51 protein-coding genes (2 of these 51 running past the window's edge) are annotated in these 56,341 nt (G+C 72.1%); 25 read left to right on the forward strand and 26 right to left on the reverse strand.

Annotation, left to right across the window (positions count from 1 at the left end):
- The 3 genes in view from J8M51_RS05705 to J8M51_RS05715 are tightly spaced (each overlapping or abutting the next) and all read right to left on the reverse strand, a layout consistent with a single transcriptional unit that may run on beyond the window.
- Nucleotides 1-123: the beginning of an acyl-CoA dehydrogenase gene (locus tag J8M51_RS05705; RefSeq protein WP_086754774.1), read on the reverse strand. 1,590 nt of this gene lie to the left of the window's left edge; 123 of the gene's 1,713 nt are visible here — the first part of the coding sequence; its start codon is at nt 121-123; its stop codon lies beyond the left edge, outside the window.
- Nucleotides 120-1,886 carry an acyl-CoA dehydrogenase family protein gene (locus J8M51_RS05710; protein ID WP_086754773.1) on the reverse strand — a complete coding sequence of 589 codons (1,767 nt, stop codon included), beginning with the start codon at nt 1,884-1,886 and terminating at the stop codon, nt 120-122. Before J8M51_RS05710 ends, J8M51_RS05705 begins: the two co-directional genes overlap by 4 nt.
- The gene (locus tag J8M51_RS05715; RefSeq protein WP_267299016.1) at nt 1,883-3,694 is read right to left on the reverse strand and encodes a fatty acyl-AMP ligase; all 1,812 of its coding nucleotides are present in this window, start codon (nt 3,692-3,694) and stop codon (nt 1,883-1,885) included. Before J8M51_RS05715 ends, J8M51_RS05710 begins: the two co-directional genes overlap by 4 nt.
- A 191-nt stretch (nt 3,695-3,885) precedes the next feature.
- Here J8M51_RS05715 and J8M51_RS05720 point away from each other — a divergent pair, with 191 nt between their 5' ends.
- From J8M51_RS05720 to J8M51_RS05755, 8 genes are all read left to right on the forward strand, one after another.
- The gene (locus J8M51_RS05720; protein WP_236067229.1) at nt 3,886-4,749 is read left to right on the forward strand and encodes an ABC transporter ATP-binding protein; all 864 of its coding nucleotides are present in this window, start codon (nt 3,886-3,888) and stop codon (nt 4,747-4,749) included.
- Complete coding sequence (locus J8M51_RS05725) at nt 4,746-5,657, forward strand: ABC transporter permease (protein ID WP_086754770.1); 912 nt, start codon at nt 4,746-4,748, stop codon at nt 5,655-5,657. The genes J8M51_RS05720 and J8M51_RS05725 overlap by 4 nt, the downstream gene beginning before the upstream one ends.
- A gap of 102 nt (nt 5,658-5,759) precedes the next feature.
- Nucleotides 5,760-6,929, forward strand: a complete 1,170-nt coding sequence (locus J8M51_RS05730) for an LLM class F420-dependent oxidoreductase (protein ID WP_086754769.1) — start codon at nt 5,760-5,762, stop codon at nt 6,927-6,929.
- Nucleotides 6,916-7,626 (forward strand): thioesterase II family protein, encoded by a 711-nt coding sequence (locus tag J8M51_RS05735; RefSeq protein WP_086754768.1) that lies wholly within the window; start codon nt 6,916-6,918, stop codon nt 7,624-7,626. Before J8M51_RS05730 ends, J8M51_RS05735 begins: the two co-directional genes overlap by 14 nt.
- Nucleotides 7,627-7,656: 30 nt before the next feature.
- Complete coding sequence (locus J8M51_RS05740) at nt 7,657-8,481, forward strand: SDR family oxidoreductase (RefSeq protein WP_086754767.1); 825 nt, start codon at nt 7,657-7,659, stop codon at nt 8,479-8,481.
- Between the two features lie 47 nt (nt 8,482-8,528).
- Nucleotides 8,529-11,189: a non-ribosomal peptide synthetase gene (locus tag J8M51_RS05745; protein ID WP_267299017.1), complete on the forward strand. Its 2,661-nt coding sequence runs from the start codon at nt 8,529-8,531 to the stop codon at nt 11,187-11,189.
- Between the two features lie 258 nt (nt 11,190-11,447).
- Nucleotides 11,448-12,935: an APC family permease gene (locus tag J8M51_RS05750; RefSeq protein WP_086762267.1), complete on the forward strand. Its 1,488-nt coding sequence runs from the start codon at nt 11,448-11,450 to the stop codon at nt 12,933-12,935.
- An 11-nt stretch (nt 12,936-12,946) separates the two neighbouring features.
- A complete protein-coding gene (locus tag J8M51_RS05755; protein WP_086762269.1) occupies nt 12,947-13,906 on the forward strand; it encodes a hypothetical protein in 960 nt (319 codons plus the stop codon).
- Between the two features lie 83 nt (nt 13,907-13,989).
- On the opposite strand, the gene J8M51_RS05760 is transcribed toward J8M51_RS05755, so the two are convergent.
- The 3 genes from J8M51_RS05760 to J8M51_RS05770 form a co-directional block, all read right to left on the reverse strand.
- Nucleotides 13,990-15,582 (reverse strand): ricin-type beta-trefoil lectin domain protein, encoded by a 1,593-nt coding sequence (locus J8M51_RS05760; protein WP_086762272.1) that lies wholly within the window; start codon nt 15,580-15,582, stop codon nt 13,990-13,992.
- A gap of 223 nt (nt 15,583-15,805) precedes the next feature.
- On the reverse strand, nt 15,806-15,976 hold the full coding sequence (locus J8M51_RS05765) for a hydrophobic protein (protein WP_086762274.1): 171 nt from the start codon (nt 15,974-15,976) through the stop codon (nt 15,806-15,808).
- 131 nt (nt 15,977-16,107) lie between these two features.
- Nucleotides 16,108-16,833, reverse strand: a complete 726-nt coding sequence (locus J8M51_RS05770; RefSeq protein ID WP_086762276.1) for a PaaI family thioesterase — start codon at nt 16,831-16,833, stop codon at nt 16,108-16,110.
- Nucleotides 16,834-17,039: 206 nt separating this feature from the next.
- Here J8M51_RS05770 and J8M51_RS05775 point away from each other — a divergent pair, with 206 nt between their 5' ends.
- Nucleotides 17,040-17,558, forward strand: a complete 519-nt coding sequence (locus J8M51_RS05775) for a hypothetical protein (protein ID WP_086762278.1) — start codon at nt 17,040-17,042, stop codon at nt 17,556-17,558.
- Nucleotides 17,559-17,585: 27 nt separating this feature from the next.
- On the opposite strand, the gene J8M51_RS05780 is transcribed toward J8M51_RS05775, so the two are convergent.
- The 4 genes from J8M51_RS05780 to J8M51_RS05795 form a co-directional block, all read right to left on the reverse strand.
- Nucleotides 17,586-18,149, reverse strand: a complete 564-nt coding sequence (locus J8M51_RS05780) for a hypothetical protein (protein WP_086762280.1) — start codon at nt 18,147-18,149, stop codon at nt 17,586-17,588.
- 34 nt (nt 18,150-18,183) lie between these two features.
- A complete protein-coding gene (locus J8M51_RS05785; protein ID WP_086762282.1) occupies nt 18,184-18,630 on the reverse strand; it encodes a hypothetical protein in 447 nt (148 codons plus the stop codon).
- Between the two features lie 128 nt (nt 18,631-18,758).
- Nucleotides 18,759-20,840, reverse strand: a complete 2,082-nt coding sequence (locus tag J8M51_RS05790) for a SpoIIE family protein phosphatase (RefSeq protein WP_086762284.1) — start codon at nt 20,838-20,840, stop codon at nt 18,759-18,761.
- Nucleotides 20,841-21,005: 165 nt separating this feature from the next.
- Nucleotides 21,006-22,469, reverse strand: coding sequence for an aldehyde dehydrogenase family protein (locus J8M51_RS05795; RefSeq protein ID WP_086762286.1), 1,464 nt, complete (start codon nt 22,467-22,469; stop codon nt 21,006-21,008).
- 136 nt (nt 22,470-22,605) lie between these two features.
- Between J8M51_RS05795 and J8M51_RS05800 the strand changes: the two genes are divergently transcribed.
- The 7 genes from J8M51_RS05800 to ppk2 all read left to right on the forward strand — a co-directional run bounded on the left by J8M51_RS05800 (nt 22,606) and on the right by ppk2 (nt 30,600).
- Nucleotides 22,606-25,062, forward strand: coding sequence for a SpoIIE family protein phosphatase (locus J8M51_RS05800; RefSeq protein WP_398855607.1), 2,457 nt, complete (start codon nt 22,606-22,608; stop codon nt 25,060-25,062).
- Nucleotides 25,063-25,109: 47 nt separating this feature from the next.
- A complete protein-coding gene (locus J8M51_RS05805; protein WP_086759136.1) occupies nt 25,110-26,819 on the forward strand; it encodes a SpoIIE family protein phosphatase in 1,710 nt (569 codons plus the stop codon).
- Between the two features lie 130 nt (nt 26,820-26,949).
- Nucleotides 26,950-27,657, forward strand: a complete 708-nt coding sequence (locus tag J8M51_RS05810) for a class I SAM-dependent methyltransferase (RefSeq protein ID WP_086759134.1) — start codon at nt 26,950-26,952, stop codon at nt 27,655-27,657.
- A gap of 107 nt (nt 27,658-27,764) precedes the next feature.
- Nucleotides 27,765-28,559 (forward strand): MucR family transcriptional regulator, encoded by a 795-nt coding sequence (locus J8M51_RS05815; protein ID WP_086759132.1) that lies wholly within the window; start codon nt 27,765-27,767, stop codon nt 28,557-28,559.
- A 201-nt stretch (nt 28,560-28,760) separates the two neighbouring features.
- A complete protein-coding gene (locus tag J8M51_RS05820) occupies nt 28,761-29,135 on the forward strand; it encodes a hypothetical protein (RefSeq protein ID WP_086759130.1) in 375 nt (124 codons plus the stop codon).
- A 197-nt stretch (nt 29,136-29,332) separates the two neighbouring features.
- Nucleotides 29,333-29,683, forward strand: a complete 351-nt coding sequence (locus J8M51_RS05825; RefSeq protein WP_086759129.1) for an ArsR/SmtB family transcription factor — start codon at nt 29,333-29,335, stop codon at nt 29,681-29,683.
- Between the two features lie 113 nt (nt 29,684-29,796).
- Complete coding sequence (ppk2, locus tag J8M51_RS05830; RefSeq protein ID WP_086759127.1) at nt 29,797-30,600, forward strand: polyphosphate kinase 2; 804 nt, start codon at nt 29,797-29,799, stop codon at nt 30,598-30,600.
- 50 nt (nt 30,601-30,650) lie between these two features.
- Here the strand turns inward: ppk2 and J8M51_RS05835 are convergent, their stop codons facing one another.
- Complete coding sequence (locus J8M51_RS05835; protein ID WP_086759126.1) at nt 30,651-31,559, reverse strand: GlxA family transcriptional regulator; 909 nt, start codon at nt 31,557-31,559, stop codon at nt 30,651-30,653.
- Between the two features lie 10 nt (nt 31,560-31,569).
- The gene (locus J8M51_RS05840; RefSeq protein WP_086759124.1) at nt 31,570-32,172 is read right to left on the reverse strand and encodes a cysteine hydrolase family protein; all 603 of its coding nucleotides are present in this window, start codon (nt 32,170-32,172) and stop codon (nt 31,570-31,572) included.
- Between the two features lie 224 nt (nt 32,173-32,396).
- Here J8M51_RS05840 and J8M51_RS05845 point away from each other — a divergent pair, with 224 nt between their 5' ends.
- Entirely contained in the window at nt 32,397-32,999 is a 603-nt protein-coding gene (locus J8M51_RS05845; protein ID WP_086759122.1) for a nitroreductase family protein, read from the forward strand.
- A 2-nt stretch (nt 33,000-33,001) separates the two neighbouring features.
- Here J8M51_RS05845 and J8M51_RS05850 read toward each other — a convergent pair whose 3' ends face one another.
- Entirely contained in the window at nt 33,002-33,502 is a 501-nt protein-coding gene (locus J8M51_RS05850; protein ID WP_086759121.1) for a PaaI family thioesterase, read from the reverse strand.
- A gap of 96 nt (nt 33,503-33,598) precedes the next feature.
- Here J8M51_RS05850 and J8M51_RS05855 point away from each other — a divergent pair, with 96 nt between their 5' ends.
- Together J8M51_RS05855 and J8M51_RS05860 are read left to right on the forward strand one after the other, a co-directional pair.
- Complete coding sequence (locus J8M51_RS05855) at nt 33,599-34,066, forward strand: winged helix-turn-helix transcriptional regulator (RefSeq protein WP_086759119.1); 468 nt, start codon at nt 33,599-33,601, stop codon at nt 34,064-34,066.
- Between the two features lie 133 nt (nt 34,067-34,199).
- A complete protein-coding gene (locus J8M51_RS05860; protein ID WP_086759117.1) occupies nt 34,200-34,883 on the forward strand; it encodes a DUF4232 domain-containing protein in 684 nt (227 codons plus the stop codon).
- Between the two features lie 24 nt (nt 34,884-34,907).
- On the opposite strand, the gene J8M51_RS05865 is transcribed toward J8M51_RS05860, so the two are convergent.
- The 3 genes from J8M51_RS05865 to J8M51_RS05875 form a co-directional block, all read right to left on the reverse strand.
- Complete coding sequence (locus J8M51_RS05865) at nt 34,908-37,784, reverse strand: esterase-like activity of phytase family protein (protein WP_086759115.1); 2,877 nt, start codon at nt 37,782-37,784, stop codon at nt 34,908-34,910.
- Nucleotides 37,785-37,932: 148 nt separating this feature from the next.
- A complete protein-coding gene (locus J8M51_RS05870; protein WP_086762326.1) occupies nt 37,933-38,868 on the reverse strand; it encodes an ABC transporter permease in 936 nt (311 codons plus the stop codon).
- Nucleotides 38,865-39,824: an ABC transporter permease gene (locus tag J8M51_RS05875; protein WP_086762328.1), complete on the reverse strand. Its 960-nt coding sequence runs from the start codon at nt 39,822-39,824 to the stop codon at nt 38,865-38,867. The genes J8M51_RS05870 and J8M51_RS05875 overlap by 4 nt, the downstream gene beginning before the upstream one ends.
- A gap of 41 nt (nt 39,825-39,865) precedes the next feature.
- Between J8M51_RS05875 and J8M51_RS05880 the strand changes: the two genes are divergently transcribed.
- Genes J8M51_RS05880 through J8M51_RS05895 form a run of 4 tightly spaced genes read left to right on the forward strand, consistent with a single transcriptional unit; the run spans nt 39,866 to nt 45,664 of the window.
- Nucleotides 39,866-41,368 (forward strand): site-specific integrase, encoded by a 1,503-nt coding sequence (locus J8M51_RS05880; RefSeq protein WP_267299018.1) that lies wholly within the window; start codon nt 39,866-39,868, stop codon nt 41,366-41,368.
- Nucleotides 41,365-43,188, forward strand: coding sequence for a hypothetical protein (locus J8M51_RS05885; RefSeq protein ID WP_086757376.1), 1,824 nt, complete (start codon nt 41,365-41,367; stop codon nt 43,186-43,188). The genes J8M51_RS05880 and J8M51_RS05885 overlap by 4 nt, the downstream gene beginning before the upstream one ends.
- Nucleotides 43,185-45,260, forward strand: coding sequence for a site-specific integrase (locus tag J8M51_RS05890; protein WP_086757378.1), 2,076 nt, complete (start codon nt 43,185-43,187; stop codon nt 45,258-45,260). The genes J8M51_RS05885 and J8M51_RS05890 overlap by 4 nt, the downstream gene beginning before the upstream one ends.
- A complete protein-coding gene (locus J8M51_RS05895) occupies nt 45,257-45,664 on the forward strand; it encodes a hypothetical protein (RefSeq protein ID WP_086757382.1) in 408 nt (135 codons plus the stop codon). Before J8M51_RS05890 ends, J8M51_RS05895 begins: the two co-directional genes overlap by 4 nt.
- Before the next feature lie 129 nt (nt 45,665-45,793).
- On the opposite strand, the gene J8M51_RS05900 is transcribed toward J8M51_RS05895, so the two are convergent.
- The 5 genes from J8M51_RS05900 to J8M51_RS05920 all read right to left on the reverse strand — a co-directional run bounded on the left by J8M51_RS05900 (nt 45,794) and on the right by J8M51_RS05920 (nt 49,824).
- On the reverse strand, nt 45,794-46,486 hold the full coding sequence (locus J8M51_RS05900; RefSeq protein WP_086757384.1) for a TetR/AcrR family transcriptional regulator: 693 nt from the start codon (nt 46,484-46,486) through the stop codon (nt 45,794-45,796).
- 40 nt (nt 46,487-46,526) lie between these two features.
- A complete protein-coding gene (locus J8M51_RS05905; RefSeq protein WP_086757386.1) occupies nt 46,527-47,288 on the reverse strand; it encodes an SDR family oxidoreductase in 762 nt (253 codons plus the stop codon).
- Nucleotides 47,289-47,665: 377 nt separating this feature from the next.
- Entirely contained in the window at nt 47,666-48,970 is a 1,305-nt protein-coding gene (locus J8M51_RS05910) for a replication-associated recombination protein A (RefSeq protein WP_086757388.1), read from the reverse strand.
- A 93-nt stretch (nt 48,971-49,063) separates the two neighbouring features.
- Nucleotides 49,064-49,432: an MmcQ/YjbR family DNA-binding protein gene (locus tag J8M51_RS05915; protein ID WP_086757390.1), complete on the reverse strand. Its 369-nt coding sequence runs from the start codon at nt 49,430-49,432 to the stop codon at nt 49,064-49,066.
- Entirely contained in the window at nt 49,429-49,824 is a 396-nt protein-coding gene (locus J8M51_RS05920) for an MmcQ/YjbR family DNA-binding protein (protein ID WP_086757392.1), read from the reverse strand. Before J8M51_RS05920 ends, J8M51_RS05915 begins: the two co-directional genes overlap by 4 nt.
- A gap of 234 nt (nt 49,825-50,058) precedes the next feature.
- On the opposite strand from J8M51_RS05920, the gene J8M51_RS05925 reads away from it, so the two are divergent.
- Nucleotides 50,059-50,883 carry a helix-turn-helix domain-containing protein gene (locus J8M51_RS05925; protein WP_218781457.1) on the forward strand — a complete coding sequence of 275 codons (825 nt, stop codon included), beginning with the start codon at nt 50,059-50,061 and terminating at the stop codon, nt 50,881-50,883.
- A 75-nt stretch (nt 50,884-50,958) separates the two neighbouring features.
- Here J8M51_RS05925 and J8M51_RS05930 read toward each other — a convergent pair whose 3' ends face one another.
- The 3 genes from J8M51_RS05930 to J8M51_RS05940 form a co-directional block, all read right to left on the reverse strand.
- Entirely contained in the window at nt 50,959-51,954 is a 996-nt protein-coding gene (locus J8M51_RS05930) for an alpha/beta hydrolase fold domain-containing protein (RefSeq protein WP_398856283.1), read from the reverse strand.
- A 135-nt stretch (nt 51,955-52,089) separates the two neighbouring features.
- The gene (locus tag J8M51_RS05935) at nt 52,090-53,112 is read right to left on the reverse strand and encodes an alcohol dehydrogenase catalytic domain-containing protein (RefSeq protein ID WP_086757396.1); all 1,023 of its coding nucleotides are present in this window, start codon (nt 53,110-53,112) and stop codon (nt 52,090-52,092) included.
- A gap of 55 nt (nt 53,113-53,167) precedes the next feature.
- Nucleotides 53,168-54,604, reverse strand: a complete 1,437-nt coding sequence (locus J8M51_RS05940; RefSeq protein WP_086757398.1) for a carboxylesterase family protein — start codon at nt 54,602-54,604, stop codon at nt 53,168-53,170.
- Between the two features lie 435 nt (nt 54,605-55,039).
- Between J8M51_RS05940 and J8M51_RS05945 the strand changes: the two genes are divergently transcribed.
- Nucleotides 55,040-55,267 carry a MarR family winged helix-turn-helix transcriptional regulator gene (locus J8M51_RS05945; protein WP_086757400.1) on the forward strand — a complete coding sequence of 76 codons (228 nt, stop codon included), beginning with the start codon at nt 55,040-55,042 and terminating at the stop codon, nt 55,265-55,267.
- On the opposite strand, the gene J8M51_RS05950 is transcribed toward J8M51_RS05945, so the two are convergent.
- Entirely contained in the window at nt 55,227-55,568 is a 342-nt protein-coding gene (locus J8M51_RS05950; RefSeq protein WP_086757402.1) for a hypothetical protein, read from the reverse strand. The genes J8M51_RS05945 and J8M51_RS05950 overlap by 41 nt on opposite strands.
- Nucleotides 55,565-56,341, reverse strand: partial view of an ABC transporter ATP-binding protein gene (locus tag J8M51_RS05955; protein WP_086757404.1) — the 3' portion only. It continues 828 nt past the right edge of the window; the window shows 777 of its 1,605 coding nt (coding positions 829-1,605); its start codon lies off the right edge, out of view — the gene reads right to left on this strand; it ends in the stop codon at nt 55,565-55,567. Before J8M51_RS05955 ends, J8M51_RS05950 begins: the two co-directional genes overlap by 4 nt.

Genomic DNA, 56,341 nt, shown 5'->3' on the forward strand with positions numbered 1-56,341 from the left:
GGCGCGTTCGTCGGCGGCGAGGATCGCCGCCGCGCCGGTGGGGTTGGCGGGATCGGCGAGCCGGCCGAGCAGATGCTCCAGCTCGTCGGCGCGCTTGGGGGCGAGCCCGGTGGCGGTGGTCATGCGGCACCTCCCAGCAGGGTGAACTCCGTTGCGGACGTGCGGAGTACGACCTCGGCGAGGGCGTCGAAGACCTCGCTGCCGTCCGAGCGGTCCCCCGCGTGGTCGCCCTCGCTTCCCACGTCGTCGCCCTCGCTGTCGTCGGCGCCGAGCAGCCCGGTGAGACAGGCGCGCAGCCACAGGCCGTCCCCGCCGAGCCGTCCCGTGCGCAGGGGCGGGTTCTCCAGCCACAGCAGCAGACAGGCGGCTGCGGCGTAGGCGCGTTCGTAGGCCTCGGCGAGGCGGAACGCCGTACTGGGCAGACCGCCCGCCACGGGGACGAACTCCGCCGACTCCGCTTCCAGGCGGGCCAGTTCGGCGAGCAGCCGGTCGAGGAGCGGACCCGTCCCCGGAGGGCCCTGCCGCCGTACCCGCGCCACCAGATCCGGCAGGGCCTGTACGGCGCTGCAGCCCGTCACGGAGAGCAGCGTCAGCCGGTCGGGGGCGAACGGGGGCAGTGGTGCGGTGAGGTCGGCGGCGGCCCGCAGGCCCTCGCCGTCGGTGCGACGGCGGCTCAACTGGCGGGTCAGGCGCGGCAGTTGGTTGAGGAGGGCCGCGCGGTTGACGGCGGTGCTGCCGTCGAAGATCGCGCAGATGCGGTGGTCGCGCTCCAGCTTGGCGAAGCCGCCGCCGGGCGGTGAGGTGAGGAAGCCGCGTACGCCCAGCAGTTCGCCGAGCGCGCCCAGGGTGTCCTGGGTGAGCGTCGGGACATAGGCCTTGGTGATCGCGGAGATCGCGCTCAGTTCCCCGGGCAGGGTGTGCGCCGAGCGGGCGGAGAGCACGCTCACCGCCTCCGCCGTCAGCGCGGCGGCGGCTGCCCGGCCGAGGATGCGGCGTACGTGCGGGACGTCGGCGAGGCGGCGGCCGTACAGTTCGCGTCCGGTCGCGAAGTCCCGGGCCAGGCGCAGGGCGTGGTCGGCGGCGCCGAGGGAGAGCGCGGCGCAGGTGATGCGGGTGAGCTGGAGGGTCTTGAGGACCACGGGGATGCCGTCGCCCTCCTGCCCGACCAGCGCGTCGGCGGGGACGGGTGCGCCCTCCAGGGCGAAGCCGCTGATGTCGGCGCCCCGGATGCCGTGGGTGCGGACCTTCGGCAGGTTCCGCCAGGCTCCTTCGGGCAGCCGGCGCTTGTCGACGAGGAAGAGGCTGAAGCCGCGGGCGCCGCCCGCCGGGTCGGTGCGGGCGAGGACGCAGGCGAGGGTGGAACGGGTGGCGTTGTTGATGAGCCACTTCTCGCCGGTGAGCCGCCAGGCGACGCCGTTGTCAGTGTCACTGCCACCGCTACTGCCACTGCCACTGCCGTCGTCGACGTCCGGGCCGATGCCGCCTTCCGCCTCCGCCGCGAACTCGCCCGCCAGCAGGTCGGCTCCGTGGCCGCGCTCGGTCAGGCCCCAGCAGACCGGTTCGCCGGCGCGTACGCGCGCGGCGAGCCGGGCGGCCTGGTCCGGAGTGCCGGCCACCCAGACCGGCGCCGCCCCGAGGAACGTCTTGCCGTGGGCGATGGCCACGGTCAGATCGCGGCGGGCGACCGCGCGCAGCAGCCGTACCGTCTCGTCCAGGTCGCCGTCCGGGGGCAGCACGTAGTGGGCGGGCAGCCCGGCGTCGTCGAGGACGCGGACGGCGTCGGCGGGGAACTCCTCCCGGTCGTCGAGCCCGGCGAGCGCGTCGGGTGCGAAGAGGTCGTCCTCGTGGGCGGTGAGCAGGGTCTCCAGGTCGGCCGTGGTGGTCATCGCCCGGTCACCCGCCGGCGTTCGGCCAGGGCGGCGGTGAGCAGCGGGTCCTCGCCGAGGTGGAGGGTGTCCAGTTCCCCGGCGAGGTAGAGCGCGCGCATGGCCGCGCGCTGCACCTTGCCGCTCGTGGTGCGCCGGACACCGCCGGGCCTGACCAGGGCGACCGCCGCCACGGGGACGCCGAACTCGCGGGCCACGGTCTGCTTCATGGCGACGGCGATCTGTCCGAGGCGCTCCGCGCCCCAGTGGGCGCGGATCTCGTGGACGGCGACGACCGACGGGGCGATGTCCGTCCGGTCGTCGTCGCCGACCATGAGGACGGCGCCGTGCAGGCCCTCCAACTCCTCGTGCTGGGCGCGGAGTTCGTACTCGATGTCGGAGGGGTGGAGGTTGCGTCCGTGCAGGACCAGGACGTCCTTGCTGCGGCCGGTGATGTAGAGGTCGCCGTCGAGCAGGGCTCCGAGGTCGCCGGTGCGCAGGTACGGTCCGTGCCCGTCGCCGGTGCTGGCCCGGAACGTGGCGTCGGTGACCCGCTCGTTCTCCCAGTAGCCCGCGGCGACACAGGGGCCGTCGAGCCAGATCTCGCCGATGCGGCCCTCGGGCAGGGCCTCGCCGGTGGCCGGGTCGACGATCAGGACGTCGGAACCGGTCGGCGCCCCGCAGCCGACGAGCACCCGGGAGGGTTCCGTGCCGGTGGCCGGCCGGAGGACCCGGTTCTCCAGTGCCGTGGCGTCGACCGTGGTCCTGAGCGGTGGCCGCCCGGTGGTGCCCGACGCCATCAGGGTCGCCTCGGCGAGGCCGTACACCGGGATGAGCGCGTCGGAGCGCAGTCCCACGGCAGCGAACCGTTCCGTGAAGGCGGTGACGACGTCGGCGCGGACCGGTTCGGAGCCGTCGGCGAACTTGACCCGGGACAGGTCGAGTGCGGCGAGCTGCTCGTCGGTGACGCGGCGGACGCACATCTCGTAGCCGAAGTCGGGGGCGGCGGTGAATCCGACACCGTGGGCGTCCAGCATCCACAGCCAGTGGTAGGGGCGGCGCAGGAAGGACATCGGGTCCATCTGCACATAGCCGGCGCCGGAGAGGAGGCCGGGCAGCATCAGACCGATGAGCCCCATGTCGTGGTACAGGGGTATCCAGCCGCCGTACACCGTGTCGCCGTCGTTGCGGAAGGCGTCCACCATGCGCTCGACGTTGGCGACCAGATTGCCGTGGGTGACCATGACGCCCTTGGGGTCGCCGGTCGATCCGGAGGTGTACTGGAGCAGCGCCAGGGTGTCGGGCGACACCTCGGGAGCGGTCCAGGTGTCCGGGTCGCCCTCGCCGGTGTCGGTGGTGTGGCAGACCGCGCCGACGATGCCTTCCTCGGCGATCCACTTCTCGACGTCCGGCAGGTCACCGCTCTGGGTCAGGACGACGCGGACACCGGCGTCCCGGGCGATGGCGGCGAGGCGGCGGCGCTCATGCCGGTAGCGGCCGGGCAGCGGGGCCGGCACCGCGATGACCCCGGCGTACACACAGGCGGAGAAGGCGGTGGTGAATTCGATCCCCGGGGAGTAGAGGAGAAGTGCCCGGTCCCCCGGGGAGAATCTCTTCCGGAGCCAGGACGCGATACGCCGGGAATGCAGATCGAGTTCTGCGCGATCGCGTATCGTTCCGCCGATCTCGCTGAAATCGGAAACGTAGGTCACTGCGGGCTGCCGCGGATTACGCGCTGCCTGTTCCATCAGCTCCGTGAGTAATTCTCGCACGACAGGAACAGTACGTGATCTTGGTTCTCGAACTTGCACTGAAACGTTCAAGCACATCCAAAGCAAGTCCATCGAACGGGCAAGAAAACTTGACACTTCCATGATCGACTTGACTCGTCGTCAGGCGTAGAAACGGTTCCGTGCATGTGTCGAGCGGGTCGGCCGTCGTCATCGACGACCTCCACAAGAAATATCGGGCGAATTTTGCGTTACGCGGAGTCGATCTGGAGGTGAGAACCGGTGAGGTCATGGGCCTCCTGGGGCCGAACGGAGCCGGCAAGACCACTCTGGTGAAGATTCTTACGACCCTTCTCCGACCGGATCACGGACATGTGTTCGTGAATGGCTGGAACGCGTCGAAGGAGCCGGAGAAAGTCCGTTCGACCATCGGAATGGCCGGTCAGTATTCGACCGTCGACGGACTGCTGACCGGATTCGAGAATCTCTGTCTCCTGGCGAGACTGCGTGGTGCGGGCCGCCGTACGGCCCGCGCGGTCGCCGACGATCTGCTGTCCCGGTTCCGGCTCACCGACGTGGCGGGACGCCCGGCCGGCGGCTACTCCGGCGGGATGCGCCGGCGGCTCGATCTGGCCGCCGCCCTGGTCGGTTCCCCGCCCCTGGTCGTCCTGGACGAGCCCACCACCGGACTCGACCCCGAGAGCAGGCTGGACACCTGGGAGGCGGTCACCGAACTCGTCGCCGGCGGCACCACGATCCTGCTGACCACCCAGTACCTGGAGGAGGCGGACCGCCTCGCCGACCGGATCACCGTCATCGACCGGGGCCGGGTGGTGGCCGAGGGCACCAGCGACGAACTCAAGGCCGCCACCGGGAACCGGCTCGTCGTCTGCGTCGCCACGGACGGCCAGCTCGACGCCGCCGCCCGCGCCGCCGCCCGGGCGACCGGCGCGGTCCCCACGGTGGACCGCCGCGCCCGGCGCGTGGAGGCGGTGACGAGCGACGGCCGCACCGCGCTCGCCCGCGCCCTCGCCGCGCTGGAGGGCGAGGACGTCGACGTACTGGAGATCGGCCTCAGCCGCTCCACCCTCGACGACGTCTTCCTCGGCCTGACCGGCCACGCCCGCCACACCGATCGGGAGGTCACCCGATGAGCGCTCCCCCACGCGCCCCGGCCGCCGCCGCACGCCCGTACGACCTGGGCGGCCACGGCCCGCGACCGACCGGCACCGGCCCCGCGCTCCGCCCGACCGCCGCCCGCCGCAACCCGGTGCTCCGGGTGGTCGCGGAGAGCGCGGATCTCGCCCTGCGCAATCTGCTGCATCTGCGGCGCACCCCGGGCCTGCTGATCACCTGCCTCGTCGAGCCGGTCGTGTACGCCCTGCTCATCGGGTACGTGTTCGGCAACAGCCTGGGCGGCCACGCCTACCGGTCCTACATGATGGGCGGGCTGATCGCCCAGACGGTGGCCTTCACCACCACCTTCACCACGGTCGGGCTCTCCAGGGACCTGGAGCAGGGGATGGTCGACCGCTTCCGTACCCTGCCGATCTCCCGGGTGGCCCTGCTGCTGGGCCGCACCACCGCCGATCTCGTCACCTGCCTGGCGAGCGTCGCCGTCACCACCGTCTGCGGTCTGCTGATGGGCTGGCGGGCGCACACCGGGCCCGTCGGGATCGCGGCCGGGGCCCTGCTGGTGCTGCTGTTCTCCTTCGCGATGTCGTGGATCGGCGTGTTCGTCGCCCTCGTCGCGCCGAACGTCCAGGTGGCGGGCAGTCTCGGGCTGATCTGGCTGTTCCCGGCGACGTTCATCTCCTCCGGGTTCGTCTCCGGCTCGACGCTGCCGGGCCCGCTGCCCACGGTGGCCGCCTGGAACCCGATCACCTCGCTCGCCAACGCGCTGCGCCGGCTCTTCGGGAACACTCCCCCGCCGGGCTTCCGCGTCCCGCACGACTGGCCCGCCCAGCACCCGGTGCTCTACACCGCGGGCTGCTCGGTGCTGCTGGTCGCCGTCTTCATCACCCTGTCGACCTGGCGCTACCGCACCCGCACGAGCCGCTGACCGCGCCCGCCACCGTGACCGCCGTCCGCCGTCCGCCGTCGAGGCCGCCGCACCCGCCCACCGCGACCGCGCGGACCGTACGCCCCCACAGGAGCCCCCCCAATGCCCGTGCCCACCCTGCGTCTCGGCCTCAATCTCGGCTACTGGGTCGGCGGCAACGACGCGTCCAACCTCTCGCTCGCCTCCCTCGCCGAGGAGCTCGGCTACTCGGCCGTGTGGGTCTCGGAGGCCTACGGTTCCGACGCCGTCACCGTCCTGTCCTGGATCGCCGCCCGTACCTCCCGGATCGACGTCGGCAGCGCGGTCCTGCAGATCCCCGCCCGCTCGCCCGCGATGACGGCGATGACCGCCGCCACCCTCGACACCCTCTCCGGCGGACGGTTCAGGCTCGGCCTCGGGGTGTCCGGCCCGCAGGTCTCGGAGGGCTGGCACGGCGTCAGGTTCGCCGCACCGCTGGGCCGCACCCGCGAGTACGTCGACCTCGTGCGCCGCGGGCTGCGCCGGGAGCCGCTGGCGTACGAGGGCCGCCACTTCACGCTCCCGCTGCCGGACGGCCCCGGCAAGGCGCTCGCCCTGACCATCCGGCCGCCCCGCGAGCGGATACCGGTCTATCTGGCCGCCCTGGGCCCGAAGAACCTGGAGCTCACCGGGGAGATCGCAGACGGCTGGCTCCCGGTGTTCTTCTCCCCCGACCACGCCGACCGGCAGCTGCGCCCCCTCAGGGCCGGCCTCGCGAAGGCGGGGCGCACCCTCGACGGCTTCGACATCGCCCCCGGGGTGCCGCTGGTCACCGGCCCCGACTGGCGGACCTGTGCCCGCCGGGTGCGCGGGTACGCCGCGCTCTACCTCGGCGGCATGGGCGGCAGGGAGGACAACCACTACACGCTCCTCGCCGAGCGCATGGGCTTCGGTACCGAGGCCCGGGCCGTCCAGGAACGGTTCCTGGCCGGTGACTACCCCGGCGCCATGGCCGCCGTACCGCTCGCGTTCCTCGACGCCACCTCGCTGCTCGGGCCCCGGGAGCGGATCGCCGAACGGATGACGGCGTTCGCCGAGGCCGGCGCCACCACGCTCAACCTGATGCCGGTCGGCCCCGGTCTGCCCGGCCCGGACCGCGCGGCCGACGCGCTGCGCGTCGCCGTCGAGGCGGCGGAACTCGCCGGGCTCCTCGCGTCCGGCCCGCGCCCTGCGATCACCCGCCCACCCCTCCCACCGGGCGCACATGAAGCACCCCACTCACAAGGAGAGCCCCGCACCCATGACCACGCATGACACGACCAAGCTGATCTGCCTGCCGTACGCCGGGGCGGGCGCCTCGTTCTACCGGCCCTGGGCGGCCCTGGCCGGGGACGCGTTGGAGATCGTGCCGCTGCAACTGCCGGGCCGTGAGCGGCTGATCGACGAGGAGCCGTACCGGGAGGCACAGCAGGCCGTCGACGGTCTGCTGACCCAGCTGCGCGAGCGGCTCGGTGAAGAAGGCGGCAGGGTGGCCCTGTTCGGGCACAGCCTCGGCGCGGTGCTCGCCTACGAGCTGGCGCACCGTCTGGTCCCCGAGCCCGGCGTCGAGCTGGCCCATCTGTTCGTCAGCGGGTCGCCGGAACCGGCCCGGGGACGCGAGCGGCGGGCCACCGGTCTGTCCGACGAGGACTTCCTCGCGCGGGTCGGTGAGTTCGCCGGGTACCACCATCCCGCGCTGGACGACCCGGAGATGCGCGAGATGATCCTGCCCGCGCTGCGCGCGGACGTGGAGATGCACGAGCGGTACACGCCCTCCACCGGTCTCCCGCTGGACGCGCCGCTCACGGTCGTCCGGGGCGAGGACGACGACCTCGTCGGCTACGACGACGCCGAGTCCTGGAGCAAGGTCGCCGGCCGCGACTTCGAGTACGTCGAGATCCCCGGCGGCCACATGTATCTCACCGACGCCGCGCCCGCGCTGGTGCGGCTGATCGTCTCGACCGTGCTGTAGATCTCCCACTCGACCACCAAGGAGTTCCCGATGCGTCTGCACGGCAAGTCCGTCCTCGTCACCGGCGCCGCCCGCGGACTGGGCAGGGCCACCGCGCTCGCCTGTGCCGCCGAGGGCGCCGACCTCACTCTGCTGGACCTCTGCGCCGACCTGCCGGGGGTGCCCTATCCGCTGGGCACACCGGGGCAGTTGGAGCACACGGCCGCGCTGTGCCGGGAGGCGGGCGCGGCCGTCCTCACCACAGTGGCCGACATCCGTGACCTGCGGGCCGTACGGGAGGCGGTGAACCGGGCCGAGGACCGGTTCGGCCGGATCGACGTCGCCGTCAACAACGCGGGCATCGCCGCGCCCTCGGGCAAACCGGTGCACGAGATCGGCGAGGAGGAATGGTCGCTGATGATCGACGTGGACCTCTCCGGGGCGTGGCGGGTGATCCGCGAGGTCGGCAAGGCGATGAGCGCCCGGCGGTCCGGCAGCATCGTCAACGTCGCCTCCACCGCCGGGCTCGTCGGCTACCGGCACTTCGCCGGGTACGTGGCCGCCAAGCACGCCGTCGTCGGCCTGACCAAGGCCGCCGCCCTCGACTACGCGCCGACGAAGGTACGGGTGAACGCGGTCTGCCCCGGCTCGGTACGCGACGACGCGCGGGCCGAGGGCCGGATGCTCACCGAGATCGCCCGGGCGCTCGACGTCCCGGTGGACGAGCACGAGAAGACCTTCGTCGAGGCGCAGCCGATGAACGCGCTGATCGAGCCCGAGGACGTCGCGAACGCGGTGGTCTTCCTCGCCTCGGACGAGTCCCGGCAGATCACCGGCTCGGTCCTGACCGTGGACGGCGGGTTCAGCGCCCGCTGAGCCCGAGCACGCCGCCCACCCACCCCGAACGACAAGGAGTACCCCCCGTGTCAGGCTCCCTCCACCCCGCCGCCCGTTGCCACGCGGTGCGCGTCCGCTCGGACCGTGCCCCGGCCGCCGCGGACCTTCCGGGGCTGTGGATCGAGGACGTGCCCGTACCGGCGGCCCACCCGCTCGCCGAGCGCCGCCGCCGCGCCGAACTCGGCCGCCCGGCCGAGACACCGCGCTCGGTCCTGCTGCGCTACGCCGACGGCCCCCACGACCTGATCGTCGTGGCCCCGCGCGACCGGTGGGACCGTACGGCCCTGGGACGGCTGGCGGCCGGCGAACCCGTCGCCCCGGCGACCGCCCCGGCGGGCTCCGGCGCACCCGCGACCGTACCCGTGCCCATGACCATGACCGCGCCAGGGCCCGGGCCGGTGCCGGCATGGGGGCTGGCCGACGACGGCCCCACCGTGCCCCACCTGTTCTCCCTCGCCGAGGGCGGCGACGAGGCGTCCTGGCTCGCCGCCCTCGCCGTCACCCTGCGGCACTACGACCCCGAGAGCGCCCCGGTCATCGGAACGGACCACGGTTTCCTCACCGTCGAGGAGGCGCCGACCCTAGGTGAGCTGAAGCCCTCCCCCACGGACGGCCCCGCGTTCGCCGGTCTGCTCTTCGACGGGACGGAGGTGCCCGGCGCGTATGTGCCCTGTCTGGCGCCGCCGTTCCCGCTCACCCTGTCGGTCTTCAGGGACGCCGACGGCTGGCGGCTGCGCTGCGACCATGCCTCCACGCACGTCTCGTCCGAGATGGCCGTGCAGTTCGCCCGGCATCTCGTACGCGTGCACCAGCTCGTCCTGAGCGGGCCCACGACCCCGGTCGACGACGTCGATCCGCTGGACGACGCCGAACGCGCCCGGGTCGCGGCGCTCGGCCGGCCGCTCCACCCCCTGGTCAGCACCCCGACCGGCGTACCCGAGGCGTTCGCGCGGATCGCGGACGCGACACCGGACCGGGTCGCCGTGACGGACGGCGCCGCCGGTCTGACCTATCGCGAACTGGACGACCGCGCCACCCTCCTGGCCCACGGTCTGCGCGCCCGCGGCGTCGCCGCCGGGGACCGGGTGGGCGTGTGCCTGGAACGCACCGCCGAACTCGTCGTCGCGCTGCTGGCCGTGCTGAAAGCCGGCGCGGCGTATGTACCCGTCGATCCCGCGTACCCGGCGGACCGTATCGCCCACACCGTGCGGGACGCGGGCGCGGGCGCGGTGCTCACCCGGCTGTCGGGGTTCCCGGACGTGCCGGGCTGTGCGCCGGTCACACCGGACGAACTCCTCGACGCGGCGCCGGAGTCGGGGGCCGCGACAGCGCTGCCCCCGGTCGGCCCCGACGCCGCCGCGTACGTCATCTACACCTCCGGCTCCACCGGCCGCCCCAAGGGCGTCGAGGTGCCGCACCGCAATGTCGTCGCCCTGATCGACGCGACCCGCGACGAGTACGGGTTGGGGGCCGAGGACGTGTGGACCTGGTTCCACTCCGGCGCCTTCGACTTCTCCGTGTGGGAGATCTGGGGCTGTCTGCTGACCGGCGGACGGCTGGTCGTCGTCCCGTACTTCGTCTCCCGCGAGCCCGACCGCTTCCGGGACCTGCTGGTGTCCGAGCGGGTCACCGTGCTCAGCCAGACCCCGTCGGCGTTCGCCCAGTTGCTGGACGTGGACCACACCCGGGTCGGGGTCCGGCTGGTCGTGTTCGGCGGTGAACCGCTCGACACGCGCATGCTGCTGCCCTGGTTCGACCGGCACCCCGAGCCCGTCTGCCGGGTGGTGAACATGTTCGGCATCACCGAGACCACGGTCCATGTCACCCACCAGACGCTGACCCGGCACCTGGCGCTCACCGCCAGCCGCTCCGTCGGGCCGGCGCTGCCCGGCTGGCACCTGTACGTGACCGACGAGGCGGGACGGCTGCGGCCGCCGGGCGTGGCCGGGGAGATCTGCGTCGGCGGCGCCGGGGTCGCCCTCGGCTATCTCGGCCAGGAGGAACTGACGGCCCGCCGCTTCGTCCCGGACCCGTTCACCGGCGGCACCATGTACCGCAGCGGTGACCTGGGCCGGCTGCGCCCCGACGGGTGCCTCGAACATCTGGGGCGGATCGACAGCCAGGTCAAGATCCGTGGCTTCCGCATCGAACTGGACGAGATCCGCGCGGTCCTGCTGGAGGACCCCGATGTCCGGTCGGCGGCCGTCGCCGTCCACCACGACGACCCGGCCGACGCCGCAACCGCCCGTATCGACGCGTACGTGGTCCTCACCGGCGGCACCCCGTCCACGGTCCGCACCCGGGCGGCGGGCATCCTGCCCGCGCACATGCTCCCCGCCACGGTGACCCCGCTGGAGTCGCTGCCCCTGACGCACAACGGAAAGCTCGACACGGCACGGCTCCCGGCACCGGTGTCCGTCGGAAGCCGGACGCACACCGGCGAAGCCGCCGCACCCGCCGCGGACGGCGATCTCGCCGAACGCCTCACGGAGATCTGGAGCGAGGTGCTGGGCCTGCCCGTCGGCCCGGACGACGACTTCTTCGAGCTCGGCGGCAACTCCCTCCTCGCCGTCCGTATCGGCGCTGCGCTGCGCGCCCAGGGCCTGCCGACGCTGCGTCTGCGGGAGTTGTACCGCCACCCGACCGTCCGGGAGACCGCCGAGAACCTCGCCGCCTCGAACACCTGAGCACACCCGAGGTTGAAATCTTCGCCAACTCGGCACATTACCCACCAGTCAACCTTGAACCCTCAAACAACGTGGATATCATCACTCGCACACACGGTGTGATCATTCGGTCGCCGATCGCCGGTACCCGACGCACTCCGTGTCCCCCACCCCAGGCCCGCCCTCCCCCCTCCGGGCCCGGAGCGCGTCATCTCCGACCTCTCCACGCCGGCGACCCGTGGCGTCCGTCCGTCGTGCCCTCATGAAGGCAGCGCATCGATGAGCAACAACAGGGGCAGAGGGCTGCAGGCCAATGTCCTCGGCACGTTCGACACGGTGGTCATGGCGGTGGCCGGCAGCGCGCCCGCCTACTCGATCGCGGCGACCACCGCCGTCCTCGTAGGTGCGGTGGGCCTCGCCAGCCCCGCGGCGCTGCTGTACTGCGCGATACCGATGCTGGGCATCGCCCTGGCCTTCAGCTATCTCAGCCGGATCGACGTCAACGCGGGCGCCACCTACTCCTGGGTGGGCCGCACCCTCCACCCCTTCCTAGGCTTCATCAGCGGCTGGGCCCTGGTGATCTCCGCGACCATCTTCATGGTGGCCGGTTCGCTGCCGGCCGGTGCGATGACGCTGTCCCTGTTCGACGCCGACCTCGCCGACAACACCGCGCTGGCGACGGCGGTCGGCGCCTTCTGGTTCGTGGTCATGCTGCTCGTCGTCCTCGGCGGCGCCCGACTCACGGTCCGGGCCCAGCTGATCATGTCGGGCGCGGAACTGCTCATCCTGGGCCTGTTCGCGTTCCTCGCGCTCACGCACAGCGGCAACGCCCGGTCCTTCGAGTGGTCCTGGCTGGGCTTCAGCCACTTCGACGGGATGAGCGGCTTCGCGTCGGGCGCGCTGATCGCCGCGTTCTACTACTGGGGCTGGGACGTCACGAGCAACCTCAGCGAGGAGACCCGTGACAGCCGCCGCACCACCGGCCTGGCCGGTCTGATCGGGGTCGGCATCGTCTTCCTGCTGTTCGAGGTCTTCACCATCGCGGTCAACGTCATCCTGACCGACACCCAGATCGAGCAGAACGACGCGAACGTGCTGGCCGTACTGGGCGAGGTGATCTGGCCCGGCCTGGGCGGCAAGCTGCTGATCGTCGCCGTGATGCTGTCCACCATCGCCACCCTGGAGACCACCCTGATCCAGGTCACCCGCTCGCTGTTCGCGATGGGCCGCGACCGCACGATGCCCGAGGCGCTCGGCCGCGTCCACCGCACCTGGAACACCCCCTACGTCGCCATCGCCGTGGTGGGCGGTGTGGCACTGGTGATGTTCGTGGCCTCCAACGCCCTCGGCTCGGTCGGTGAGATCCTCGCGGACGCCATCTCCGCGATCGGCCTGCAGATCGCCGTCTACTACGGTCTGGCCGGGCTCGCGGTGGTCGTCGCCTACCGCAGGATGCTGCTGAAGTCCGTGTCGAACTTCGTCTTCGGCGGACTGTGGCCGCTGCTGGGCTCGCTGTTCATGTTCTGGGTGCTCGTCGAGTCCCTGGGCGAGCTGAGCAGCGCGTCCGTCGCGATCGGGCTCGGCGGCCTCGGGGTCGGTGTGATCCCGATGCTCTGGTACTGGCGCAAGGGCAGCGAGTACTACCGGCCCGCCCGGCTCGACGCCGCCGAGGCCGTGGAGACGGACGCCGCGGCAGGCGACGCCGCGGCCGCCGCGGCGGCGGCCGAACGGTCCCACGCCCATGAGGGTCTCCCGACCGACTTCTGAGAGGGACCCCGATGGCGCGCGAACGCTTCACACCCGATTTCGACCCCGACTGCGGCGACGGACCCCTGACCTCGGCCCGCCAGGACATCGTGATCGGCCGCTGGCAGGGCCCCCGCGCCCTGCTGCGCGCGACCGGCCCGGAGTGGGTCGCCCGCGGCCACCGGGTGCGGATGCTCGCGCAGGCGTGCGCGGGCGGTTCGACCATGGAGTCCTGGCTCGCCGCCGAGCCCCGCAGCGCCGACGCCCTGCTGCTGCGGGCCGCCACCGAGACCGCGCGGGCCTTCAACCTCGCCATCGCCGCCGGCCGGGGCGTGCCCATCGACCCGCGCCGCGTCGACAGCGCCGCGGTGGCCTGCTTCGAGGCCGCCGAGGCGTACCCCGACGATCCGACGCCCTGGATCTCCCTGATCTCCGTGGCCCGGCTGTACAGCGGCGGCGTGCGCCGCCAGGAACTGGCCCGCTGGTGGGACGAGTTGTACGACCGCGACCCGTTCAGTGTGGAGGGCCACCTACAGGTGCTCCACTACTACTCGTCGCGCTGGCACGGCTCGCACGGCCTCATGTACGACTTCGCCCGGGACGCGGCCGGTGTCGCCCCCGCCGGGTCCCCGCTGCCCGTGCTGGTGCAGTACGCCCGGGTCGAGGAGTACCGCACCCTCCAGGAGGAGGGCGGGTCGCGGCCGGCCGGGGTCGGCGTCGGCCAGCACTGGAGCCACGACGGCGCCGCCAGCGACGTACGGCGCACCTGGCAGCGCTGGATCACCGGACGTCCGGACGGCGCGCCCCCGCCCGGGGAGGTCCGCGACCTCAACTACCTGGCGCACGCGGCCTGTTCGGCAGGTCTCAGGGACATCGCCGGATCGTTGTTCAGCATCATCGGACAGCGGGCGACCCGCGCGCCCTGGTCGTACACCGGCGACCCGGCACGCCAGTTCACGAAGTGGCGCAAGGAGTACCTGCTCCGGGCCTGAGGCACCGGCGGGCGCGCGGCGTGCGGCACCGGGCCTCGATCTCGGCCGTCAGCCATCAGTCGTCAGCCGTCAGCCGTTTGTCGTCAGCCGTCAGTCGAGGCGGCGGCCTCGCGGACGGCTCCCGACGGTAAGGGGGTACCGGCCGCTCCCTCGTCGGCGCGCCAGCGCTGGGACCTGCGGACCCTGTCCTCCGGTACGGGCTCCAGGAGGATGACCGCCCCCTCGGCGAGGCGGATGGGCGTCATGGCCACTCCGGGCAGGGCGGCGAGGGTGAGGAGGCCGTCGTCCGCCAGGTCGTACCGCGTGTCGCCGTCATCCGACGCCTCCCCGTCCGCGCCCCGCTGATCGGCGCACGGGCGCAGGGCGACGGTGCCCTGCGGCTCGGCGTTCAGGCACAGATCGGGGGCGGCGCGGTTGCGCAGCCGTCCCCCGTCCTCCAGCCACCACAACTGCGTCGCGGACTCCCCGCACTCCGCCGTCACCGCGGGCACGCCCTCCACGTCCGTCGCATCCGTCGCGGCGCGCAGGTCGAGGCAGAGCCCGGTCCGCGCATTGCGCAAACGGGTGGCCGCGGCCTCGCCCGTGCCGGGGGCCGGGGCCTCCCGCGCCGGGGGTACGGCGGACCGCCCGGGAGCGGTGCCCGACGAGGGCGCGGCCGGTCCGGGTACCGAGGCACCGGCCGCCTCGCGGTCGCCGTCGGTGCCGCCGAGGACCATGGGCGTGGCCGCGACCACCCCGCACAGCACCACACCCGAGACGACCAGCAGTGGCCACCGGCGCCGCCGTGGCGCGGGAGCGACCGGGGCCGCCGGCGGGGTCCCCTCGTCCTCGGTCACCGGGGCGGACGCCGAGCGCACGCGGGCCGACGCGGTCGCCCGGCGGGCGGGCCGGGTCGCGAGGTAGTCCGCGGCGCGGAAGCCCAGCACGGCCTCGGCGAGCAACGTGGGGAGCCGGTCCGGCGACTGGTCCAGCCGGTCCACCGCCGCCCGGCAGTAGGCGCAGACGTCGAGGTGGTCGCGTACCTCCGCCATCATCTCGGTGGTTCCCGGGCGGGCGTGGACGTCGATGAGCCGGTTGAGGCGGCGGCAGCGCTCGTCGGGCGCGCGATCGAGGTGGACCCGTACGCATTCGTCGCGCAGCAGGGCGCGGGCGCGCCCGGGGTTCAGGAGGAAGGGTTCGGCGCCGAGCAGGGGCGCCACCGTTTCCAGGTCCTCGGCCTCGACCACGGTGTGCCACAGGAGCGACTGCACACGGTCCGGCAGGTTGCGCAGGGCGCGCAGGACCAGGCCTCCGGTGCCGCTCCCGGGGCCCGTGGCCGGTGCCGCCGGGCGCGCGTCGCCGGGCACACCGTCCCGCAGGTCCGGGTGGAGGGACGATCGTCTGTCGTCCGTACGCCATTCCAGGGCGGCGTCGTGGACGGCCGTGAGCAGTCTCGGCCGCCACGGGAAACCGGCGCCGACATGGGGGGCCAGGTCGGCGTGGGCGTTCCGGAACGCCTGCCCGGCCAGCCGCTCCGCGGCGCCCCGGCGCGGCACCGTGCACAACGACGCGTAGTCCAGGACGGATCTGCCGTGCGCCGCCAGCAGTTCCTCGGCCGAAGGCACCGCGTCCGCGCGTTCCTCGTCCCTGTCCCTCGGCTCGGTGTCCGCGAAGGCGAAATCCGCTCCGGTCGTCATACGTTCTCCTTCGCGAACGGAGCCCGCACCGTGGGCACACCCTTCATGCCTTCGGTCCCCTCCCTGTGCCGAACCGTCGATCGACCAGGAGTACGGCCCGGGCGGTTACACGGTTCACGCCAGGGCAGTGTCTTCGGCCGCCGGCCGTCCCGCGCGTACCGCTCTCACCCCCGTGGTCATGACGGCCGTCCGGGCCACGGGGGTGAGAGCGGTACGGGTCAGGTCACCATCGGTACCAGCGGCCGCGACCGCCTCCCGTGGTGGTGGAACGCATCACGAAGCCCAGCAGCCAGACCACCAGCACGGCGATCGCCAGCCACCAGAGAACCTTGACGGCGAAACCCGCACCGAAAAGAACGACCGCGAGCAGCAGAACCAAAAGCAGGGGAACCATAGTCATCGACCTCCTGCGGCTCCGTGTGCCCTGCCGATGCCTCCTCATTCCCACGATGTGCCTTGTTTGTGAAGGCGCGGTCGGGGAACTGAGGATCCGGCTCGCGTGCGGCGGCGGCTGTGGCGGTGGCCTCAGGAGGCGGCGGTCCTGGGGTCGATCCACAACGACCGGGACACGGCGCACAGTTCGCCCTCGGCCGTGGTCAGGGCGACGCCCATCGTGTGTTTGCGGCCGGACTCCGACAGCAGCCACGCGTACACGAGGTACCGCTCGCCGGTGACGACCGGCCGCAGGACCGTGCCCGTGAGGGCCGCGGTGACGGCGCCCGGGCGCTGGGTGCCGAGGTAGCGGCCCGCCCAGTTTCCGGGGCAGTCCAGGGCGCCCCAGACCAGTCGGGGCGGGAGGAGGCCGTCCGGATCGGCGAAGGCGTGGGACGGGGTCCAGGCGGAGGCCACCAGATCGCGGCCCGGCACCGGTGCGCAGTGCACCCGCAGCCCGCGATCGGCGGCGCGCAGACCGCAGCCGAAGCAGTCGACCACCCCCGTCGGCGGCTCCGCACGGTACCGCTCCGCCGCGGCGGCCGCCTCGTCCCACGAGGGCGCGGCCGGCACGTCGAGCGGCAGTTCCGCGGGGCGGGCGGCGGCGAGGGGCCGTCCGGGTTCGCCCGCTTCCACGCTTCCCGCCGCCGTCCCGGTGACCCGCACGGGCACGCCGACGGGCACCGGCCCGCGGAAGTCCACCCGCACCGTCTTCGCCCCGGACCTCTCCGCCAGCACGCCCGCGACGTACCCCCCGAAGGCCACTCCCGGGTAGCCGACGTACAGCTCCGGCACCACGATCGCGTCACTCGTCGTCATGATCCCCACTCCACCACATCCCGACGACCGCACCCCGACGACCGCACCCCGACGCCCACGCTCCGTCGACCGGCTGCACCGGCTGCGCCGACCGGGGGGCCGACCCCCTACCGGCCACTGGCAATCCGCCCTCCGACCGGCGACAGCTACCGTGTTCGCATGTCGACGCGAGGCACAGCGGGGTGCAGGGGATGGGTGAGGGACGAATGAGCGATCACGAGGTACTGCCGGCGTCGGTGGACACGGACGCCCTGCTCGCCCTGGCCCAGGGGCACCACGAGCGCGTCGCACGGGCCGCGGGCACCCGCGAGGCCGGCGGCCATCTGGTGAAGGCCTACGCTCTGGAGGCGCCGGGCCGCACCGTCACGGAGCAGGACATCGCCGCCGCCCTGCGGATCGTCGCGGCGCATCTGGAACTCGGCCGTGTCCGGGGGTCGCTGGGGCTCGCCGTCCTGATCGTGCACGCCGGCGGCGACGGCGACTACGTCCTGGTGCACACCTGGATCGAGGGGCACATGTCCGACCTGGCGGTCCTCACCGGTCCGGCCGGCCGCCCGGACGAGCTGCGTCCGGGCCGCACCGGCCTCGCCCCCTGCGTCTGGGAGGCCGCGATCCTGGCCCATGAACGCGAGGCGTACTCCCGCCATCTCCTCGACGGCGACGGTCCGATCGCCGACCGCCTCGCCCTCTGGTCCTCGGACACCCTTACGGGAAGCGTCCGTTGAACACGGCCCTCGCCCGGGGACGGCCCGTCAGGGCTTCTTCTCCACGTCCTTGACCGAGGTCGGCCCCATCTGCTTGGCGCTGGCGTACTCCGGCATGGTCATGGGCTTGTCGAACAGGAAGAACGACTGGTTCGTGCCGACCGTGAACTCCATGTAGGCGTCCGTCGTGGCGTCGAAGCCGTAGTAGGCGTTGCAGGTGGACCCCGTCGTGTACGTGCCGTCCATGCCGGGCTGCGCGAGGACCGCGACGCCGTTGTTGGTGGACTCCACCTTCTCCGTCGGAGTGAGCATCTTGCAGCGCGGCACCGGCAGGCCCTTCATGATGAAGTACCCGTACTCGCCGTTGGCGTTCTGGATGTAGACGTACGACAGCTTGCCGCGCTTCCCCCATGTCTTGACCCACTGGTTGATCGCCTCGCGGGTCGGCGAGTACTCCATGCGGCCCGCCGGCTGCTGGGCCACGAGGTGGTCGTAGTTCTGCTGCTTGGCCGCGTTCTCCTTGTCCTGGCTGGAGTCGGTGCAGGACGTCAGGGCGAGGCCCACGACGAGCGCGACGACGGTGGCCAGGGCGATGCGTACGAAGTTCTTCATGGGGTGCTGCCCTCTTTCCGGGATGCGCCGGTGGTCAGTTGGTGCACGTCGTACGCTCGGCGTCGGCGTCCAGCGCGTACGGCAGGTCCTTGTCCCGGAAGGGCGCGCGGTGCTCCTGCGCGGCCTTCGAGTTGTAGTCGTTGACCGACTCGATCCGTGTGGCCCTGAGCGCGGTGATCGACTGGTCGATCTGTGTCGTGCGCGTCTCCGAAGCGGTCTTCCGCTCCTCCTGAAGCGCCTCGATCGTCCCTTCGGCGTTCTGCACGGCCTCGCACAGCTCGAAGAAGTCCTCGTACGTGGACTGCCGGAACACGCCCGAGCCGACGGTGTTGTCGCGTTCCGCCGTCTCACCGCGGAAGGGTGCGGTGATCCACGCCGCGCCGCCGAAGGCGAACGCCCCGATCACATACAGCACCGCCAGGCCGACGACCCCTGCGACGGCCCAGGCCCCTATCCGTGCCCCCTCGCGTATCTGCCCCATGGTGTCCCCCTGTCACCCGATGGATCCTCGGCGTGGAACCGCCTTCCGCGATGGAGGACACAGCCCCCGCTGAAACGGTTCCGCTGACACAAGTGTCAGGACGGTCCGCCGACAGGGTCAAACGCCTTTTACGGGGCCCCAGTTGAGCCGCCCGGCGCGGACCGCGCGCGGACGCGCACCAGCAGGAGGGCGACATCGTCGTCGGGGCGGGGGCGCAGGGCGTTGAGGAGGGCGTCGCCGGTGTGTTCCAGGTCGGTGCCGGCCGGGGACCGCAGGAGGCGGGTGAAGGCGGCGAGACCGGTGTCGATCGGTTCCGCGCGCTTCTCGACCAGTCCGTCCGTGTAGAGGGCGAGCAACGAGCCGGGGGCGAGGTCCACTTCGACGGTGCCGAAGTCCACACCGCCCACGCCGAGCGGCACACCGCCGGGGATCTCGACGAGGCGCGCGTCGCCCTCGGCGGTGGCCAGGACGGGCGGCAGGTGTCCGGCACTGGACAGGGCGCAGGTGCCGCGGTTCAGGTCGCAGACGCCGTACACACAGGTGGCGATGGCGTCGCCGAGCGGGCCGGCGATGTCGTCGAGGTGCCGCAGCAGCTCCGCGGGCTCCAGGTCGAGGCGGGCGAGCGCACGGGTGGCGCTGCTCAACTGCCCCATGATCGCGGCGGCTTGGACGCCCTTGCCCATCACGTCCCCGACGACGAGCCCGGTGCGCCCCGGCCCGAGCGGCAGGACGTCGTACCAGTCGCCGCCGACGTCGCTGAGGGCCGGGCGGTACCGGGCGGCGATGTCGAGTCCCTCGCGCCGGGCGGGGGTGGCGGGGAGCAGGCTGCGCTGGAGGGTGAGGGCGGTGGCGCGTTCCCGGCCGTACAGGCGGGCGTTGTCGATGCTGATGGCGGCGCGGGCGGCCAGCTCCGAGGCGAGGAGGCGGTCCTGGTCGTCGAAGGGGCGCTCGTTGGCCGTGCGGTAGAGGCTGAGGGTGCCGAGCACACTGCCCCGGGCCACCAGGGGCAGCGCCATGTAGGAGTGGACGCCCGCCGCGAGGAGGGCGTGGGCGGCGGGGGCGTCCCGGGCGATCCGCCGCATGCTCCGTTCGTCCACCCGCTCGATCAGGACCGGCCGGGCGCTGCGGACGCACTGGGTGATGACCCTCGACAACCGGTGGGCGGCCAGTTCGCCGATGGGGTCGGCGGCGTGCATCGCGTCGGAGGGGTGGGCGACCGCCACGGCCAGGGCCCGGAACTCGGCGGGCAGGTCACCGGTCACGGCGGGCACGCTGCCGAGTGTCACGACGGATTCCAGGACGTCCACGGCGGCCAGGTCCGCCACCTGCGGTACGGCCACGTCGGCCAGTTCCCGCGCGGTCTGCTCCAGGTCCAGCGTGGTGCCGATCCGTACCCCGGCGTCCGCGATCACGGCCAGGCGCCGGCGGGCCTCGGCGACCTCGGCGGCGGCCCGCTGGCGTTCGGTGATGTCCAGGACGGCCATGGCGAGGCCGAGCACCCGTCCGTTGGTGTCCTCGATGCGGTGGTACGACTCGGAGTAGGTGCGGCTCTGGCTGTCCGCGGCCGTGTGGCCGACGGTGTGCTGGTCGAGCAGGGATCTGCCGGTCTCCAGGACGTGCCGCATCCGGGCCTCGATGGCCTCCACGTCCAGGTCCGGGAGCACCTCGGCGATCCGGCGGCCCACCAGGGCCGATTCGGGGACGCCGTTGATGCGTTCCAGCGCGGGGTTCACCCCGATCCACCGCAGGGCGGTGTCGAAGACGGCGATGCCCACGGGGGTCTGGTTGACGAGGCTGTGGGAGAGGGCGAGGTCCCGCTCGACGCCGCGTACGGTCATCGCGTCCGCGGCCAGTCCGAGCAGATGGGGCTCGCCCTCCCGGTCCAGCAGCCGCATCGTGCGGAACTCCACGGCGCGCTCTCCGCCGTCCCGGTGCCGCAGCGGAAAGACCCCCACCCATCGGGCGCCCGCGCTGACCTGGTCGAAGAGTTCCCGGGCGCGGGGCCGGTTCTCGGGGGTGACCAGCAGATGGTCGGCGCGCTGTCCGAGCGCCTCCCGCGCGGGATGGCCGAGCAGCTGTTCCATCGCGGGGCTCCACAGCGCGATCCGGCCCTCCGCGTCCAGGACCACCGACGCGACGTGCAACAGGTCCAGCAGCCCGCCGGGCGTCGCCAGGGTCTCGTCGCGATCTGGGGTCGCATACCCGTGCATGCGGGCCGCTCCTTCCGGCGCGGCAAGAGCACCACCGTTGTCCGGCATGTCGTCCGATGAGGTCAGGGTACGACCGGAGCCTCCGGAACGCCTCGCGGCGTCGGGGGACCCGGCTGGGCCCGACGCGCTCGCCGCCGCCGTCGCCACGCGGGCCCCACCGGTACGTCAGGCCGTCTCGGGCATCGTCGCCCAGCGCCACTGGGTGAACTGCTCCAGGTTGGCGGTGCCGCCGATACGGGCGCCGTTGCCCGAGGCCCCCATACCGCCGAAGGGCGCGTTCGCGGCGTCGGCGGCGGTGACGCCGTTGATGTGCACCATGCCCGTACGGAGCTGTCCGGCGAGGGCGGTGGCGCGCGGCACCGAACGGGAGTGGACGGCCGCCGCCAGGCCGTATTCCGTGTCGTTGGCGATCTCGACGGCCTCGGCGTCGGTGCGGAAGGCCAGAACGGGCGCGACCGGCCCGAAGATCTCCTCGCGGAAGGCGGGCATGGTGCGCCCGACGCGGTCCAGGACCGTCGGCGGACAGAACAGTCCGTCACGGTCTCCGCCGGCCAGCACCCGGGCTCCGGCGGCCACGCTCTCCCGCACGATGCGCTCGATCCTGGCGGCCTGCCGTTCGCTGATCACGGGGCCGAGGGCCACACCGTCCTCGCGCGGGTCGCCGACCCGCAGCGCCCGGGCGTGCGCGATCAGTGCCTCGGTGTACGGCTCCACGAGGTCGTCGTGCACCAGATGGCGTCCGGCGGCGACACAGGCCTGGCCCTGATAGCCGAAGGCGCTCAGGGCACCGGCCGCCGCGGCGGCGTCGACGTCCGCGTCGTCGAGGACGACGATCGAGTTCTTGCCGCCCAGCTCCAGCGACACCCGTTTCAGCCCGTCCCCGGCGGCGCGGGCGACCGCCCGCCCGGCCTCGACGGAGCCGGTGAACGAGACCATGGCGACCCGTGGGTCGGCGACGACGGCCTCCCCGGTGCCGACGCCTCCGGGCAGGACATGGAGCAGGCCCTCGGGCAGTCCCGCTTCCTCGAACAGCCGCGCGACGATCACACCACCGGAGACGGGTGTGAGCGGATCGGGCTTGAGGAGCACGGCGTTGCCCAGCGCGAGCGCGGGCGCGAGGGCGCGCATGGCGAACAGCAGGGGCGCGTTCCAGGGGTTGATCACCCCGACCACCCCGAGCGGCACCCGCCAGGCGTGGCTGGCCCGGCCGGGCACCGAGGGGCTGAGGATCTCCCCGAGAGGCAGCGACGCGGTTCCGGCGGCCTGTGCCAGCTGGCTGAGGCCGGCCGCGATCTCGTAGTCGCCCTTCGCCGGGACGCCCCCGGACTCCCGGACGATCCACTCGCGGACCGCGTCGCCGTGGTCCCGCAGTGCCCGGGCGGCGCGGAGCAGCACCTCGGCGCGCTCGGCGGGTGCCGTCCGGGCCCAGTCCCGCTGCGCCCGGGCGGCCAGAGCGGCGGCCCGGGCGACGTCCGCGGGGCCGGCCACGCCCACCTCCGCCAGCCGTTCGCCGGTGGCGGGTTCGTCCACCGTCAGGGTTCCGCCCTCGGACGGCCGCCAGCCGCCGCTGAAGATCTTCCCGGTCCAGTCGGCCGCTTCCGGCCATGTCATCCCGCTGCCGGTGGTCATGTCACGCCCTCCCTCATCGACGCACGACACATTTCGGTAGGTACATCATGATTGATTCTGAATATCAGGCTGTTCCGTCCCACGGTTGCTCCCGGCCGGGCCCGGGCGCACCGTGGAGAGACCGAGGCGAGGGCGGATGAGCGCGATGACGGGTTCGGATGCCGTCGGCGACGACCGGGCGGCACGACGTCCGTACGACCCCGTCGACGAGGCGGCCACCGCCCGTGCCACGGTGGACGCGCACGGCGTCGTGACCGGGTGGAGCGAGGGCGCGCGACGGCTGCTCGGCCACCGGTCCGCGGAGGTCGTCGGCCGGCCCGCGTCGCGCCTGCTCGCCGGGGAGCCGCCCGAGTGGGACCTGCGCGCCCTGCGGTCCGGGCCGAGGTGGAACGGGGTGGTCGGGCTGCTGCACCGCGACGGCCACCGCGTCACGGTGGATCTGCTGGCACACCGCCGGGCGCCGGACGGCGAGGACCGGGGCACCGGCGGGTGGTACCTGGTGGTCCCCCTGGACCGCGTGGCACCGCCGGCCCAGGACGACGCGCTGGTGCGGTGGGCGTTCGCCCGTTCCCCGTCCGCGACGGCCCTCTACGACACGGGCCTGCGGCTGCGGCGCGCGAACACGGACATGGAACGGGTGATCGGTCTGCCCGAGGCGGCGATGGTGGGGCTGCGGGTGTCGGAGATCGTGGTGGACCCCGAGGGCGACCGGACGGAACAGTGCATGCGGCGGGCGCTGGAGACCGGCGAGGAGCAGTACCTGCGGCAGACCCTGCGCATGGTCGGGCACGCCCGCGAGAGCGTCTGGACCACGACCCTGACCCCCGTGCCGGACGCCGGGGGGACCGTACGCGGTGTGCTCCTGTCCGCCCACGACGTGACCGAGGAGCACCTGGCCCGGGGGCGTCTGGCCCTGCTCAACGACGCGAGCGTCCGGATCGGCAGCACCCTGGACCTCGCCCGTACCGCGCAGGAACTGGCGGACGTGGCCGTCCCCCGGTTCGCGGACTTCGTCACCGTCGACCTGCTGCCCGCCATCGAGGGCGGTGACGATCCGCCCACCGGACCGCCGCCGGGCCAGGTCATGCTGCGCCGCGTCGCCAACCAGTCCGTCCTGGAGGGCTGCCCCGAGGCCGTGGTCGGGTACGGGGAGCTGGCCGCCTACCCGGACGCGTCGCCCGCCGCCGAGTGCCTGGCGGCCGGCCGGCCGCTGATCCGCGCGGTGACCGAACCCGCGATCGACAGATGGGCGCGCCAGGTCCCGGACCGGGCGGAGCGGGTGCGCCGGTTCGGCTTCCACTCGGTGCTCGCCGTCCCGATGCGGGCCCGTGGCATCACCCTCGGTGTGGCCACCTTCTCGCGGCACCGGCGCCCGGAGCCCTTCGAGCGGGACGATCTGCTGCTGGGCGAGGAGATCACGGCCAGGGCCGCCGTCTGCATCGACAACGCCCGCCGCTACTCCCGTGAGCGCCGTACCTCCCTCACCCTGCAGCGCAGTCTGCTGCCGCAGCGGCTGCCGCCGCAGGCCGCCGTCGAGGTCGCCTCCCGCTACCGCCCGGCCAGCGCGCAGGCCGGTGTCGGCGGTGACTGGTTCGACGTCATCCCGTTGTCCGGTGCCCGGGTGGCGCTCGTCGTCGGCGATGTCGTCGGCCACGGCATCCAGGCGTCGGCCGCCATGGGGCGGCTGCGCACCGCCGTCCGTACCCTGGCCGACGTCGACCTGCCGCCCGACGAACTGCTGACCCACCTGGACGATCTGGTCATCCATCTGTCCGCCGAGGCCGAACGCGCCGCCGATCCCGCCGGCGGTATCGGCGCCACCTGTCTGTACGCGGTCTACGACCCGGTCTCCCGGCGCTGCGCGCTCGCCCGGGCCGGTCATCCCGTGCCCGCGCTGACGACCCCCGACGGGGCCGTGGAGTTCCTCGACGTGCCCGCCGGGCCGCCGCTGGGGCTGGGCGGTCTGCCGTTCGAGACCGCCGAGGTCGAACTGCCCGAGGGCAGTGTCCTCACCCTGTACACGGACGGTCTCGTCGAGTCCCGGGGCCGCGACATCGACGAGGGCCTCGACACCCTGCGTGACGCGCTGGCCCGCAGCACCCCGTCGCTGGAGGACATCTGCGACGGGGTGCTGCGGGCACTCCTCCCGGAGCGTCCGGCCGACGACGTGGCGCTGCTCATGGCCCGGACCCGGGCGCTGGACGCCGCGCACGTCGCCACCTGGGAGGTGCCGTCCGATCCCGCCGCGGTCGCCGAGGCCCGCAAGAAAGCCTGCCGTCAACTGGAGGTCTGGGGCCTGGAAGAGGCCGCGTTCGTCACCGAACTGATCGTCAGCGAGCTGGTCACCAACGCGATCCGGTACGGCGGGGCGCCCATCCGGCTCCGGCTGATCCGCGACCGCAACCTGATCTGCGAGGTCTCCGACGCCAGCAGCACGGCCCCGCATCTGCGCCGGGCCCGCACCTTCGACGAGGGCGGCCGCGGCCTCCTCCTGGTCGCCCAGCTCACCCAGAGCTGGGGCACCCGCAACACCTACACCGGCAAGACGATCTGGGCCGAACAGGAACTCCCGGACGGACATCTCATGACATAGTCGTTGATCGGTGGGACCGGCCCCGTGACGCAGACGAGAGGAACCCGGTGAGCGAGAGGGACCCGGTGAGCGGCGAGGACTCCGTACCGCAGTGGCTCTTCCCGGACGGGGTGGGACTCCCGGGTCATCAGCTGGTGGCGGAGACCCTCGCCCCCATCGCCGTACTCGACGGCCGGTTGCGTCATCTGTACGTGAACCCGGCATGGGTCGAGGTGGGCGGCGTACCCGCGGCGGCCTTCCTGGGGCGGACGCTCGGTGAGGCGCTGCCGGGGCTCCGCAGTCCGGACGACGTCCTGTTGGAGGTGCTTGCCGACGGACGGCCGCGCGAGGCGACCATCACGGGGACGACCGAGATCGCCTCGCCTCTCGGGCAGCGGCTCTGGCGAGCGGTGTACCACCGGGTGGAGCTGCCGGGACAGGGTGCCGGCCTGTGCGGGATCGGCGTGGAGATCAGCAATCTGCGCCGCTATCTGGACGACCTGGAGACGGCGCACCAGCGGCTCGCCATGCTGGACGCCTCGACCACCCGTATCGGCACCACGCTGGACATCGGCACCACCTGCCAGGAACTGGCGGACTTCCTCACGCCGTCGCTGGCCGACACCGCCGCGGTCGGCCTCGTCGAGGAGCAGTTCACCGGCGCTCCCCCGCCGCTTCCCGGCTTCCTGCGGCTGCGCAAGATGAAGGGCGCGGCACTTCCCGGACTGGAATGGCTGCTGCGTCAGCTGGGCGGGCCGGGACCGTACGTCGACCTTCCGCGCGGGTCGGCGCCGCGGCGCTGTATGGACAGTGGCCGACCGTGGCTGGGCAACCAGGCCTCGGACGAACTGTTCCAGAAGGTGACCGTGGACCCCGAGCGCGCCAAGATCTTCCGCACGGCCGGCATCCACTCCCTGCTCATCGCGCCGCTGATCACGGCGGGCCGCGCGGTCGGCGTCGTCCTGCTGGGCCGGGCCGGCGCCTCGCCGCCGTTCGACGGCGACGACGTCGAGACGGTCCAGGCACTGGCGGCCCGGGCCGCCGTCTCCGTCGACAGCGCCCGCCGCTACAGCTACGAACACACGATGGCGCTGGAACTCCAGCGCGCCCTGCTGTCCGAGCCCAGCACCCCGCACCCGACCGTGGAAGTGGCCGCCCGCTACCTGCCCTCCGGGCGCAGCGTCCTCGTCGGCGGCGACTGGTACGACGCGATCCCGCTGCCCGACTCGCGCACCCTGCTGGTCATGGGCGATGTGATGGGCCACGGCTTCCAGGCCGCTGTCGCCATGAGCCAGTACCGCTCCCTGCTGCGCACCATCGCCGTCTCCGGTGTGAGCGTCGACAAGATCCTCGGCGAGTTCGACCGGAGGGTGGCGCACATCGGTCTCGACCGCCTCGCCACCTGTCTGCTGGCGGTCATGGATTCCCGGGAGGGCACCTGCACGGTGGCGAGCGCCGGGCATCTGCCGCCCGCCGTCGTACGGCCGGACGGCAGCACGGAGGTTCTCTGGCTCCCGGCGGGCCCGCCCATCGGCACCGGGCTCGGCGGCTACGAATCGAGCACCGTGCGCGTGGAACACGGCACCGCCCTGCTGCTCTACACCGACGGGCTGGTGGAACGGCGCGACACGGACATCGACGTCTCGGTGCAGGGGCTCGCGGCACTGAGCCTGCCGGCGGGCGGCACCCTGGACGACATGCTCGACACGCTCCTGGCCCACCTCGCCGACGGCGCCTACGAGGACGACGTCGCGATCCTGGCCGCCCGGCCACGCTGAACGCCCGCCGCGCGTCCACCGCCCGTCCGCCGCGACGGCGTCGGGTGCGGTGCTCGCGGGAGGGGGGTGCCGTTTGCCGGATCGGCAACAGGAGTGGGCGGGCCGGGGCCCGCTGGATCACGGTGGGCGCATGACTGACGACATCACGGCGGTATCGCCCGCCTCCGCACCGCTCCCGTCCTCGTCCTCGCTCTCCCCGTCCTCGCCCGCCGACGGGTACGCCGGGGATCCGGCGGTGCGGGCGGAGTGGGACGGCCGGTACGCCGACCGGCACCGGTTGTGGAGCGGGCAGCCCAACGGGGCGCTCGTGGACGAGGTCGCCGGGCTCACACCCGGGCGGGTGCTCGACGTCGGCTGCGGCGAGGGCGCGGACGCCGTCTGGCTCGCGCGCGGCGGCTGGGACGTGACCGCGCTCGACGTGTCGGGCGTGGCCCTGGAGCGCGCTGCCGGGCACGCGCGGGACGCCGGGCTCACCGTGCGCTGGGTGCACGCCACGCTCACCGGGGCGGCGCTCCCGCCGGCCTCCTTCGACCTGGTCTCCGCGCAGTATCCGGCGCTGCTGCGCACCCCCGACGCCGCCGCTGAGCGCGCGCTGCTCGCGGCCGTCGCCCCCGGCGGCGTGCTGCTGCTCGTCCACCACGCGGGGATGGACACCCAGCAGACGCAGGACGGCGGCTTCGACCCGGCCGACTACGTCTGGCCCTCGATGGTCACCGCTCTGCTCGACGGCGACTGGGAGGTGGAGGTGGACGAGCAACGGCCCCGCGCGGTCCCCGACGGCGGCGCCGGCGCGCACCACCGGGACGACCTGGTGCTGCGCGTACGCCGGCTGCGCTGACCGCGGTCCGGCCCGCTCGATCCCCGGGACCGCTCCCCCGCCCCGGTGAGCGTCCGTGTCCGCGAGACTGGAGGCGCCCTCGATCGCACCCTACGGAGACGGCGGCGATGACAGCGACAGAGCACCAGCCGTACCGTCCCCGCCATCCCGACTTCGGGCGGCTGATCCGCGACGAGGACACGGACACCGTGCTGTGCCATCTGTGCGGGCGGGCCTTCCGTTCGCTCGGCGCCCATGTGCGCGCACATGGGCTGACCGCGGCCGAGTACCGGCGGGAGTTCGGGCTGATGCGCGGGCGCGCGCTCAGCGCGCGGTCGCTGGCGAGGGAGCAGTCCCGTACCCGGCGTGCGGAGTACCGGGCGTCGGAGGCGGCGCGGGAGCGGTTCGCGTCGGGGCGGGCGATGGCGCGCTCGGGCGAGCTGGCCCGCAGGCGCCGGGCCAGTGATCGGGTGCAGGGGGATTCGGCGGAGGCGCGGCGCAGACGTACGGAGAGCCTTGCCGCGGGTCGCCGTACGCAGAGCCGTGCTTCCGACGCGCGGATGGCGGCCGCGCTGGGCGCCGGGGGCTTCACCGATGTCGGGCAGGCCCTGCGGGCGGTGTACGTGGAGCGGCAGGCGAGCATCGAGGACACGGCGCGGGTGCTCGGCGTGGGCAAGCGCCGGGTACGGGAGTTGCTCGTCGAGCACGGTGTCGAGATCCGGCCCGTCGGCGTGAACTCCGCCGCCGGGCGGCGCTCCCGTGTGCGGCTCAACGACCGGGTCGCGGCCGAGCGTGTCGGCGCCGGGGACATCGGGGCGTGGCTGCGGTCCCGGACCGCCGAGGGCGCGACCCTGCGGGAGCTGGCCGCCGCGACCGGCCGCAGCATCCCGTGGGTGGCCGCCCGTCTCGGCCCCCGCGGCTGATCCGGCGCGGCGGCGGAAGGGGCCGACCGCCCTCGCCCCGCTCATCGACCCGATCACAAGTGGCATGGTCTCCGGCAATTCCGGGCTCCCTCATTCAGTACCGAAACAACGGAGGTGACGGCCACCGGCGCTTCGTAGAGTCCTCGCACCGGCGGAAAGGTCGAGGCCGGAATCGCACGGCGCCCAGAAGGAGACATCGGGATGAGCAATGTGGAGATTTCCCTGAAGGAGATCATGACATCGATCGAAGGCGCGTTAGGAACCGCGCTGGTCGACTACACCAGCGGAATGGCGCTCGGTACCCTGGGCGGCGGCAAGGACCTCGACCTGACCGTCGCGGCGGCGGGCAACACGGATGTGATCCGCGCCAAGAACCGCACCATGGAACACCTCGGCCTCAAGGGCGAGATCGAGGACGTGCTGATCACACTCGGCAGCCAGTACCACATCATCCAGCCGCTCAAGGGGCGCGGCGGCAACGGGCTGTTCCTCTACCTGGTGCTCGACAGGGGCAAATCGAACCTCGCCATGGCCCGGCACCAGCTCAAGCGCATCGAAGTGGAACTCACCGTGTAGCAAACGCCTCGTCGCACGGCCTCGCACGCCCATGAATTGAAGATTTCTTCAACTGGGAAAGTCCAGATCAGGTCAATCCCATGAGCGTGCGAGGCCGGATGCACGACCATTGGTCTGCGACACCGCCCGCGGTGACACCTCCAGGTCGCCGTGCCCACAGAAGGCCCGTTGAACGCGGCAGGGAGCGAGCGATTCTCATGCAGGTCCCCCTCTACCAGGCAAAGGCCGAGTTCTTCCGCATGCTCGGACACCCCGTACGCATCCGGGTCCTGGAACTGCTGCAGGACGGACCCCTCCCCGTGCGCGACCTGCTCGGCGAGATCGACATCGAACCGTCCAGCCTCTCCCAACAGCTGGGAGTGCTGCGCCGGTCGGGAATCGTCGTCTCCATCCGGGAGGGCTCCACCGTCAGCTACGCGCTCGCCGGCGGCGACGTGGCCGAACTCCTCCGCGCGGCCCGCCGCATCCTCACCGAACTGCTCGCCGGACAGAGCGAGTTGCTCGCCGAACTGCAGCAGGCGGAACTCCAGCCGGCGGCCCGCCGGTAGCTTGGCCGGGATGCGCCGCTCGTCGTCGGAAAGTACGGTGACGTCCTGGTGTTCGACCTTGGTCATGAGTGACCCGGAACTCATCGGCGGGGTCGTCGGGCGGTGGAGGCTACATGGCCGGCAAGAAGACGGCGAAGGTGCCGCGCGCGGCGTACGAGCGCGAACTGCTGCGCCTGCAGACGGAGTTGGTGAAGCTCCAGGAGTGGGTGCGGGCGGAGGGCGCCCGTCTGGTCGTGGTCTTCGAGGGCCGGGACGCGGCGGGCAAGGGCGGCACGATCAAGCGGGTCGCCGAGCATCTCAACCCCCGTGTCGCCCGGATCGCGGCACTCCCCAGGCCGACGGAGCGCGAGCGCACCCAGTGGTACTTCCAGCGCTACGTCGAGCATCTGCCGGCCGCCGGGGAGATCGTGCTGTTCGACCGGTCCTGGTACAACCGGGCGGGCGTCGAGTATGTGATGGGCTTCTGCACCAAGGAGGAGTACCAGCTCTTCCTGCGCCAGTGCCCGATCTTCGAGCGGATGCTGGTCGAGGACGGGATCCTGCTGCGCAAGTACTGGTTCTCGGTGAGCGACACCGAGCAGCAGGAGCGGTTCCGCAAGCGGCTGGAGGACCCGTTGCGGCGCTGGAAGCTGTCGCCGATGGACCTGGAGTCGCTCACCCGCTGGGAGGCGTACTCCCGGGCCAAGGACGAGATGCTGGTGCACACCGACGTCTCCGAGGCGCCCTGGTACGTCGTCGAGAGCGACGACAAGCGGCGGGCCCGGCTGAACATGATCGCCCACCTGCTGGCCTCCGTGCCGTACCACGAGGTCCCGCCCCCGGTGCTGGACCTGCCGGCCCGCCCGCCGTCGACCGGCTACCAGCGCCCGCCTCGTGACCTGCAGACGTACGTCCCCGACCACGCGGCGAGTCTCTGAGCGGCCGGTTCACGCCGGCCCTCGGAGCATGGGCGTGAGCGGGCGGGAGTTCAGATGGCCCGGGCGCGCAGGCGGCGCAGCATACGGGCGTCCTCGAAGCCGACCGAGCGGGCCGCGGCGTCGACGGTGACGCCGTGGCTGATGAGGTGCTCGGCGCGTTCCAGGCGCAGGGTCTGCTGGTAGCGCAGCGGGGTGAGGCCGGTGGCGCGGCTGAAGAGCCGGGTGAGGGTGCGTTCGCTGACGCCGACGTCCGCGGCCAGGCCGGGCAGGGGGAGCGGCCGGTCGAAGCGGGTGTCGATGAGGTCCTGGGCGCGGTGCACGGTGTCGTCGAGGTGGGACCGGTGCCGGAACATCGCGCTGGACTGCGGCTCGTGGCCGTTGCGGCGGGCGTAGACGACCATGTCCCGGGCCACCTGGGCGGCGACGGCGGGTCCGTGGCGGCCGGCGACCAGGTGCAGGGCGAGGTCGATACCGCTGGCGATCCCGGCCGAGGTGATCACCCGGTCGTCGGCGGTGAAGAGGACGTCACGGACGACGACCGCGCCGGGGTGGCGCCGGGCCAGTTCGTCCTGCACGTCGTGGTGGGTGGTGCAGCGGCGGCCCTGGAGCAGCCCGGCCCGGCCGAGTGCCTCCGCTCCGGCACAGACGCTGGCCACGGTGCCGCCCCTGGCGTGGTGGTCCCGCAGGACCCGCAGCAAGGCCTCGCCGAGAGGGGGCGAGTCGGCCAGGGTGACGGCACTCCAGCCGGGGACCACGATCAGGTCGTCGGGCCCCAGCTCGGGCCAGTCCAGGCCGGCGACGAGCGGCAGCCCCTGGGCCGTGGGGACCTGCCGGTGCTCGGAGACATAGGTGAGGGTGTAGGGGTGCCCGAAGTCGCCCGCGGTGGAGAAGACCTGCGCGGGGCCGGCCAGGTCCAGCAGATGGACTCCGGGCACCAGGAAGAAGACGACGTGGCTCACGATCCGGTCATCATGCCCGAAGGTCCGCGGCGGCTTCCACCTCGTCGACCGTGGCGATGGTGGCGAAGCGTCCGGCGAGGGCGTACTCGGTGCGCCGGACGACCTCGGCGGCGGGCAGGGTGCGGGGGTCGGCGAGCAGTTCGGCGACGGTCATGTCGGCGGGGGCGTCGCGGTGCGGGATCGGTTCGGTGGCGGTCGCGTCGACGACGAAGGTGACCCCGTAGCCGAGGTCGCTCCCGACGCGGGCGGTGGTCTCGACGCACTGTTCGGTGCGGATACCGCAGACGGTGAGTTCGCGGACCCCGTGCCCGGTGAGGACTTGCTGCAGGTTGGTGGTGGTGAAGGCGTTGTGCGAGGTCTTGTGGATCAGCGGCTCGCCGTCCTCGCGTCCGTCCAGCTCCTCCAGCAGCCGCACCTGGCCGAGGGCGGGGTCGAAGGCGTCGCCGCTGCCGGGCTCGGAGTGCAGCACCCACACGACCAGGTCCCCGGCCCGGCGGGCGAGCCGCACCAGCCGGTTCACCTTGTCGGCGATCTTCGGGTCGGAGATCGCCTCCCACTGCGGAAGGGTGCGGAAGGACTCCTGGACATCGATGACGATCAGTGCTCGGGTCATGCCCTCAGCCTCCGCCGTACGGCCGGGCCGGGAACAGGCCGCATCGGGTCTCACTGCGGACCGATCCGGTCAGCCGCCGCGGCCCGCCGTCCGTACCCGGCGGCTTCCTCGCCGAGGTGGACGAGACCGGCGCGCTCATGGCAGAACCCCGTGCGCCCCGGTCCGCGTTGACACCACGTCCTCGTCGGCGGCGCATCCCGCCGGCACCGAAGAAAGGCAGCACCATGTCGCCTCGTACCGCGGACACGGCCGTGGCCGTCCACCCCCTGCTGGCCGAACGCTGGAGCCCACGCTCGTTCGACGCCGGCCGCACGGTCACCGACGAAGAGCTGGTGTCGCTGCTGGAAGCGGCCCGCTGGGCACCCTCCGCACGCAACGCGCAGCCGTGGCGCTTCCTCGTCGGACGGCGTGGCGACACGACGTACCAGCGGCTCCTCGACAGCCTGGTGCCCGCCAACCAGATCTGGGCGGGCGACAGTTCACTGCTGGTCGCGGCGGTGGCGGTGGAGCTCGTCGACGACGGCGTGCCGCACCACGGCCCCGCGTACGACACCGGGCTGGCGGTGGCCCAGCTGTCGCTCCAGGCCCATGCCCTGGGACTGCACGCCCACCAGATGGGCGGCTTCGACCCCGAGCGGGTGCGCGCCTCGCTCGGGGTCCCGGACGGCTTCCGGCCGCTGTCCGTCACCGCGATCGGGGCCCTGGCGGCGGCGGACCTCCTCCCCCGGGAGCTGCGCACGCGGGAGACCGCCGCCCGGGTCCGGCGTCCGCTCACGGAGACGGTCTTCGGTGCCCGCTGGGGCGACCCGCTGTCGGCCACCCCCTGACCTCACTCCCCGGGCCGCTCCACCGGGAAGAGCAGGCAGCTGCTGGTGGCGTGGGCGAGCAGACGGTCCGACGCGTCCACCAGCCGCGCCTGGGCCAGGGCCGTTCTGCGACCGCCGCTGACGACGGTGCCGATGGCACGCACCGTGCCCGTGTCCACGGTGATCCGCCGCAGGAACTTCACCGTCAGGTCGAGCGAGGTGTAGGCCATGCCGCGCGGGAGGGTCGACTGGACGGCACACCCTGCCGCCGAGTCGAGCAGGGTGGCGAAGATACCGCCGTGCACGCTGCCGATCGGGTTGTAGTGCTCCTCCCCCGGCGTCAGCGAGAAGACCGCCCGGCCGGGCTCCACCTCGTCGAGGACGAAGTCGATCGCGTGGTTGACGGGCGGCTTCGGCAGGCTGCCCGCGGCCAGTGCGCGCAGGAAGTCGATGCCGGACATGCGTCCGGCCGCCTCCGCCAGGACCGCGGGATCCTCCCACTGATATGTACGTGTTCGCCCCACGACCGAGAACCGCCCTCTCATCTGACTTCTGAAAGCGAAGCTAGATGCCCGCCGGTCTGACTGTCAATGATGAAGCCAGGCCTTTACGATGGCGTGATGGAGTGGCTCGACGCGAGTACGGAGAACTGCCCCGTCCAGCGCACGCTCGACGTGGTCGGGGAGAAGTGGACCCTGCTGATCCTGCGGGACGCCGTCAACGGAGTCCGGCGCTTCGACGACTTCCACCGCCATATCGGCCTGTCGGAGGCCGTCCTCAGCGACCGGCTCCGCAAGCTCGTCTCGGCCGGCGTCCTGCGGGCCGTGCCCTATCGGGAACCGGGCAGCCGCTCCCGCAACGAGTACCGGCTCACCCGCAAGGGCTGGGACCTGTGGCCCGTCCTGATGGCGCTGAGCCAGTGGGGCGAGACCTACGCGCTCGACTCCGGGGGCCCGGTGCTCGACGTCCGTCACACCGACTGCGACGCCCCCGTGCGGGTCGTCGTCGCGTGCTCGGCGGACCACACGACTCTGGCCCCCAAGGACGTCACCGCCCGCCTGGGACCGGGCGCCCGCCCCCGGACCTGAGCGGCGTGCGTCACGGAGCCGACCGCAGTGTCACAGAGCTGTGCGGAAACGGTTCTCTCTCCGTCGGCGCGGGTTGCGGTACCGCTCCCATCAGGCACGATCACCGGGACATCACGATTCTCGGGGGCTTGTCATGACTTACACCGCTCGTTCACGCCGTACCACCGCCGCGCTCGCCGCCCTCGCGCTCGGCGTCCTGGCCTTGACCGCCTGCGGCGGTGGCACGGAGAAGGACACGGACGCCGCGAACACGGCCACGCCGGGCGCCACGGCTCCGAGCACGAGCGCACCGGCCAAGGCGGCCCCCAGTAAGGCGGCCCCGAGCGCGACCGCGCCCAGCACGGTGGCGAGCCCGTCCGGTGGCACCGACAGCGCCTCCCCGTCGTCGGAGCCCGGCGCGGACGACGATCAGGACGGCGGCGTGGGCATGTGCGAGACGAGCGACCTCGACTACACCGTCACCGTCGCGTCCCTGCCCGTCAGCCACGCCCTGCTGACCGCGACCAACAACAGCGGCGACCCCTGTCTGCTGCCGACCGGCGACCTGGTGATCACGATCCCGGGGCTCGACGGGGCCGCCGAACACAGAGGCCCCGCCGGTACGGACTGGATCATGGAGCCCGGTGAACGCGCCTACGCCGGCATCCTGTTCGACGGCGCCGACACGCCGGGCGGCAAGAGCGCGGACCAGGTGGAGATCGCGCTCACCGCCGCCGAGAGCCCGGCGACCGTGGCGATCGCCGACGGTCCGGTCACCGTCGACGACAGCCAGGTCACCAGCTTCTTCGGCACGGCCGAGGACGCCCTCAGCTACTGATCCACCTCGCAACTCCCTTGAAGGTCAAGGGAGTTCGGTCACCCGGTCGGTGCCCGGCGGGGAGACCGGGCTGCGGGCCGTGAGGTAGTCGGTCAGCGCGGTGATGTCGTCGCCGCCGCCGACCGTGTTCGTGCCCTCGGCGAAGGTGGTGAACCCATCGCCGCCCGCCGCCAGGAAGGTGTTGGCGGTCACCCGGTAGGTGGCGGCCGGATTCAGGGTCTCCCCGTCGAGCTTGATCGAGGACGGGTCGATACGGTCGCCGACCGGGGCGCCGCGGGAGAAGGAGTAGGTCAGGCCCTGGGAGACGCCGAGCATCAGGGTCGGGGCACGGGTGCCGGAGTCGTCGAACTGCTCCTCCAGGATCTTCTCGATCTGCGCTCCGGTGAGGTCGACCGAGACCAGGGACCCGGCGAACGGCTGGACCGCGAAGGCCTCGGCGTAGGTGATCTCGCCGGGTGCCTCACCGCCCGTCGAGGAGGCGTGCACGAGGTCGGCCCGTACGCCGCCGGGGTTCATCAACGCGATCCGGGCGCCGCCCCGTTCGGGTGCGGAGGTGGCCGCGAGCTGGGCGTCGGCGACGAGGTTCGCGAGGTCCGACTCGGCGTCGCGGGTCTCGGAGCGGGTGATGTCGGCGGTGACCCCGCCGACGACACGGTTGGCGAGCGGCGCGGAGAGCGCCTTCCACTTGTCGATGACGGCGGTCTGGTCGGCGTCCTTGGCGCCGGTGCGCACCACGAGGTGGTTCATCGCGGCGACCCGGTCGCGTACGACGTCACCGGTACGGCGGTCCACCGGCAGCCGGGTCTCGGTGACGACCCGGCCGAAGGACGAGGCCGAGGTGACCGTACGGGGGTGGCCCGCCGGGTCGGGCAGGGAGCAGATGTACGGCTGGTGGGTGTGGCCGGTGACGACGGCGTCGATGGCCGGGTCGAGGTGCTTCGCGATGTCGACGACGGGTCCGGAGACGCCGTCGCACTGCCCGTACGAACCGGCCTGGACGCCGCCCTCGTGGAGCAGGACGACGATCGCCTCGACGCCCTGGCGGCGCAGCTTGCGGGCGGCGGCGTCGGCGGTCTCGACCTCGTCGGTGAAGCGGACGGACTTGATGCCGGACTGGCCGGTGACCTCGGGTGTGCCCTCCAGGGTCATGCCGATGAAGCCGACCTTGACCCCGTCGACCTTCTTGACCCAGGTGGGGGCGAGGAGCGGCTTGCCGGTGGTGCGGTCGAGGACGTTCGCCGCGAGCCAGGGGAAGGCGGAGCCGTCGTAGGGCTCGCCGTCGATGTAGCAGCCGTCGTCGGGGTGGCAGCCGCCGTGCTGGACGCGCAGCAGTTCCGCGGTGCCCTCGTCGAACTCGTGGTTGCCGACGCTCGTGACGTCCAGGCCCAGCTTCTCCATGGACTCGACGGTCGGTTCGTCGTGGAAGAGGCCGGAGAGGAAGGGGCTGGCGCCGATGATGTCACCGGCGGCGACGGTCAGCGAGGCGTCGGTGCCCTCGCGGAGCTGCTTGAGGCGGGCGGCGAGGTGTTCGGCGCCGCCGACCGGGGTGGACCTGGGGTCGAGCTTGGCGCCGAGGTTGGCGTCACGGCCGGTGGGCGGCTCCAGATTGCCGTGGAAGTCGTTGAAGGAGAGCAGCTGGACGTCGACGGTGTCCGGGCGCTTCGGGACGGCCGGGGCGCCGCCGTTCAGGAGGCCGGGGCGGAGGGACAGCAGATGGAACTTGGTGACGCTGCCGTTGAAGCCGAAGTTGTCGTCGGCGACCAGGACGAGCGTGCGGGAGCCGTCCGGGAGGGTCGGACCCCAGGTGATGCCCTCGACGTTGTCGGCGTCCGTGCCGGAGAGGGTGAAGTCGTAGAGCAGCTTCTTCGGCATCGGCCGCTCGGAGCCGGACGGCTTCGCCTTGCCGCGTACGTCCGTCGCGCCGCGTGTGGTGGTCCAGTACAGACGGATCGCGAAGCCGACGCCGGAGGCGAAGGAGCGTTCGACGGTGAGGTAGTCGGTCTTGTTGATCGCGAGGATCTCGGAGACGCCCCGGTCGGCGGAGTAGGTGCCGACGGGGGCCGGCAGCGGGGCGGTGGGCGCGGCGGAGATCGGGTCGACCTCGTAGACGTGCTCGGCCTCGGCCCGGCCGGTGCGACGGTCCATGACGAGGAGGCGTGAGGGGCTCGTCGCGGTCAGTCCGGCGGCGGGGCCGTCCTGGACGAGCGCGTTCTCGGTGATCGTGACGGCCTCGCGGCCGTCCGGGGAGAGGGTGAGCCCCTCCAGGGCCTGGTTGTTGCGGACACCGGCGGTGAGGGTGCCCGACTCCGAGCGGACGGGGGCGTACGCCTTGGGCAGCGGGAGTTCGCGTACGTACGCGCCGGAGGCCGATGTCTCGCGGACGAAGGCCGGCTGCCCGGAGGACGAGGCGCCCTCGCTGGTCCACAGCAGGCCCTTGCCGCCCGGGTTCCAGCGGATCGCCTCGGGGTCGACGGCCTTGGCGGCGAAGGGTTCGCCGGTCGTGTCGTCGAGGACGGTGAGCGCGTCGAGGGTGGGCTTGCCCGTGGCGAACTTCTTTCCCTTCAGGGGAAGTTGGAGGGTGTAGAAGCGGGCCTTGCCGTTCTCGGAGCGGTCGTCGCTGAGGGCGGCGTAGGTGTGGGTCCTCGGGTCGTAGTCGATGCCGGACAGGCCGCCGAAGGGCATCCCGAGTTCCGTGGTGCCTGCGGGGACGGTGAGGGTGTCGAGGAGGGTGATGCCGTTCTGGGTCTTCTGGGGGGTGCGGCCCGCCTCGGGTGTGGCCTCGGCGGCGAGACCGTTGGTGAGGGCCAGGCCGCCCAGGAGGGCGGTGGTGGTGAGCGCGGCGAGGGTGGCGCGTCTGCGCCTGTGTCTGCGCCTGCCGATGAGCCGGCTGTGTCTGGGCATGGGTGTTCCTTCCGGGGAGGGGGAGGGTCCGATGTGTTGCGTCGCGGAGTGCGGGTCCGGTGGGGGCTGGTCGCGCAGTTCCCCGCGCCCCTGAAAGGCCTACGGCCGTTTCGGGGCGGAGAAGCCGGGGCCCAGCCCCGCCTTCTCATCAGAGGGAAGCCGGGGCCACCTGCCCCGCGCCCCGCCGCTTCCTGCGCCACGCGTACACCGCCAGCGCGACCAGCGTCATCGCGTACGGGATGGTCGACACCAGTTGCGGGGGTACGTCGAGGGTGCCGAGCTGGACCGCGAGGGCCTCGGCGGCGCCGAAGCCGAGGGCGGCGAGGAAGACGCCCCAGGGGCGCAGGCCGCCGAGGAAGACGGCGGCGAGCGCGATGAAGCCGCGGCCGGCGGTCATGTCCCGGACGAAGAAGGAGACGTACCCCATGCTCAGGAACACCCCGGCGAGGCCCGCGAGCGCGCCGCTGAGGGCGAGCCCGGCGTACTGGACGCGCCGCAGCGCGATACCGACCGAGGCGGCGGCGTCCGGCATCTCGCCGACCGCGCGGAGGTGGAAGCCGAAGCGGGTGCGGTAGAAGAGCCAGGCCACGAACGGCGCGGCGAGGAACGCCAGCCAGGTGATCATGTTCTGGCCGCTCAGCACCTCGCCGACCACCGGGATGTCCTCGATGCCGGGCAGGGTGACCGTGGGGAGGGTTCCGCTCTTCAGACCCGAGGTGCCGCCCTTGTCGTCGAGGAGGGTGAACACGGCGAAGGCGGTGGCGCCGGAGGCGAGCAGATTGATGCCGATGCCCGCGATGATCGCGTCGGCGCCCAGCTCCAGGCGGAGCGCGGCCAGCAGGAGGCCGAGGAGGACGGCCACGGCGACTCCGGCGAGGGCCCCGGCCGCGACCGAGCCGCTGTACCCGGCGACCAGCGCGCCCGTGCAGGCGGCGCTGAGCATCTGGCCCTCCAGGGCGATGTTGCTGATGCCGGCGCGTTCGGCGACGAGTCCGCCCATCGCCGCGAGGAGGTAGGGGGTGGCGACGCGCAGGACGGCCGCGAGGAAGGCGCTGCTGAGGACGACGTCGAGGACGGTGTTCATCGGGCACCCGCCGTCCCCCGCGAGGCGGCCGGCTTCCGCGAGGTGCCCGCCTGGCGGCGGGCGAGGCGCCGCTTGAGGAGGTTCGGCAGGGCCTGGGCGGTGACCAGGAGGACGATGACCGCCTGGATGACGACCACGATCTCCGTGCCCACGTCCGTCTGCTGTTCCATGATGTCTCCCCCGGCGCGCAGATAGGAGTAGAAGAGGCCGGCGACCACGACGACCAGCGGGTTGTTCCGGGCGAGCAGTGCCACCACGATCCCCTCGAAGGCGAGGCTCCCGGCGAGTCCGGGTTCGAGCCGCCCGTACACGCCCTGTACGAGGTGCGCCCCGGCCAGGCCCGCGACGGCGCCGCCGATGACGAAGCTCCACTCGATGGCGCGGGGCACCCGGATGCCGCCGTACTCGGCGAAGTGCGGGTTGGAGCCGGTCATCCGGATGCGGTAGCCGAGCGGGGTGCGGGTGATGAGCAGCCACAGGGCGACGGCGGTGAGCAGCATCAGGAGGAAGCCGATGTTGGCGCGGCCGAGGGGGATGCCGAGCCATTCGGTGAGCGGGGTGAGCGCGGAGTCCGGCCGGATGCGCTCCGAGTGGACGGCGCTGCTGCCGGGCTCCTTCAGCGGGCCGTTGACGAGGTAGTCGTAGACGCGGACGACGATCGCGTTGAGCATCAGCGTCGCGACGATCTCGTTGGCGCCGAGCCGGGCCTTCATCGAGCCGGGGACGAAGCCCATGCCGGCCCCGGCCGCCGCCGCGGCGACCAGCGGGACGATCACGGCGGCGACGGGCGGCAGCGGAAGGAAGACGGCGACCATGGCCGCCGCCAGCGCGCCCGCGTAGAGCTGGCTCTCGGCGCCGAGGCTGATCTGCCGGGCCCGGAAGGGGATGGCCACGGACAGGCCGAGGAGGGTGAGGGTGGTCGCGTCCTCCAGCCAGCGGCCGACGCGGAACTTGATTTATGCGCTGTTGAGCTGTCCACGGACTATCGTCCAACGTCATGTCGATCATGGGTTGGCGGGTCCACTTCACCCGCAGGGACCCGGCGTGGCCGCGCGAAGCGACGCCGTTCATAAGGGAGTTCAGCGCTCTGTTCTCCGGTCTCGATCAGCGGTTGGACGAGCTGGGTGTGCCCGAGGGACAGCCGTTCCTGATCAGTCCGGCGGGTCAGTACGACGTGGCGTTGAACCGCTACTTCTCAGTGTGGTTGGCGTCGTCTCCGTGGAACACTCAGGCCGCCCATGCCCGGGACCTGCGCACGTACTTCGACTTTCTGTGGTTCGGGCGAGGCCGACGCGACTGGCGTGATGCGTCGATGGACGATCGGGCGGCGTATGAGTGGTGGCGTCGTCGGGACGAGCACGGGCCTCGGGTGGAGGACTCCAGCTGGGACCGGGAGGTCTCTACGGTCAACCAGTTCTATCTGTGGGCGATCGAGCAGGACCTTGTGCGGGCCAATCCCATCCGTCAGCGTGCCGCTGCAGCGTGGTCGCCCTGGGCGCGAGGTTCCGGCGGCGGCACGGTGCGGCAGGTGCCGGCCGAAGCGTCGCACACGGGTCCGCGGCGTGAGGTGAAGTGGCTGCCGCCGTTGTCGTACCGGCTGTGGCGCAATGTCGGGCTGTGCGGGTTTGACGCGACGGAGATGCCGAGGCGGGCGTTTCGCGGACGGTGGGCGGCGCGGAACGTGGCGTACGCCGACGCGATGATCCGTACGGGGCTGCGGCTGTGTGAGCACTCGGCGCTGACGGTGTTCGAGCTGCCGGAGCTGCCGCCGCCCGGGGCTGGGATCGTCAACGCGCGGGCGATGCTGCCGCACGTGATCTCCAAGGGGCGCTCGGGGCGGGCGGTGTATTGGCCGGTCTCGGTGCTGCGGGACGTACGCGATTACATGGAGTGGGACCGGACCGAGATGCTCGACTACGGCCGCGCCCGCGGCTTCTACACCCCGACGCGCCGGTCGCTGCTGGTGGAGGACCCGGCTGTACCCCGAGTGCGGATGGGCGGCCGGTGGGTGCCGGTGGCCCGCCTGGACGCGGCCGAGCGGCGCCGGCTGCTGGTGGCCACAAGGGATGGCGGGTGGGCGCCGGCGATGGTGTGGCTGAACCAGTGGGGGCTGCCGATGACGGTGTCCGGGTGGAAGCAGGTCTTCGCCGACGCCAACAACCGGTGCCGTGCGCAGGACGTTGGCGTGGCGGCGACTCCGCACATGCTGCGGCACTCGTACGCGGTGACCACGCTGGAGCTGCTGTGGCGGGGGCATCTGCAGGCGCTGGGCGATATGAACGAGCAGCAGCGGCTGACGTATCAGCGGGTGTTCGGTGATCCGCTGAACTGGGTGCGGATCAGGCTCGGTCACCGGTCGGCAACGACGACGGCGGTTTACCTGCACACCTTGCAGGAGCTGGAGATGCGCACGCGGCTGGAGCTGGTACCGGAGGGGGCGTGGGAGCCGGCGGGCTTCAGCGAGGAGGGCTGGCTGGAGCGGTCGGCGGTGGCCGCGTGAGCGAGGGCGTGGCGCGGGCGGGCCGCGGGCGTACGGCAGTGGTGCCGGACGGTTTCTACGAACCTCCTCCCGCGGTGGAGTTCCCCGAGGACGGCGGGTCGCCGGTGGTGCGCTTCATGGGTGAGGACGGCCGCGAGTGCGTGTTCCGGTTCGCGGAGCTGCCGCTGGCGGGGATGCACCGGGACTTCGCCCACGCGCTCGGGGTGCGGATCGGGCCCGGCGGCGGGCGCCGCACGCAGCGGGCGGCGAGCGGGCAGTGGCAGACGGTCAAGCGGTTTCTCCTGCTCCTGGACAGGCTCCCGGTGCCGCCGCAGCGGGTGGAGGAACTGCGGGTGCGCCACTTGGAGCGGTACCTGATGTCGCGGCGGGAGACGTGTCTGGAGACGTCGGCCCGCCGGTCTCTGCAGGATCTGCTGCGGATCGTGAGGGTCCTTCCGGGCCAGGACCGGCTGGATGGCGCCGTGGTGGACTACGCCGGGCAGCCTGGGCACGGGGTGGATGCCCAGCAGGCAGTGCGCCCGGGCTACTCGGATCGCGAGTTCCAGGCCGTGATGACCGCGGCTCGCTCGGACGTGGTGGCCATCCGTGACCGGATCGCGGCGGGCGAGAACCTGCTGTGGCGCTTCCTCGACAACCCCGAGGCTCTGCTGGCCGCCGAGCGGGAGCAGGGGGCGCGGCTGGAGGCGATGGCGCGGACAGGCCGGATCCAGGTCGATTACCGGGGGCTGGCGGTGGGCGAGTACCCGGCGGCCTGCTACGCGCAGGCGCGGCAGTTGTTCGTGGTCGACCAGGACCTGGCTCCTCTGTTGATCTACGCGGCCGGGCTGAGCGGCCGTAACCCGGAGACGCTGAAGGAACTGCCCGCCGAACACCGGCTGCTGGAGGAGCGGGCGGTGGCGGTGACGCTGGTCAAACGCCGCCGGGGCAAGGCCAACTCCCGTACGACTGTGCACTGGAGCGTGGACCCGGACTCGAACCGGCAGTTGAAGGCGATGGGTAGTTTCTATCTGCTGCTGCACCGGATGATGGCCCGAAGCCGGGCGTTTTCCGGCACATCCTCGGTGTGGTCGATCTGGGCGGGCAACGGCCGTGGTGGTGTCCGCCATGCCTCAACCGGCGGGCACCTCGGTCCGTTCGACGCCGAGTTGGCGCGCAAGCTGAAGCTCGGGCAGTGGGCCGAGCGTCACGGCCTGGTCGGCGACGATGGGGCACCGCTGCAGATGATGCTGACCCGGATGAAGAAGACGGTCGAGACGCGGACGGCTAAGCAGGTGGGCGGGCACCTGCCGTCCGCGCGGCTGACCAACACGGCCGAGACGTCGTTCGCCTGCTACCTGCGCGGGGATCCGTTCGTCACCGAGTGGGCTGCCGATGTGCTGACCGAGGCGATCAACGATGCCGAGCGGCACGCCCGTGCCGTCGTCGTGCGCCTGGGTGGCGCGGATGCGGACGCTGTCTCGCAGCGGTCGCTCGGCCAGGCGGAGGCGGGCGAGCTGGACACGCTCGCCGCCTCGTGCCTGGACATCGAGGACAGCCCGTCCGGCGGCCGGTGCCGCCAGTCGTTTCTGGCCTGCTTCGCCTGTCCCAACGCCCTGGTCCTGGAGCGGCACTTGCCCGCCTTGCTCGCGCTGGCCGACGTGCTACGAGAGGACCTTGAGCGGCGGGACGTCGATCAGTGGGCGGCCCGGCACGGGGCGACCTGGACGGTCCTGACCCGCGACATCCTGCCCCGGTTCAGCCCTGCCCAGCGCGCCGCCGCGGCCCGCACCCGCCCGGTTCTCCCGCTGGACCTGCTCGATGGCCCGAAGGAGCTTTCGTGACCAGTCCTGTCGAGGTCGCTCGACGGTCCGGGGCGGTGCCCGCCCGGGCGCTCGTGCTGGCCGCACGACCGTTGCGCGCCGAATACCGACTGGAGGAGACGTCCCGGTTCGCCGACGACGCCTGGTGGCTGACGCCGGCGTGGCTGCGGGCCGACCGCAAGTCGCTCAAGCTGGACTTCAGCACGGTTCCGCCGCCGTTCGTGACCACGGCCAAGAGCCTGTTCTACGCCCTGCTCGCCCAGGACACCCCGCCCGGCGAACTGCCGCTCACCATTCCCAGCATCCGCACCTACTTCAGCTGCGTACGCCGTTTCCTCACCTGGGTCCACGACCGCGGACTCGCCCTCGCCCAGGTGAGCGGAGAGGACCTTGACATCTTCCACCGCGAGCTCGCCGAGCAGCGGTTGTCCCTCGCCTCCACCTACCGCTACCGCCGTGCGATTCGGATGCTGTGGGCCTACCGCAGCCGGGTCCCCGATGCCCTGGCGAGCGACCCGCTGCGGCGCTCGGCCTGGCAGGCGTGGGCGCGCGCGAACCCGCGGCGGTTCGGAGAGAACCTCACCGAGCGGATCCCCGAGCAGATCCTGGGCCCCCTGCTCACGTGGGCGCTGCGCTGGGTCGATGACTTCGCCGAGGATGTCCTCGCCGCTCGTGACGAGCGCGCCGCCCTCGATGCGCGTGTGCCGGCTGGCCCCGACGCGCTGTCGGCCCTGGCCGTGCTGCTGGACGGATACCGTCGCCGGGGCGAGCCCCTGCCAGCTCTTCCCGTCGGCCAGCGGCGCCGAGGGCCGCAGCTGGCGCCGTGCCTGAGCCACCTGGCCCGGTTGCTGGGCCATGACCGCGACCGGCTGGAGCGGCTCGACGCCGAGCGGCTGATCGCCGAAGCCGCGCAAGAGGTCGGCGTCGACTCCGACTGCCCCCTCACCCACCGTGTCCAAGGACAGCTGGACGGCCGCCCGTGGCTGGCGGCGATCTCGTACTACGATGTGCCGCGGTACGAGCGGCTGCTCCAGGGGGCCTGCTGGATCGTGATCGCCTACCTCTCCGGGATGCGCGACTCCGAGGCCAAACACCTCCAGCGCGGCTGCCTGAGCGTCCAACGCGACTCCGCCGGCCGCGTCTACCGCCACCGCCTGCACAGCCTCGCCTTCAAGGGCGAGAACGCCCACGGGGCGCAGGCCACCTGGATCGTCACCGCCCCGGTCGCCCGGGCCGTCGCCGTCCTCGAACGCTTCCAGTCGGCCGAACAGCCCTACCTGTTCGCTCCGCCGCCGACCTCCCGCAGCTACCGCCAACGCCGCAGCCCTTTCGGGGTGCTGGACAGCAACGCCACCAACACGGACATCACCGACCTGATCAAGTGGATCAACGCCTACTGCACCGCGCACCAGCGCGCGGACGGCATCCCGCCGGAGCGCGGGCGGGTTCCGCACCTGACCACGCGGCGCTTTCGGCGGACCCTGGCCTGGTTCATCGCCCGCCGCCCTGGTGGCACCATCGCCGGCGCTCTGCAGTACCGCCATCAGGGGATTCAGATGTTCGAGGGCTACGCCGGCACCAGCGACTCCGGGTTCCGCGACGAGGTCGAAGCCGAGGAGGCCCTCGCCCGGGGCCAGTTCCTCGCCGGGATGGGCGCCGCCGACCGTCCGGCGTTGGCCGGACCGGCCGGAGCCGAGGCCGAAGCCCGGCTCACCGAGTTCGCCCGCCACACCGTCTTCGACGGCCAGGTCGTCACCGACGAAGCCCGCCTGCGCCGCATCGTGGCACGCCACGACCCGCACCTGTACCCGGGGACCTTCGTCACCTGCGTCTACAACCCCGACCGCGCTCTGTGCCGCGCCCCCGCCGACCCCGGCCACCAACCGGTCCTCGCCGACTGTCAGCCCCTGGCCTGCCGCAACACCGCCCTCACCCCCGCCAACCAGCAGGCTCTGGTCGGTCACCTCACCCAGCTGGAGGACGCCCTGGATGACGGCGCCTGCCTGGCCCCCTACATCCGACACCGTCTTCAGGAACAGCACCGTGCCACGGCCGCGTTCCTGGCCCGCCACGATCCGGAGCCCGCAGCGTGAATCGAGCCCTGCCCGACGTCGACACCGTCAAGGCCGCCATCGACACCGTCCTCGACGAGGCGTTCGCCAGCGGACGCAGACCGACCGTCACCGCTATCGAGCGCCGCCTCGGCATCCCCCACGCCACATTTCACCGCCACTACGCCGACCTGATCGACACCCATTTCCGGCCCCGGATCCCCGCGGCCCGCAGCCAGACACGCACGGACCGGCCGAAGACCGACGGGCCCAACGAGGAGAACCTGCGCCGGCTACGGCAGGAGAACACCGACCTACGCCGGACCCTCGCCCTCTACGAGGAGGCCATCCGCCAACTCGCCCTCGAAAACCACGCCATGCGCGGCGGCGCCGCCGTCATTCCCCTGCCCGCCCGCAGCCGCACCTCCGCACCATCACAGTCCTGACCTGGGCCCCGTCCGGGTCCGCCCAGCGCGCGAGGACCGGCGCCACCGCGTCGATGTGACTCAGGTGCGGGCCGCCACCCTGCGTCCGACGTCTCTGCGGTCAGCTGGCAGCATCCGCTGCGTCCAAGTTCAAGATCCGGTGCGATAGCGGGTGAGCATGAGGGCGACGGCTTCGTCGACGATGCCGGTGTCGGTCGGGTCGGGCGGGACGAAGTCGGTCCGTACGAGTTGGGGCCACAGGAGCTGGCTGCAGATCATGCCGAGGAACTGTTCGGCGACCGCGGACGCCGAGTGCGGCTGTCCGTCGGCCGACCGGAAGTCGAGCGTGCCGGCCTGGGCCTCGGCGTCCAGGTAGTCACGGAGCCGGTCGAAGAAGGGGCCGCGGTCGATGGCGAAGCCGGTGCCGACGATGTCAGCGAGTTCCGGCATCTGGGGAAGCTCGGTGATGATGAGGCGGCACAGCGCCGCCGTACCCGGCCGCGCGACCAGGCAGGCGTAGTCGCGGCCGATGTGGTCCAGACCGTACTGGGGGTCACCGGGCGGCGGCGCTTCGGCGTACTCCACGTCCAGCTGCCACTGTTCGGAGGTGACGGCCGCGAACAGCGCGGCCTTGGAGGGGTAGCGCTTGAAGAGGGTGCCGGTGGAGACGCCGGCCTCTTTGGCGATCTGGGCGAGAGAGGTCTTGTCGTATCCCCGGGCGAGGAAGAGGTCGCGGGCGGCGCGGATGATGCGCGCGCGGTTCTCCGCTTTGATCTGCGCGTGATACCCGGCCTGGCGCGCATCGCCACCGCATTCCGCTCGGTCACGGTCCGCCACCGACATACCCACGCCCCTCGCCCGACTCCCGGCCGCGTCCTCGCTCTCAGAGGACGGTCTGGCCGCCGTCCAGGATAAGGTCCTGGCCCACGGCGAAGGCGGAGACGTCGGAGGCCAGGTACACCACGGCTTCGGCGACTTCCTCCGGCATGCCCATGCGGCCCAGCGGAATGCCGGCGCTGATCCCCTCCACAACTGCCGCCTGCACCGCCGGGTCCTCGATCCCGAGCTTGGCGGCGGAGTACAGCGGGGTGTTCACCGGGCCGGGGCTGACCGCGTTGAACCGGATGCCGTGCGAGGTGAGCAGGTCCGCGTTCCACGACCGCATCAGGGAGGAGACGGCCGCCTTCGTCGCGGCGTAGGCGTTCGAATGCCCGTAGCCGCCGTGCGCGCTGTTGGACGCGTTGAGGATGACCGAGGACGGGTTGGCCAGCACGGGCACCAGGGCCTGGGTGAGGAAGAAGACGCTCTTGACGTTGATGTCGAAGAGCCGGTCGAAGCTGTCCTCGGTGTGGTCCTCGAACGGCCGCCAGTCCGAGACGCCGGCGTTCAGGAACGCCACGTCCAGCTCCCCGAAGTGCTCACGCACCTGCTTGGCCAGACCGCGCTGCGCATCGAGATCGCGTGCGTCGGCCTGCACGACGGGCACCTTGTCCCCGAGGATCTGCCGCGCCCTGTCGATGCTGGCCGGGGTGACGCCTGTGACCAGCACGTCGGCGCCCTCCGCGAGGAAACGCTGCGCGGTCTCCAGGCCGATCCCGCTGGTGCCGCCGGTGATGAGGGCGCGCTTGCCCGCAAGACGATTCATGGTGATTGTTCCTTGCCGAGTCGTTAGGTAAGTCGATGGACTCACCATTGGAAGATAGCCCCCGCGCCATCCATGAGGCAAGTCAATCCACTTACCATCGGCGCCTGGAGCGGTTCGGTTAAGGACGCGTCGCGTGGGAGTGGGCAAGGAGTGCCCTGGGACCGGTTCCCGCTCGGAGAGCTCGTCGGTCAGCTGCCCTCGGACCACTGGCAGGGGTCTCTTCCGACAGGGTCGGAAAAACAGCACCCAGCGCCTCCTCGACGGGCGTGAGCTCCTGGTCCAACGGCGGCCTGGCGGTCAGGGCACCGAAGAGTCTGCTGCTGCCCGGCCTGCCATCCGCTCTCTCCTTCGGAAAGGACGTCGCGGCCGTCGGCCGGTCAGCCGCGTTGCCGGCGGGCGCGCAGATCGGCCCAGCGGCGTAGGCGCTCGGAGATCTGGGCTTCGTAGCCGTTGCGGGTGGGCTGGTAGTACGTCTGGCGGTCCATGTCGTCGGGGAAGTAGTCGTCACCGGAGAAGCCGTCGGTTGTGTCCGGGTCGTACTGGTAGTCCTTGCCGTAGCCGAGGTTCTTCATCAGCCGGGTCGGGGCGTTGAGGATGTGGGCCGGTGGCATGAGTGAGCCGGTGTGCCGGGCTGATCGGTGTGCGGCGTTGAAGCCGCGGTAGACGGCGATGGACTTGGGGGCGGTGGCGAGGTAGACGACGGCCTGGGCGATCGCCAACTCGCCCTCGGGGGAGCCGAGTCGCTCGTACACGTCCCAGGCGGCGAGGGCCTGCTGGACGGCGTGCGGGTCGGCCATGCCGATGTCCTCGTTCGCGAAGCGGACCAGGCGGCGGGCGACGAACAGTGGGTCCTCGCCGCCGTCGAGCATGCGGGCGAGCCAGTACAGGGCCGCGTCCGGGTCGGAGCCGCGCATCGACTTGTGCAGCGCGGAGATCAGGTTGTAGTGGCCCTCCTGCGCCTTGTCGTACAGCGGGGCGCGCTGCTGGATGTGATGGGCGAGGCCGGCGGTGTCCAGGGTGGTTTCGGTGTCCGGGAGGGCCTGGAGCTGTTCGGCCATGTTGAGGAGGTAGCGGCCGTCGCCGTCGGCCATGGCGATCAGGGCGCGGCGGGCGTCGTCGTCCAGGGGCAGATGGTGGCCGGTGAGCTGTTCGGCGCGGTCGAGGAGTGTGGACAGGGCGGCTTCGTCGAGGCGTTTGAGGACGAGGACCTGGGTGCGGGAGAGGAGGGCGCCGTTGAGTTCGAAGCTGGGGTTCTCGGTGGTGGCGCCGATCAGGGTGACGGTGCCGTCCTCGACGTAGGGCAGGAAGCTGTCCTGCTGGGCGCGGTTGAAGCGGTGGATCTCGTCGACGAACAGCAGGGTGCCCTGGCCGATGCCGCGTCGGCTTCGTGCAGTGGCGAAGACCTTGCGCAGGTCGGCCACGCCGGTGAAGGTGGCCGACACCGGTTCGAAGGCCAGGTTGCCGGCGTCCGCGAGGAGCCGGGCGATGGTGGTCTTGCCGACGCCGGGCGGGCCCCACAGGATGGCGGAGCCGAGGCGCTGCTGGGCGACCATGCGGCCCAGCGGGGCGTCCGGGGCCAGGAGGTGGTCCTGCCCGACGACATCTTTCAGCTGGGTGGGGCGCAGGCGGTCGGCGAGCGGCCGGGAGGGCTCCTCGTCGAAGAGCGGCAGGGTCGGTTCCATCAGTCTCTCGGGTCGCAGGCGGACGTGTGCGGACGCGGCCAGCCGTGCACGGGGCAGCGTCTGCTCAGCCGTTCGTGGGGAAGTTCGCGGCGTTCATCGGGCAGTGGGGCGGTCGCGTCGCGGCAGGCGCTCGGCGGCCAGGTCGTAGGAATCCTCGACCACGTCGTTGACCAGCCGCTCGGTGATGCCGGCACCGGGACCGAGGGAGATCCAATGGCGTTTGTCGAGGTAGCGGCCCGGTGTGATCGATGCGTGCTCGTGCATGTACGTGCGGGCGTGTTCGGGTTCGCACTTGACCGTGATGATCTGGTCGTCCGGGTCTTCGGTGACGATCAGGAACACCTTGCCCGCGACCTTGTACACGTCGAGCCCTGGGGTGAAGGGGTAGCCGTGGCTGACGTCGGGGAGGGCCAGGGCCACCTGTCGGGCGGTGTCCTGGAGCCGGTCGCCGGCCGCGCTCACCTGGCCGCCCGCGTGCCGGTGCCGTAGGTGTGCGGGTCGACAGGCCGCTCGGCCTTGGGCAAGTGAGCGACGACGAGCCGGTAGGAGTCGGTGACGAGCTCCCTGACGAGCTCCTCGTCGACGCCGTCTCCGCTCTCCAGCGTGATCCAGTGCTTCTTGTTCATGTGGTAGCCGGGGGTGATGTGGCTGTACTGCTCCCGCAGTGCGTGGGCATCACCGGGGTCCGCCTTGAGGATCACGACGGGCCGCCCGGGGACTTCGGTCATCAGCATGAACACCTTGCCGCGTACCTTGAAGACCTCCCAGTCGGGGCCGAAGGGATGCTCCAGCTGGGATCCGGGGAGTTCCTCCGCGCAGTCGGCGGCGGTCTTGTGCAGGGCCGATCCGTTCATGAGTGGTGTGCCTCCTGAGGTGGTGACGGGCTATGGCATCGAAGGAAGCGGAGGGCGCGCCGCGCGGGCGCGGGGGCAGGTCCCATCCTTACCTCGAAACCAACGAAGAGGGCGGTAGGCTACGGACACGTGATGGTCGATGAGCGACACTCCGGGCCGAGTTGGCAGGCCGGACCAGCCGCGGTTCCGCTGTACGGTTTCCAGCCCCCGGTCGGTACTCCGTACGGCCTTGAGGTGAGCACCGTCGAGGATTTCTTCGCCCAGCACGATGACTGGCCGTGGAATCCGCCCCGTCCGGGCCGTGCCACCTTCCACTACCTCATCGCCGTCACCGAGGGTGAGCTGCTGCACGACGTCGACCACGTCACGCGGACCGTGACCCCCGGCCAGTGGCTGTGGGTGCGTCCCGGGCACGCACAGTGCTGGCATCCGCCCGGCGCAGCCCGCGGCGCCTTCATCCTGTTCGAACCCGACGTACTGCGGCCCGACCTCGCCCGCCTCCTGACCCCGCTCACCGCGCACGATGCCCCCGCCGTGCTCACCCCGCACCCCGACGACACCGCCTGGCTCCAGCAGACGGCACTCCAACTCCTGGACGAACACCGCGCGCTGGGGCGCCGCCCCCTCGACGTGCACCATGCCCTTCGCCGCAGTCTGCTCGAATCGCTGCTGCTGCGCCTGGCTAACTCCCCGGGCATCGCCCCCGTCGCCACGGCCGGCACGGGCCGCGCCGACCGGTACGGGCGCTTCCTGGACGCGCTGGAGCTGCATTTTCGCGAACTCCACCAGGCCGCGGACTACGCCGAGTTGCTCGGCTGTTCGGTCCGAACCCTGAGCCGCGCCGCCCGGGACGCCACCGGCAAGGGGGTACGCGAACTCATCGACGAGCGGCGCCTCCTCGAAGCCCGGCGCTTGCTGGGAGCCGCCCGGTGGGACGCCCGGACCGTGGCCGTCCACCTCGGCTTCACCGACCCCGCGAACTTCGGCCGCTTCTTCCGCGACCGCACCGGCCTCACCCCGGCCGCCTACGCGGCCCGCGAAGCGAGGACCGACGCTTGACGGAAACGCGGCGAACGCCCCCTTGCCCGTCAGGAGGCAACGGCTGTCTTCGCCGTCTGCGCGTTGTCGCACTGCTCACGCGTCAAGGGCCCGCCGGATGAACTCCTCACGGGTCGCGTTGGAGGCACGCGACACAGCCGCGTCACCCACCGACATGTCGAACCCGTGGAAACCTCCGCCCCACATGTGGAGATCGACGCTCACGCCCGCCTCGGACAGGCGGCCGGCGTAGCTCAGGATCTCGTCGCGGAACCCCTCGGCCGAGCCGGTGTCGATGTAGGTGCGGGGCAGCCGGCTGAGGTCCTCGGCGCGGGCCGGCGCGGCGTACGGCGACACGTCCGGGCTGCCGCGCCGCTCGCCCAGTACGGAGGTCCACGCGTACAGGTTGCTGTGGCGGTCCCATACGCCTTCGCGGTCCACCATGCGACTGCTGTGCGTCTGGAAGCGGTCGTCGAGCATGGGGCAGATCAGAATCTGGTGGCTGAGCCTGGGGAAGGCGCGGTCGCGGGCGAGCAGCGCGGTCCCCGCCGCGAGGCCGCCGCCGCCACTGACTCCGGTGATCATGATCCGTTCGGGATCGATGCCGAGTTCGGCCGCGTTCTTCGCCGTCCACACCAGCCCCGCGTAGCAGTCCTCGACCGGTGCCGGGTCTGGGTGATCCGGCGCCAGCCGGTATTCGACCGACACGACGACCGCACTCCCGTCGATCACATGGGGGAGGAGATGACTCACGTGGTCCCGGCGGCCTCCCATGATCATTCCGCCGCCGTGGAGGCTGAGGATGCCTCCCTTGGGGCCTCGGTCCTCGGCGGGGCTGAGAATCAGCACGGTGATGTCCGGCTCGCCTTCCGGCCCGGCTACCTTGCGTTCCTCCACCCGCACCCTTCCGCCCACCGTCAGAGCCTCTGAATCCAACCCAGGCGAACCTGCAGCGATCTGCCGTCGGATCTCAAGCAGGGTCTCGTCCGTCAGTGCCGGGAAAAAAGCTCCCCGCGCTTCCTCGACGGGCGCGAGCTCCGGGTCCAACGAGGGCCGGGTGGTCAAGGCGCCAAAGGGGTCTGCCGCTGCCATCTGTTCTCTCCTTCGGAAACGACGGGGAGCGGCGGCGCTCACCGCTGGGCTGAGGTACTCACTGCGCACAGTGCGTGGGTTTGAGCCGATGGACTCGCTGTGCCCGATGACCTTGTCGCGTCCCACGATCCGTTTTCAGTCGTCGAGGACGACGACGTGCTTGCCCGGCGTGGCACCGGACTCGAGGTCGGCCTGGGCGTCACGGACCTGTTCCAGCCCGTGGTACGCCTTCGCGACCGGGACGTTGAGACGTCCGGCGGCGATGGCCTGGAGCTGGTGGGCGAAGACGTCTGCCGGGAGGTCGGCGGCCTCACCGCCGTAGGACGTCAGCCGTACCCCGCCCGGGATCATGAACGGGCTGAAGTCGGGGATCGTCCACTGGCCCGCCAGGGCTCCGGTGAAGCAGACCGTGCCGTGCCGGCGGACGGCGTTGAGGGTGTCGGGGAGGACCGAGCAGCCGACCAGTTCCAGGGCGGCGTCGACGCCGTCCGGGATCAGCTCGCGCACCTGGTCGGCGAGGGTGCCGTTGTCGACGAGGGGGTGGTCGACGCCCGCGGCCCGCAGTTCCCCTGACCTCGACTCGCTGCGGGTGGTGGACAGCACGGTGGCTCCGAGGTCCTTCGCGATCGTGGCCGCGCTCAGCCCGACCGTGGAGGTGCCGCCGCGAATCAGCAGCGTCTGCCCGGCCTTGAGGTCCAGACCCCGGGTCAGGGACCCGTAGGCGGTCTGGAACATCTCGGGCAGGGCGCCGACGACGTCCCACGTCAGGGTGGTCTCGAACGGGATGGCCTGTGCCGCGGGGACGGTCACGTACTGGGCGTACGCGCCGTCGTAGGCGCGGCCCATGCCGCCCATCATCGTGGCCACCTGCTGTCCCGGCCGCAGACCGCTGTCCTCGTCGGCCTCGTCGACCACGCCGACGCCCTCGATGCCGGGCACCCGCGGATAGGTGACCTCCGCGTCCGACTCACCCTTGCGGGTGGTGACCTCGGATTCGTTGACGCCGAACGCCTTCACCTTGATCCGCACCCAGCCGGGCTTGCGGACGGGCACCGGGACGTCCTTGATCTCCAGTGCCTCCAGGCCGCCGGGCCGGGTGACGACGACGGCCCGCATCGTCGCCGGTGCGGCGTCGCCGGCTGCTGTCGGTTGACTCATGTCGAGTACCTCACTCCCTGTTGTCCCCTGCGTCGTCCGTATCGCCCGCCGGCTGTCAGGGGCGGTCGATGCCTTCCCACAGGTCGAGGACCTGCTGGTAGTGAGCGGTGCCCTCGAAGGGAGAGTTGCCGACGGTTTCCGAGGTGGGCTTGTCCGTGACGGCGGGCCACAGACGGGAGTGCTCACCGGTGGCGAAATCGAGGACGATGTCGCGAATACGGGTGTCACGCTCGGCCTGTTCTGCGCTGCGGCCCGGCTGTTCCTGACCGACCAGGGCGTACATCTCGGTGCCGTGCACGGCGGGCGCGCCCTCGCCGGGGCCGATCAGGAGGAGGTGGGCGTTGCCGCCGGCGGCGGCGTGGGCCAGGGCGCCGCGGGCGGCGGGGATCGCGAAGAGGTAGTCCGCCATGACCGTGGCGCGGACCTCGGCCGGGGTACGGCCGTCCCGGTCGTAGGCGTCGACGATCTTCTGCGCGCGGGAGCGGGAGATGCGCCACCCCGCGACCTCGTCGACGACGCGGTCGACGGTGCCCGGGTCGAACCGGTCCAGGTCGTTCGCCACCCACCAGCCCATGTCGTCGCTCGCCATGCTCAGCAGCACGTCGACATCGCGGTGCGCGCCCGAGGCGAGGACATCCATGGGGTGGGCGTGCACCACCGCGCCGGGCTGCCCGATGTCCAGGACGACGCCGGTGGCCTTGTTGTCCACCCCGCCACGGACTCCGAGGTCCGTCGGGAGGACCTTGCGCAGCGCGTCCCGCAGGGAGAGCGGGTCGAGGTCGAGCAGCTTCTCCGGGTTGTCCGCGACGCCGAGTTCGGTGACGAACCGGTGCCCGAGTTCCTCGGCCCACCAGGCCGGGATGGAGCGGGCGGGCCCTCCGGAGAACCCGGCCAGGCGCCGGTACAGGCCGTCGGCGGAAGAGGCGCCGAGCAGCCCGAAGGTGGAGTAGGCGCCGCCGCTGTGGCCGTAGACGGTGACGTTGTCGGGGTCGCCGCCGAAGTGGCCGATGTTCCGCTGGATCCAGGTGAGCGCGGCGATGATGTCCTGGAGGAAGAGGTTGCTGGCCTCGGCGAGCTTCCCGCCGTACTGCGAGAGCGAGAGCGGGCCCAGGGCGCCGAGCCGGTAGTTGATGGACACGCCCACCACGCGCCCCGTCGCGGCGAGACCGGAGGCGTTCGAGGTGATCTGTGTGTTCGCGCCGTACTCGAATCCGCCGCCGTGGATGTACACGGTCACCGGGAGCGCTGTGTCGGCCGGTTGCTCGGGGGCCCACACGTTCAGGTTCAGGCAGTCCTCGCCCATCCCACTGTCCGCTTCGAGCCAGTCGCCGCTGTCCGGCTGGATCGAGACGACGCCCTTGCGGTCGTACGGGAGACTCGGATCGAAGTCCGCGACCACGGGGCGGCGATACCGCTCGGCGGTGGCGTAAGGGATCCCCCACCAGGACCGCACCCCTGGTGCAGTCGGAGCCTTGGGCGCGGTCTCGGTCATGGCGTGAGATTCCTTCCGGAGCGTTTCGGGTGTTTCGCGCGGCGTGGCGGCAGCTGATCGCTCGCGGTGGCGCTCTCCAAGCATTCCCTGGACTCCGGCAAATCGCCCGGCGGACAGCGGTCACCCGGTGGTCATCAGATGACACTTCGGCCACAAGATCTCGGTGCGGGCCATGAACTCCCCCTACGTGGCCGACGGCCGGATCGCCGGCGAACGGCGCCAGCTCGACCTCCTCCCGGTGAAGCGGCAGATCGATGCCGTACCGGCGTTGTGAACCTCGCAATGCCGGGTGAGCCTTCTGCCGTGCGGGATAGCCGCTGCCGGAAAGGCTCCGTACGGCGCGGTGGCAGGGGACGAGGGCCCACACCGGAGCGCGGGCGCCGGCGCTGGTTCACCGCATGAGGTCGGTCTCTCCTTCTTGATCCGGCCACCGTCGTGATCGACAAGCTGGAGAGCCTGCGGCTGATAGAACGCCGCCCCCACCCCACCGACCGCCGGGCCAAGCAGCTTGCCCTGACCCCGGAGGGCGTCGAGCTGCGGGAACGGCTGCTGAAGGTCCTGGCCGAAGAACCCCTGTTCGCTGGCCTGACCCAGGACGAGCAGGACGCACTGGAGGGTCTGCTCAAGCGGGCCCTGTCCCGCAATGAAGCCCTCCAGGCCTGACGGCGTCCGTCAGTTGAGGCCCTTCCACCGCGGACATACCTCGACCCTGCTGCCGTCGCGGACAACGGACACGTTCAAGCCCTGTCCATAACGAGCGCTCCAACGGGCCGGTGAGCAGGGCCTCGTAGGCCGCGACCGGGTCCTTGCCGGTGGCGAGCATCACGAGGAAGCCGATGACGAGGGCGGCCAGGATCGTGGCCAGGGTCATGCTGAGGTCGACGGCGAGGCCCCGGCGCCGGGTGGCCCTGTACTCCCGGCGGTCCTCGCTCTCGATGAGCGTGGTCGGAGGGCTGGTGGTCATGCGGTGGCCGCCTTCCCGGAGTCAGCGGCGCCGTCGTCGTCCAGCCCGGCTCGCAGCCGAGCGGGTCCGTGGTGTTCGACGCCGAGCATGTGGAGGCCGACCTTCTTCTCCGTGAGGTCCGTGGTGTCGTCGAAGCGGCCGACGAGCCGGCCGTCCTTGAGGACGAGCAACCGGTCGGAGAGCGCGAGGAGTTCGGTGAGGTCGGCGGAGACGAGAAGGACGGCGGCGCCCTCGTCGCGGGCGGCGACGAGACGCTCGTACATGAAGCGCATGGCGCCGATGTCCACGCCGCGCGTGATCTGGGAGGCGATCAACAGCCTTGGTCCGGCGGAGAGTTCGCGGGCGACGACGACCTTCTGCATATTGCCGCCGGACAGCGCGCGGACGGGCACGGACGGGTCGGGGGTGCGGATGGCGTAGTCCGCCACGAGTTGTTCGGCGTGGGCGCGTACGGCCGCCGGGCGCAGGATGCCCCGGCGGGCGAGGGGCGGCCGGTCGTGGCGGTCGACGACGAGGTTGTCGGCGATCGACTCGTCCAGCGCGGCCCCGTCGTGGAGCCGGTCCTCGGGGATGTAGCCGATACCGGCGCGGCGGTGTCCCTCGACGTCCAGTCCGGCCGTGTCGGTGTCGCCGACGCGTACGCTCCCCGCGCTCGGCCGCCGCAACCCGGCGAGGATCTCGGCGAGTTCGGTCTGCCCGTTGCCCTCGATCCCGGCCACGCCGACGATCTCGCCGGCGGCGACGTCGAAGTCGAGGCCGTGCAGGGACTGCCC

It is taken from the genome of Streptomyces griseiscabiei (genome assembly GCF_020010925.1).
In the GTDB taxonomy this organism is placed as follows: Bacteria; Actinomycetota; Actinomycetes; order Streptomycetales; family Streptomycetaceae; genus Streptomyces; species Streptomyces griseiscabiei.

Bases quoted from the DNA above. Each gene is read 5' to 3' on its own strand.
- J8M51_RS05710 (WP_086754773.1), bottom strand. From the start codon at position 1,886: ATGACCACCACGGCCGACCTGGAGACCCTGCTCACCGCCCACGAGGAC.
- J8M51_RS05715 (WP_267299016.1), bottom strand. From the start codon at position 3,694: ATGTGCTTGAACGTTTCAGTGCAAGTTCGAGAACCAAGATCACGTACT.
- J8M51_RS05720 (WP_236067229.1), top strand. From the start codon at position 3,886: ATGGGCCTCCTGGGGCCGAACGGAGCCGGCAAGACCACTCTGGTGAAG.
- J8M51_RS05725 (WP_086754770.1), top strand. From the start codon at position 4,746: ATGAGCGCTCCCCCACGCGCCCCGGCCGCCGCCGCACGCCCGTACGAC.
- J8M51_RS05730 (WP_086754769.1), top strand. From the start codon at position 5,760: ATGCCCGTGCCCACCCTGCGTCTCGGCCTCAATCTCGGCTACTGGGTC.
- J8M51_RS05735 (WP_086754768.1), top strand. From the start codon at position 6,916: ATGACCACGCATGACACGACCAAGCTGATCTGCCTGCCGTACGCCGGG.
- J8M51_RS05740 (WP_086754767.1), top strand. From the start codon at position 7,657: ATGCGTCTGCACGGCAAGTCCGTCCTCGTCACCGGCGCCGCCCGCGGA.
- J8M51_RS05750 (WP_086762267.1), top strand. From the start codon at position 11,448: ATGAGCAACAACAGGGGCAGAGGGCTGCAGGCCAATGTCCTCGGCACG.
- J8M51_RS05755 (WP_086762269.1), top strand. From the start codon at position 12,947: ATGGCGCGCGAACGCTTCACACCCGATTTCGACCCCGACTGCGGCGAC.
- J8M51_RS05760 (WP_086762272.1), bottom strand. From the start codon at position 15,582: ATGACGACCGGAGCGGATTTCGCCTTCGCGGACACCGAGCCGAGGGAC.
- J8M51_RS05765 (WP_086762274.1), bottom strand. From the start codon at position 15,976: ATGGTTCCCCTGCTTTTGGTTCTGCTGCTCGCGGTCGTTCTTTTCGGT.
- J8M51_RS05770 (WP_086762276.1), bottom strand. From the start codon at position 16,833: ATGACGACGAGTGACGCGATCGTGGTGCCGGAGCTGTACGTCGGCTAC.
- J8M51_RS05775 (WP_086762278.1), top strand. From the start codon at position 17,040: ATGAGCGATCACGAGGTACTGCCGGCGTCGGTGGACACGGACGCCCTG.
- J8M51_RS05780 (WP_086762280.1), bottom strand. From the start codon at position 18,149: ATGAAGAACTTCGTACGCATCGCCCTGGCCACCGTCGTCGCGCTCGTC.
- J8M51_RS05785 (WP_086762282.1), bottom strand. From the start codon at position 18,630: ATGGGGCAGATACGCGAGGGGGCACGGATAGGGGCCTGGGCCGTCGCA.
- J8M51_RS05790 (WP_086762284.1), bottom strand. From the start codon at position 20,840: ATGCACGGGTATGCGACCCCAGATCGCGACGAGACCCTGGCGACGCCC.
- J8M51_RS05795 (WP_086762286.1), bottom strand. From the start codon at position 22,469: ATGACCACCGGCAGCGGGATGACATGGCCGGAAGCGGCCGACTGGACC.
- J8M51_RS05800 (WP_398855607.1), top strand. From the start codon at position 22,606: ATGAGCGCGATGACGGGTTCGGATGCCGTCGGCGACGACCGGGCGGCA.
- J8M51_RS05810 (WP_086759134.1), top strand. From the start codon at position 26,950: ATGACTGACGACATCACGGCGGTATCGCCCGCCTCCGCACCGCTCCCG.
- J8M51_RS05815 (WP_086759132.1), top strand. From the start codon at position 27,765: ATGACAGCGACAGAGCACCAGCCGTACCGTCCCCGCCATCCCGACTTC.
- J8M51_RS05820 (WP_086759130.1), top strand. From the start codon at position 28,761: ATGAGCAATGTGGAGATTTCCCTGAAGGAGATCATGACATCGATCGAA.
- J8M51_RS05825 (WP_086759129.1), top strand. From the start codon at position 29,333: ATGCAGGTCCCCCTCTACCAGGCAAAGGCCGAGTTCTTCCGCATGCTC.
- ppk2 (WP_086759127.1), top strand. From the start codon at position 29,797: ATGGCCGGCAAGAAGACGGCGAAGGTGCCGCGCGCGGCGTACGAGCGC.
- J8M51_RS05840 (WP_086759124.1), bottom strand. From the start codon at position 32,172: ATGACCCGAGCACTGATCGTCATCGATGTCCAGGAGTCCTTCCGCACC.
- J8M51_RS05845 (WP_086759122.1), top strand. From the start codon at position 32,397: ATGTCGCCTCGTACCGCGGACACGGCCGTGGCCGTCCACCCCCTGCTG.
- J8M51_RS05855 (WP_086759119.1), top strand. From the start codon at position 33,599: ATGGAGTGGCTCGACGCGAGTACGGAGAACTGCCCCGTCCAGCGCACG.
- J8M51_RS05860 (WP_086759117.1), top strand. From the start codon at position 34,200: ATGACTTACACCGCTCGTTCACGCCGTACCACCGCCGCGCTCGCCGCC.
- J8M51_RS05865 (WP_086759115.1), bottom strand. From the start codon at position 37,784: ATGCCCAGACACAGCCGGCTCATCGGCAGGCGCAGACACAGGCGCAGA.
- J8M51_RS05870 (WP_086762326.1), bottom strand. From the start codon at position 38,868: ATGAACACCGTCCTCGACGTCGTCCTCAGCAGCGCCTTCCTCGCGGCC.
- J8M51_RS05880 (WP_267299018.1), top strand. From the start codon at position 39,866: ATGTCGATCATGGGTTGGCGGGTCCACTTCACCCGCAGGGACCCGGCG.
- J8M51_RS05900 (WP_086757384.1), bottom strand. From the start codon at position 46,486: ATGTCGGTGGCGGACCGTGACCGAGCGGAATGCGGTGGCGATGCGCGC.
- J8M51_RS05905 (WP_086757386.1), bottom strand. From the start codon at position 47,288: ATGAATCGTCTTGCGGGCAAGCGCGCCCTCATCACCGGCGGCACCAGC.
- J8M51_RS05910 (WP_086757388.1), bottom strand. From the start codon at position 48,970: ATGGAACCGACCCTGCCGCTCTTCGACGAGGAGCCCTCCCGGCCGCTC.
- J8M51_RS05920 (WP_086757392.1), bottom strand. From the start codon at position 49,824: ATGAACGGATCGGCCCTGCACAAGACCGCCGCCGACTGCGCGGAGGAA.
- J8M51_RS05930 (WP_398856283.1), bottom strand. From the start codon at position 51,954: ATGGCAGCGGCAGACCCCTTTGGCGCCTTGACCACCCGGCCCTCGTTG.
- J8M51_RS05935 (WP_086757396.1), bottom strand. From the start codon at position 53,112: ATGAGTCAACCGACAGCAGCCGGCGACGCCGCACCGGCGACGATGCGG.
- J8M51_RS05940 (WP_086757398.1), bottom strand. From the start codon at position 54,604: ATGACCGAGACCGCGCCCAAGGCTCCGACTGCACCAGGGGTGCGGTCC.
- J8M51_RS05950 (WP_086757402.1), bottom strand. From the start codon at position 55,568: ATGACCACCAGCCCTCCGACCACGCTCATCGAGAGCGAGGACCGCCGG.